The sequence below is a fragment of the Psychrobacter immobilis genome, from assembly GCF_904846285.1.
Taxonomy (GTDB): domain Bacteria; phylum Pseudomonadota; class Gammaproteobacteria; order Pseudomonadales; family Moraxellaceae; genus Psychrobacter; species Psychrobacter immobilis_D.
In genome coordinates this window covers 1-57,671 of the sequence record NZ_CAJHAD010000010.1, presented here as the reverse complement: position 1 = coordinate 57,671, position 57,671 = coordinate 1, and the positions used below count along the sequence as shown (strand labels likewise).

Here is a 57,671-nt window from a genome sequence, read left to right as displayed (position 1 = left end):
AACACTTAACTCAGAAATAATTACTCCAGCACAAACGATAAATTTGGCTAAATTACTAACTGGTTTGAATAATCGTATTACGCAAACGCTAGGGGCAGAGGCGCAATTAGGTCATGCATTTTTATGGTCAGTAGCCAGTCTTGAGCTATTGCAAACGGTGCTCGCTGAACAAATAATTCCGCAATTGGCGCAAGCCGCGGGCGGACAAGTCGCTGTTTTGCAATATATCTTTCAAGATGAGCAGCAGCCGATGAGCGCACAGTTTATCCAAGATAGCCAAGCGCTGATTAATAATGATGCAAATAACTCAGCTAATGCTAGTAGTCCGAATCAGCTGTTCGCAGGACAGCATTCATTTCTCGATCAGTCTATGAGTGCTGGCAGTTATAAAATTAATGCAGATTTAATGAATAACAGCGCTGAATTTGCCAAGCCGTTAGTTTATCAGCGTTTATATTAACAAGGTATTAGCTTGTGATAAGTAGAGTATTACAGCCTGATGGCAAAGCGATAGGCAGCAGTATTAATAGTGCTAATATCACTAATAACGTCAATGCGACTGCACTTGATGCTAATATTATTACGGTGTTTGAACACCAGCGTTTGACGGCGCGTGATTTTGCGCACGTAACGGATTTTCATTGGTTAATGGCGCAAGAGTATGCCGTTTTTAGCATTAAACGCCAGCAAGGACAGTGGCAGCTAAAGGTTAGCCATTATGTCGGTGTTATTTTGCTGCCTAGCAGGATGACGCTTGAGATATTGCCCAAATTGATGGCAAAAACGTCTATCAAGCATAATCAGCTGCAGCCTCATGATTCAGCCAAATCTAGCGTTATCAATCAGACGCGCCAATGGGTGCAGGGTATGCTGGCAGATTTAACCAATAGCCACCATTCTCAAAGTAAGCTACCCAATACGAAAAACTTAGGTCAATTTAGTACGCAATTAGCAGCGCTACCAATTAAAGTACTGCCATTATCAGATTGGTTGATTGCGCAGTTTTTACAGCGCTTGGCGCATTATCAACCGACCAAGCACTATCAGATGCAAATCCATAACCAAGCAGCGCTACAAGGTCGTTTATTGATTAAGGAACAGCTGCGCCATAACTGCATGCAGCCACATAAGTTCGTTTGTGAGAGCAGTGTGCTGAGCCAAGAGATGCTAAGTAATCGCTTGATTAAAAGCGCGCTTGTCTTACTTGCCCCGCTATTTCCGGCATCGACATTACTGCCATCATTACAACAGTGGCAACAAGTGCCGGCACTGAGTCGTTATGAGCGGCAGCGGTTAGAGCCGTTATATCTGCAAGCAAAACGCCAGTTAGCGCTGCAGCCTTTATCTCGTCAGCAATTACAAGCGGCTCAGCAGTTAGTAGATTTGGCTTATTGGCTATTGCAGCAATCTGCTGCTGATACTGGAAATGGAATTAATCCGCATGCATTAGCCAATCAAAACGTCTTTCAACCACGTTTATGTTTATTGATTGATATGAATCAAGCGTTTGAGCAATGGGCAAGCCAACGCATAGCGAAAATGTTTCAGCAGACCAATCCAGCTTATAAGCCCATGTTTCAAACGCAAAGTGTCTGGCTAAACGATGCAGAAGGGCAGGCGTGTCTGTCTATTCGTCCTGATTTATTGATATATAAAGTAGCTGCTGACAATGATACTCAGCTAATTCCAAGTCAATTTCAAAATCCGGAAGATGTAGCGGTTAGTGAGAGTGATAGCGCAAGTAATTATAACTCAGGTCATTATAGCCACGTGATTGATATGAAATGGAAGCACCTAGCGCACGCTGGTGCGATTAGCGCCAATGATGCCTATCAGTTGACCAGTTATGCGCAGGCTTATCATGCAGAGCAAGTGTGGCTGGTCTATCCGGTGCAGGATAATAGCAGGCAACCCGTCGAGCTTAGACAACAAGCTTATGATAAAGGTGATAGTACAGACTGTCGTAAAACCTCTAACATACAGTCAAATCCCGCTCGATTATGGCTCATTCCCTTTAATGTTATTAGCGGAAATATAAACGGCGGCTTGCTTCCAGATTTGAATGTAGTATAATGAGCGCTGTTGAAAACGACAGTATGTATTATGGTTAGTAAAAATCAACGTTGTACTAGCACTATTTGCAGGAAGATTTAAGGTTTTTAAAAGAATTTAACGATTCTTTGAAAATAATCAAAAATAGGTGTTGACACAACCGGCTTTACCCCTTAATATGTGCACCTCGATAGCAAGGAACATTAACAAGTTAGCGGTGTTACCGATAACGAGTTAAGTGACAAACTATCGTGATAATAGAGAATTTCGGAGTGTGGCGCAGTTTGGTAGCGCATCTGGTTTGGGACCAGAGGGTCGTAGGTTCGAATCCTATCACTCCGACCATCTATTTAAAGAGCCTTACAGGCTTTTTTTTATGTATAATGGTTTAGTTTCTACTATGCTAAACTTGCCAAGATATATAAAAGTCCTCTAAGAGCGCCTGTAGCTCAGTTGGATAGAGCATCTCCCTTCTAAGGAGGTGGCCGCAGGTTCGAATCCTGCCAGGCGCACCATTTAGCCTGTCAATCTTGCCTTTCTTGGCAATAGTTATGGCGGTTGTAGCTCAGTTGGTAGAGCCCCGGGTTGTGATCTCGGTTGTCGTGGGTTCGAGTCCCATCAGTCGCCCCATATTTTATTCTGCATTACCTTCCTTATTAAATTCAAAAATAATAAAATAACTCTGTTTGCCTTTATTGGCATTTTTTTTGTGCCTGTCTGTTTGATATAAATCAAAACTATTAAATTATCATGCTGCTTTACTTGTTATAAGTTATAAACTTATGAGACATTTAAAGACTTAAGCATCTGCTAGCCTTTTTTCGCTTTTTTTCCTATGATAGATGTGCTCGCCAATTTTCTATTATTTGTTAACCCTTGCTAAATTCAGCTGTCACATTAAATTATTTACTCAATATTTTTATTTATTTCTTTGCTTCGACTTTATCAAAAATTAAAAGCTTATAAAATAAAAATTAAAATTGTTACCGAATTACTTTAAAAGACTTTGCAGTGATAAGCGCTGTATTTCTATTATTTAAGATTTACTATATTGAGTACCAATTACTGAGGAAGTAATCGATGGACGCACTGAGCGTGTTGCTAGAAAATGTGCATTTATTCGAAACGAAATATTATCGTTTAAATGGCGTGGGTAATTGGTCTTACTCAATCACCAGACAAGATACGATTTTATTTTATTTGGTCATGTCTGGTGGTTTTTGTATCGATGTCGGCAACGGCCCACGAGAAACGCGAGCTGGTGACATGATTATGATTCCAAGTTCGCATCAGCATGTGAGTTATGCGCTAAATCATCGTGGTGATGAGGCTCAGGCGTTGGATGAGTTACTGATAAACTGTAAAGAGCATACGCTGGATGTGAAGGGTGACGGTGATTCTGAAGCGTCATTGATATTAATCGAGTGTAAGTACGACAAGGCCATGATTCGGCCTTTATTGTCAATGCTGCCAGCAATATTGCCTGAAATTAATGATGATTCTGATGGTCGGTTTGAAGTCATTGATGTTGAGATTAGGCTACTGACGCTAGAGGCTGAGCGCGAGCGTATGGGTAAAGCTGCGGTCATCAATCATTGGGCCAGTATTATGATGATTGAATGTCTGCGGGTGTATATTGAAAGTCTGCCTGAAGCCACCGATAATTGGCTAAAAGCCATGAAGGATCCGTTTTTAACCAAAGCGTTGATAGCGATGCATGAGTCGCCAGACCAAAGCTGGACGATTCATAAGCTTGCTGAGGTGGCAGGAATGTCACGCTCAAGCTTTGCGCAGCGTTTTAAAGAGGTGGTTGGTATACCGCCATTGACCTATTTACTGGATTATCGCTTACGCTTAGCCGCGCGTTATCTGCGTTTGCAGCAAAATAGTATTGGCCGTATCAGTGAATTGGTCGGATACGCTTCAGACTCAACCTTTAGCCAAGCCTTTAAGCGTGTCTATGGTGTATCGCCAAAAGCCTATCGCCAACAGTATCAGCAACAAACGCTCGCTTAGTTAGCTCTCAACTGCCGTACATCTTTAAAAAGCGCTCAGGCTATTTATTGCGGAGTGCTTTTTTTGCTAAATGGTCATTATTGATTGGAAGTTATCGCTTTTTAACACACCCTTTGTCACTGATTTTAATGCTTAGTATTTCGATGATGGACAGCTGACAACGTACTAAGGTTCAGGTACTATAGAATCATGAGTTGCCCAAGATAAATATGTTGATGCGATAATCCTTAGCGTGTTATATCCCAATCTCATGGTATGAGAGCAATGCGATAGTGATAGCTGATATGTCTTGGGCGATATTGATTTTTTGCAGCTGATGGTATTTTATGACTGAACCGACCGCTAAACCAACCAGAACCTTAAATGACACTAAAGGCGCTACTACGTCTGTTATCCATAAAAACAGCGTTAATGAAAAAGACGTTAAAGTTAAGGCTCAGAATAACCAACGGGCGGTAAAAAATAAGCAAAAAGGTCAGATAACGGCTGCGCTTGATAAAGCAGCATTGTTGGCATTATTTACCTTGCCAAATGTTGAGTCAAATTCTGAATTAAGTGCCGAGCAATCACATCTAAATATTACTAATCAAATATCTGCTAATCAAATACCTACCAATCAAACCCTGAATACTGCTACTAGCGATACCAATGTCGCCGTCCAACGTGTGGCACTTTATCGCGCTCAGCATGAACGTACGCGCCAGCTCTATATGGCGTCTGCTGCGACTCGTCCTACTTATCTTGTGCAAACACTGAAAACACAGTTTGCAGAATATCAGCAATATTTACTGGCGCAGCAACTTGATAAACGTGGTCTCATGGATACCGATGGGCTAGAGCGTTTATGGCAGCAGTTGCATGTGGTCGATGATATTATCGAAGATATTGTGCGTCATATGCCCGCTCAGCAGCCGGCCGGTTGGCAGCTAACGACGCAAGATGGACATAATCCACTGCGCTTTGCTACCGTTGGTAAGCTCAAGCATGACAAGCCTATTCTAGATCAAGGCAGTTTGAACAGTTATGTTCTCGGCCATTTTGGGGTCAGTAGTTTTACTTATGACCGCGCTTATTATCTTGGTCATGTGGTTGGTTACTTATTCAGCTGCTACTTTTGCGCCCATCTGTCTATCAGTTATGGTGTTACAGCACTTGGTCCGCAGGTCGTGAGCGATTATGAATACGCCAGTCTTGAGACGCCGCATATGGTGAGATTGCTGCAAGGTTTGGATAGTTATTGTAAAAAACGTATTTATCAATTGGCGGTTATTTGTGCAAGGTTGAGCGTATTTGCCAGTGACAAGCGTATCGAGAGAATGCTGATTGCTGAGGTCAATGATTTCGATAAAAAGCTACAACAACAGCATTTAGATGTTTTACTATTACAAGGCTTAATGCCAGATAGTAGTGATTCTACGCCGCTTTTCTAAGATGTTAATTCTAAGATATTAATTCTAAATACACTTTCTCTGTAAAACCTGATTTATACTCATTTTTAATTGACCACCTTAGGATATTCGCTGCTATGCCCGCTTATCATTATAAAGCGTTAGACGACCATGGCAGTGTCCAAAAAGGCTTACTTGAAGGCGATTCTGCGCGGCAAGTACGCCAGCAGCTGCGTGATAAACAATGGACGCCTGTTGAAGTCACAGCTGTCAATGACCGAAAAAGCCAAAATAAAAACCGCTATAAAAAACCCTCTGCTTATGAATTGGCGTTGCTGACCCGTCAATTATCAGTATTACTTGCCGCCGGTATTCCTTTAGAGGAAACGCTTGCCGCCGTCGCCAAACAATCGCCAAAAACTCACATTAAATCACTTATGCTTGCCGTACGCTCGCATGTGCTAGAAGGTTTGAGCTTGGCGCGCGCTCTGCAACAAGCCGCCAGTTTTCCGCCGTTGTATATTGCTACCATTGCGGCAGGTGAGAAGTCTGGTCACTTAGATTTAATTCTCAATCAATTGGCAGATTACACCGAAAACCGTTTTGCTTTACAGAAGAAAATACAAGGCGCAATGGTCTATCCGATTGTGCTGATGGTAATGGCAGTCGGGGTGATTATGGGCTTGATGAGCTTTGTAGTGCCCAAAATTGTCAAAGTATTTGAGCAATCTGAGCAAGCGCTACCGCTCATTACCCAAATTGTCCTGAGCTTATCAAACATCATTACGCAGTGGTGGTGGCTGATGCTATTGGTATTGGCAGGGGCAGCGTTTTTGTTTTATCGCTTTGCGCAAACCCAAGCGGGTAAATTAGCGATAGACAGTATTGTGCTCAGGCTACCGATATTGGCGCGCCTATCAAAAGGGCTTAATGCCGCACGTTTTGCCAGTACGCTTGCGATATTGGTGCGCTCGGGTGTGCCGCTGATTGAGGCATTACATATAGGCGCGGCGGTAACAACCAATTTACATATTCAAAAAACCATTATTACCGCAGCCGATAGGGTGACGGAAGGTTCAAGCTTATCGAGTCAATTAGATAAATCCAATTACTTTCCGCCGATGATGGTACAAATGATTAAAAGTGGTGAAAACTCAGGCGAGCTTGAAAACATGCTCAGCCGCGCCGCTAATATGCAAGAAGCGGAAGCCACAAACTTTATTAGCACCTTGCTGTCGTTACTTGAGCCATTAATGCTAGTGCTCATGGGTGTGGTGGTGATGATTATTGTGATGGCGGTGATGCTGCCGATTGTGAATATGAATGATTTGGCAGGTTAGTAAATATCTAAACCTTCTTGAATTTTCTCCATCTAAATCAAACCTCATTACCTCTATCTTGCTAAAACTTCCATTAACTTTCTTAAGCTTTGCTTACTGTTGTAGATTGTTGACAGCGGCGTGTTTTTACTAGAGCTAAACCAATTGGCACGCTATAGTAAGCATTAGTCAAAAGCCACGTCTAGATAATCTGTATTTGTAAATATACTTCGTGCTTAGCAATATTAGCTGTCATCAAATTATCCGCTGCCTCTTTCAATAAATAAAAATCGCCATCAATAACAAGCTACCGTAGCGCTGGATAAAAATAAAAGCATGGTTTATAGTGATAAACGGTTTAGTGTTCATTAATCTATCGCCAACTGATGAAAGCGCTCTGAACACCACATTCACTATTTATATCACCTGATACCAAAAGCGATGACAAAGCGATGACTATAATTGACACCATTCAAGTAAATACCCTACCAAAAAACGCTAAGACTGATTATAAATCTCAAGCAGAAAGTATTAGCGACAATAAGCCAGCTTCTACGAGAGCCAGTCAGCCATTGCCATTGCGTAATAGTCAATCTGGATTTACTCTTATTGAAATTATGGTAGTGATTGTGATTCTGGCCATTCTTGCAGGTTTGGTGGTGCCGAAAGTGGTTGGACAAAGTGATAAAGCTCGCGTCAAAACCACTGAAACGGCGCTTGCGACCGTATCTAATGCTCTTGATATGTACAAGGTTGATAATTCGCGTTATCCAACTACGGCGCAAGGTTTAGAAGCGCTAACCACACCGCCAGCAGAAGCCAAAAACTATCCTGATGGCGGTTATATCAAAGGTGGTTATCCGACCGATGGTTGGGAAAACGAATTGCAATATGTGGCGCCAGGTAGCGAAGGTCGACCTTATGATTTGTTTTCGTTGGGTGCAGATGGACAGCAGGGCGGTGAAGGGCAAGACGCTGACCTTTATGCCCAGCTATAAGTTTGGCCTTAAAGTGGTTAGAGATAAGCAGTCTGTTATTTTCTAATAATGACACTTTATCGGTTAAAGCGCCGTTTATATTTTCTAAATATCAACCAATAAGGCTTTATTGGTTGATATTTTTTATTAAGACATAAACTAAGTATATAAACGTGCTACTGGGATAAATTTTCCTTGCTTGCTGTGCCTACGCAGACAGAGGCTGCGCAAAATTCCTCGCAGTAGCACTGCGTTTCTTTTGTAGTGTGCTCATTATTATAGTCAGTTATTAAACTCCATCATCAAAGGTAGGTATTTATGTCCATAAAAACAGCCACGTCAATTATCAATAAACGCCTTGCTAAAAAACCTCATGTATTGGCAATTGCGCTTATGAGCACCTCATTGATGACAGGGTTGTCAATGAGCGCGCAAGCAGCAGGACTAGGTGAGCTATTTGGCAACAATAATGCTGCGCAATCAAAGTTTTTGCCTGTTGATAAAGCCTTTCAAGTGGATAGTATTTCCAAAGCGACCTCTAAAGGCACGCAGCTATCGATTACGTTTGATATCACGCCCGGCCATTACGTTTATAAAGATAAGCTTACGGTAAGCTTTCCTAAGGGCGTCAGTGCCACGCCATTTAGCTTCAGTCAGTCGCCAGTTGCTATTAATGATCCGACCTTTGGGAAAGTTCCGGTCTTTACCCAAAAAAATATAATCGCCACCACCACGCTGACCAGCAATAATGGCAAAGGCGCCAAAAATGTACCGGTTGTCATTGGCTGGCAAGGCTGTGCCAAAGCGGGTCTGTGTTATCCACCAGAGAAAATAAAAACCACAGTAAATATTGCTACGCTACGTAAATAAATAATCACGTAGACAGACAGCGAATGGGTCAATTTGAATTTTGGTAATAATAGGTAGCGTTTCATGTCCATTAAGACCGCAGAAAAATCTCCGTCATTAACGGAAAATAGATCTTCAAAAAAATCTTATCTATTGGCATTTGCTTTAAGCGTTAGTTCACTGTTGACGGGATTAACCGCTACTGGACTAGTGGTTGCGCCAGTGGCATCGCAAGCGGCAGGATTGGGAGATTTATTTGGTAATAAAAGTGCTACCCAGCCGAAATTTTTACCAGTAGATCAAGCTTTTCAGGTGGATAGTATTTCCAAGGCGACTTCTAATGGCACCCGTTTAGCGATTAACTTTGACATAACCCCTGAGCACTATGTTTATAAAGACCAAATTAAGCTGACGCTGCCTGCTGGCGTGACAGCTGCACCTTTTACCTTTAGCCAAAAGCCAGTCTCAATCGACGATCCAACCTTTGGGCAAGTATTAGTTTTTGACCAAGCTAACATGGTTGCCAGCACCGTTTTGAGCAGTAGTAATGGTAAAGCTATAGATAATGCTGCTGTGACGATTGGTTGGCAAGGCTGCGCCAAAGCTGGTCTGTGCTATCCACCGGAGAAAATAAAAACCACGGTCAATATCGCGGCCATGCCGCAACAATCTACAGGTAATAGCGCCAGTATTTCCGCTGCGCAAAATAATCCTGCGAATGACAAACCTTTATCTGCAAATGCCGATGATTCTAATAATATTGCCGCAGCGCAAGCCTTGGCAGATGATGAGGTGATTGATTATGCCTTGTTAGATGATGCGGCTTTAGATGCAGAACTTGGTGCTAGCAATACCATCTCTGGCGCAGACGAAGAAGTTATAGGTGGTAATGTCACAAGTGGAGCAGCAAACAATGACGCTGTCATAAATAATGCTGCAACAGACAGTAATACAGTGATTGGCAATAATGCGATCAATAGCGATCCTTTTGGCTTGGCTTCGCATCCGTGGCTGGCATTGGTATTATTATTTTTGGCAGGGTTAGGCTTAGCATTGACGCCATGCGTATTACCGATGCTACCGATTGTTGCCAATATTGTCGCGCGTGAAGACAATCCAACGGTAAAACGCGGTGTTATTTTGACCAGCAGTTATGCGATTGGTGTTGCCATCGCTTATGGTATTTTGGGGGCGGTCATTGCGGTGTTTGGTGAATCGTTAGGCATTATCGGTTGGCTACAAAATCCGATTATCTTGCTTGGGTTTGCCATCGTTTTTGTCTTATTAGCCCTTTATATGTTGGGCATATTTAGCATTCGTCTGCCAAGGTTCATCAGTAGCAAAATGCAGGGTTTAAGCCAAGCAGGCGATAGCAAACTTGGTAGTACGGGCGGCAGTTTAATCGCTGGATTCTTATCGGCGCTCGTAGTTTCGCCTTGTGTTTCGGCACCCTTATTTGGCGCACTGCTTGCTGTATCAACGATTGGCAGTCCGCTCCTTGGCTTTGCCGCCTTATTTATGCTGGGTTTTGGTTTATCAGCGCCGCTTATCTTAATCGGTGCTACCCAAGGTAAAATCATGCCTAAAGCTGGCGAGTGGATGAACTGGGTTAAGCAAGGTTTTGCTTTGCTGCTTTTTGCCGTGGCGTTGTTATTAATTGAGCGCGTCTTTATTTCGCCTGTGATGCTGATGGTATGGGCATTATGGTTTATGGTTGTGGCGATGTGGGCGTGGCGCTGGTTGGGCAAAGGTCGTATGCTCACCCAAGCGCTAGGATTGATTGCTGGTATTTGGGCAACGTGTTTAATCGTCGGCGCCGCATTGGGCAATGATGATAGCTTACATCCGCTAGCGTCATTAAGCGCTGCTCCAATGATGCAGACCGCTACTGGCCAACCAGCGATAAGCAATAGCACAGATAAAGCTGTCACTACGCTGACTGAGTTAGATGCCATCATCGCCGCCAGCCCTAAAGTGCTGGTCGACATCACTGCCGAATGGTGTATTGAGTGCCGGATTATGGATAAAAACTTATTTCATAATCGTCCAGCGCAGATGCAAGATTGGCAGTTAGTAAGACTTGATATCACAGAAACGACAGCCGATTCAAAAGCAATCTTAGCGCGCTATAAATTATTTGGGCCGCCAGCATTGCTGTATTATCAAGACGGTCAATTGGTCAATCAACAAGTGGGTGAAATTGGTCGCGCAGAGTTTGAGCAAACCTTAACAGCATTGAATTAATCATTAAATTTAGATAAATTTCACGTCATTCCTACATACTAAAAAGCCAACGTCCTTTGATAATAGGGCGTTGGCTTTTTCAATTTTATTAAATAGATTCTTTAATATAGGCGCTAAATCCTTGGTTTAGCGTTATTTATTTCTATTTATATTGTTATTTACATTGGCATTAGACAGCGATAACACTAGTATAGTGCCTATATTTTCATTACAATAAAGCAACATTGCTAAAGGAGCATTACTGCATGTAATCGCTACCTTTTACGACTAAATTTATGGCTCTTGTCTCAGTTCTTATTCTATTTTAGCAATCACGCTAATGGTTATATTACTTATCTCATATACTCTGCTGACGATGATGTCAGTTAGATAAAGGACACTTATGTTTTCTCATATTACCTCAAAGCGTCGCTCTTTAGCGCTTATTAAAGTATGCAAACCTAGCCATATTCAGCTACCTAAGCGCTATTTAACGATAGCCGTTGGTACGGCGCTTACTTGTTTTACGCTACAAGGACATGCTGCCAATGGTAATGAAGTTTATGAGGAACTGCCAGTAGAAGACATCGCATTTGAATATAAAGTTGATGAGTCCTCAAAAAAGGTGAATAAGCGCGTCGTCAACACAAATGCAGCGGCTCAAAGCGACAAAGTTATTAGTAAGGAATTTGTCGCCGAACAAGCAAGACTGTTTTATGAATGTACTCAAGTGCAAACCAGTGGTGCGCGGTTAGCCTGTTTCGATAAAGTGGCTGAGCAAGGTCAGACGCCGAGCTACACTGCCACTAAGCAACCGGTTGATTTGGCGAAAACCCTGCAAAGTACCTTTTCAGGTAATCCGCAAGTGGTGCTTGTAGACGAAAATAACACTATCGCTACTAATGCTAATGAAAAGATGAACGGCACCGCGAATAGTGAGCCAACAGATACAGAAACTTTGGATACGGTTGGATTGACGCAGAGGGAAGCGGAAGTATTAGAAAACATCGGCGTCACACAAACCGATATCGAAAAGTTTAGCCCGCTAAGCTTGGCTTATGATTTGGATAAAAATAGTGAGCGTGGCACGTGGACGGTTAGACCGTACCGACCGACTTATGTATTGCCACTCTTTTATACCTTTGATCCCAATTTAGGTCCAAGCACGCCGTCTCAAGAAGTGTATCCTCGCACCTCTAACGATACGCGTAATACCGAGCTAAAATTCCAGTTGTCTTTAAAGACCAAAGTAATGGAAGATTTGTTCGATACCAGTGCGGACTTATGGTTTGGTTATACTCAAGAGTCGCATTGGCAAGTCTATAACGAAGATAACTCGCGTCCATTTCGAGCGACCGACTATCAGCCAGAGATATTTTTGACCCAGCCAGTGGCGGCTGATTTACCTTTTGGTGGTCGTCTGCGCATGTTAGGGGCGGGTGCTATTCACCACTCTAACGGACAAGACGATCCTTTATCGCGCTCGTGGAACCGTGCTTATCTGATGGCAGGGGCTGAGTGGGGTAAGCTTTCTGTCATACCACGCCTATGGGCTCGTATTAATAACGAGAGCTCTGATAGTGAAGATAATCCAGATATCGAAGACTACATGGGTTATGGTGATATTAAATTCTTATATGACCTACCAGCGCAACAGAGTCTGAGTGGCACTTTGCGTTATAATCCAAGCACCAATAAGGGTGCGGCGCAAATTGACTACACGTATCCATTAGCTAAAAATATTAATGGCTATATACAGCTATTTCAGGGTTATGGCGAATCTATTGTTGATTATAACCATGAAAATACCTCTATCGGTTTTGGTATCATTCTTAATGATTGGAAAGGTTTCTAATATAAGTGCGCCAATAGGCATCGTCCGATGCGCCATTTAGCGCCTTATCAAAGCGGACTATGGCTGGCAGAGTATGGAGACATGCGCTGCCAGTTATGCCGTATTTATCGCAGTACGCCGCAATCACAATTTTTTAAAAATCATCCTTCAGCAAGTCCGCCAAATAATCATTCATTTTTTACGAAACTGCGCCAGCAAGTTAATAACCGTTTTAATAGCGGCTTGCTTTGCTCCGATTGTCATAACAGTATCGCGTGGCTACCCAAACTTTTCGAAGTTGATATTGCTGCGGGCACTAGTCTGTCTATTCAAGCAGCGACTTATTACGATTATCCAATACGGCAAGCGATCCGTGCTTTTAAGCATCACGAAGATATGACGAAGCTGCCGTTATTGCTGCATGTATTACGTCAATTGCCACGTCCTCATGGCTGCCATCACGATAACAGCGTCATTATTGCTATGCCGACGACCAATCAACGGCTTATTAAGCGTGGCTTTGACCCCGTCAGTATTTTAGCCGCGCAACTGTCTAAGCATTGGCACATTCCGCTTTGGCAAGGCGTAGAACGTATTGATAATACTGTTAGCCAGCAAGGACTGACGCGTGCCGAACGTTTAAGTAATTTAGAAAATGCCTTTGCTTTAATCGAAAAGCCTCCGGTTAAACGCTTAATATTATTTGATGATGTTGCAACCACAGGCGCTAGCTTACAAGCGTTAGGTCGTGCTCTAATTATGCAACATAAAAGCCTAGCAATACCTAACTCTCAAAACTCTCATCAGTATTATCTCTCAGCTTATGCGTTAGCGCATGGTAGTCAGTCATAAAATCCGTTTTTATTAGAAAAACTCTTTCTATCAATTTATAATAACTATTATGTTGCTAATGTGTTGCCTTAACGTTATATTATTGACACATTTTAGGTCATATCATTTGATATAAGTGCAAAAAATCTAAAGCAATGCCTTAAAGCTTATGAATTTAAAAAATTATTCCTCACAAGCATTCCTACCACCTGACAGTAGTATCTATTGGAACAAAAATTGCATATACATTAGTGAATGCAATTAAAAAGTAAGTGACTAAGAACAGGTTTTAGAAGGACTAGGTACAGTAATTATTATTCTGAACCCAGTATTAATTAGGAAAGTGGCAGCTAGAAATAGGAATTTGATGTGAACGCGTCTGCAAACAAAGTAGCACAAAGATTACAAGTGAGCAGCTCAGGATTTACCCTAATCGAGCTGATGGTAACGATTGCTGTGCTTGCTATTATTGTTAGTATTGCTGCGCCTAATATTAGTACTCAATTGGCTAATCAGCGCGTCAAGTCAACAACAGCTACTCTAGCAAATGCATTAAAAGAAGCGAAAGTAGAAAGTATACTCCGTCGTCAAAATGTAACTGTTATATATACGAATACTAGCACACCTAAAACAATCAGATTGCAAGCTGGCGGTAACGATATATCTAGATATAGTATCAGCGATAAAAGTGTTGTTACTCAAAGTATTACCCCATCTTCGGTAACCAGTATTATTTTTCAACCCAATAAGAAAATAGCTAACAATGCCACAGTAATATATACCATCTGTGATAGTGGCTCTAATAGTGAGACAGGTAAACAAGTAAATCTTACCAATATTGCTAATGTGAATACTATAAATGCTGGGAGCTGCTAATGAAGATTAAAGACACGCAGGCAGGCTTAGGTTTAATAGAAGTAATGGTTGCATTACTGTTGTTAGCTGTGGCTGTGTTAGGGTTTAGTGCCATGCAAATGTCAGCGATTAAAGCAACAGATGAAAGTCTGATGCGTACTCGATCATTAGCTATTATGCGAGGCGGCGCAGAAACTATGCGTACTAACCCTAGCGGTATTGCTGCTTTTAAGGCAGCAATAAACGGTACTTTAGATACTGTGAGTATTGATACTAAAAGCATAACCAAAGACAGTTGTTTGACAAGCGCGAGTACCGCACCTACAGCAGGAACAAGTTGCAATATCGACCAACTAGCGACACGTGACGGATTATTATTAAAATCATATGCAAGCGCTAATGATATTAATATTGGTATGGTACCAGGCGGCTGTCCTGGTACATCTGGTAACCAAGAACTTCAATGTTTTGTAGCAAGTTGGGGAGACACCACAGTTGAATTAAGTGATACTGAACCTAAAGCTTGTGCCAAAGCAAATGGCAGTTATAAGAATGGCGCCGAGTGCTTTATTATGGAGGCTTACTGATGTCATATAATTATAAAAGTACGTATATGAATGACCATCAAGCAGGCTTTACGTTAATAGAGCTCATGATTTCTCTAGTACTTGGTTTAATCGTGTCTGCAGCCGTTATTCAAGTATACCTGATCAATGTGAAGACAAGCAGTATTCAGGCCAGCGGTAGTGAACTACAGGATGCTAGTGTGTTTGGATTACAGCAACTGGAGAAAAGTATTCGCTTAGCAAATCTTGGTAATCCAACTACCAGAATTGATGGCACTACACTCAACGGAGGTATTGTCTTAACGGGTCTTAATATTGGTGTTCCGAATACACCGACTCCTTATCCTAATACAGGATATCTGACAAGACGAGCAGGAGATGGCGCTGTTGGTCCAAATGGGTGGACAGGTATATCAAATACTAATACTGATAGCGATCAGCTGACGATTCAATATATCAATATAACAGGCGCTTCGATGACTGACTGTGAAGCCGCAAACGTTGCTGTTAATGATATTGTGATTGAGCGTTATTTTGTACGTCAGGCAACAGGTACTACTAGCACTGGGGCTATCAAAAACTTGGTATTGGCCTGTGACGCTGGGCGCGTTAACAAAACTGGTGGTATAGCTACTTTCACACCTTCATCTGATTCCAAAAATTTTGGTCAAGCAGGGCAAGAGTTTATTGTCAATGTCGATCAATTTAAAGTGTTATTAGGTGCCCAGTATACAGCTGGGATTAATGCAGGACAACTTATTTACCTCCCAAGCAGCGCCTTTTCGTTGATAAATACTGGTCAGCCAGCGGTCACAGCTGTAAAGATCGGCTTAATTGTTCATGGTAGCACGCCTATTATAGGAAGTGCTGAGCAGTCGGAATTCGCTTTGTTAGGTCAGTTGCCTGCAGGTAATAAATTGAAAACAGATACTAGTAGCACAAAGAAAGTTCGTAGTACCTATGAGACCACAACATTATTACGTAATGCTCGTGTCGTAAATGTAAGTACTAACCAATAACATATTGGTAAGGAGACTAAAAGTGATTCGATATCGTGATTTATCAAGTTCGACACAGAAACATATCAATATGGGTTTGGCATTTCGCAGCACCGAGCAAGGCGCGACATTAGTAGTAGTCTTATTGTTTTTAGTACTGATTATGTTGGCAGGTGCTATAGCAGTCAGACAAAGTACGACAGATCTTAAAGTTGCGACCAGCGATCAGATTAATACAGTATTACTGCAATCAGCAGACAGTGCTAATCAAAAGTTAGAAACCATGGTAAATGGTAGTTCAGCATCTGAACAATATCAAGATGTAACGAGCGCAACGGGAGCACTTGGTCATTTTTTATTATTCGAAGATAATAAAGTCAATGAATTTATCTATTGCTTCAACCCGCGCACTCAAAGATATTTAACCAATAGTGCCACGGTTAGAGCGCCTGCTGGTGGATATGTAGATAGCATCAATAACGGTATCTGTGATTACACAAAAGCGACCGACTTCACGAGCGCTAGACAAGCTGTGATGACGCAAATGAGTATTGCGCTTACGCCTCCTAGTGCCAATGCAGAACCTTTTAAACACGTCGTCATCGGTAAGGAAATTGAAAATAGAACCAGTACAAAGTATCAGTTCGATATTCGAGCAACGTCTTCACTGCCAGCTTATAGTGAGCCTAAAGTAGGAAGTGACAAGTGTTTTGAACAGACTAGCATCATCGGCAACGTCGCGTCTGGTAAAAAATCATTAAATGAGTGCCTTTTAGCAGCTAGCACACCGAGCAAAATGTTATATGAGCAAGCGGATGTCGAAAACATTTCGTCTTCTACTAAGTGTTATCCCTTTGGTAGAGGCTCACTAAATTCTCAGTGTGTACTTGCTACAGGGCCTTAACTTGTTTACTCATTGCTCTGAAATAATATAAGGATAGATGTCATGAAACGATTTAACAACGTACCGACCACTCCTAACACAATTACGTTGCCATTAAAGTATTTGGTCGTTGTTGTGGCATCCATGATGACAATGCCTGTCTCGCAGGCAGATGTGGCAGGCAAGAAAATCGGCGATTTGGAGATTTATAAAGCCGCTGAAGGTGGTAAGACCACAATTACGATGATGTTAGATACGTCGGGTAGTATGACTCTAAATCAGGTAAATAGTGCAAGTACTTGCGATCTTCCTTCTGGCACGAGATATACTAAAGGATATGAGAATTCAAATACTACACCTATATATAGAAGAGACTACTGTTCTACATCGAGCGGCAAGGTTTATGACCGACTTACTCGTTTAAAAGATGCTATTTTTACTTTGATGGACAGTACGGAACTAGACGCTTCAAAAGTAGCTATTGGTATTGGACAGTACTCGTCACAGAGTGGTAGCGATAATGAGGTGAGGACTTCATCCGATGGGACTGCTAGAGATGCTGATGGTAGTAGTGGCAAAATTCTGGTACCTGCAGCCTTATTAGACGCTACCCAGATTGCGAAGATTAAAAAAGCTGTAGCCGATGCTAGAGGTGGTAATGGTACACCGACTGCCAACGCGTATGCGGAAGTAGGTGCCTATATGTTAGGTACTAACACTTCTGGTACTGGTAGTGGTTTTAGCAAGTCTTCATCTTCTTCTAAGAGTGGCAGCAATTATATCAGTCCTCTATTATCACCCTCTAGCTGTGATGGTCGCGGTATATACTTCTTAACTGATGGTGAGCCTAACGGTTCTTCAAGTCCTTTAAGCTTAATGAGAAAAGCTCTAGATAAGAGTAACTTTGGCTTGCCTTCTATCACGCTACCAAATGGTACGCAAAGTAATCATGGTATGCCACAAGTTGGAGCCTTTGCAAAAGCACTACGTGATCCGACGATTAATCCGTTAGGTACTAATCAAGATATATACACCGCAGTCGTTGGTTTTGGTTCGGTTTTTGATGTCAACAGGACATTAGATGCAACCAGGCCTTTAGAAAATCGAATCATTCGTAAATTATCCTACACCAATCCAAAAACTGGCGTTACGACAGATCGAGATTTTTATAATTGTGAAAACATCACAAATATTGATGCGAAAAATGCTTGTAACTGGGGGGAGAAATCTCATCCTTCTTTATCAGGAGTCGGTGGCTTTGGTGAAGGTGGCTTCTATTCAGCACAGTCTACTGAAGATATCGTCGAAAGTATTGTCAACTTCGTTGCTGATTTAAATCAGACTCTCCCATCGGTACCATCAGGTACGATCATCATACCGGATGACCCATATCGTGCTGATAGTCAACTTGCCGTTGCCTATTATCCTACGTTACAACCGAAGGTAGCTGAAAACGTGGTTATTTGGGAAGGTAATTTAAAAAAATATACCTTAAATGAAGGTACGTTATATGGCAAAGGTAACTCCAAGCTATTTAAAAATGTCGCAGGTGATTTGGATCCAGCGACACAAGATATGTGGTCAGATAAAAACTATCCTGGTGCCAATGATAAGGTAGAAAGTGGTGGATTTTTTGCGCAACTAAACACACCTGCTACTGGTGTGGCTTCAGTTAGAACACTGTACGTCGAAGATTGGATAGATTCATCAACCAAGAAACCTGTGTTAAGAAAATTTGGAGTAAGTAGTGCAGGCAAGGTGGTGGTAGATGGCGTGGCATTGACTAATAGTACATTTAAAGATACTGCTACCTACAATGAAACAAATTTGAGAAAGTTATTAAATTTTTTAGGATTTGATGTACTTCCAAGTACAGCTACCACTGTAAGAAACATGACACTTAGCACCGCTAATGTTTCCAAAGCTATCAAGGTGCTTGGAGCAACCATTCACTCTACACCAGCAGCTGTTTCCTATTCTGCGACTCTTGATGGTACTACTGGTAGAGTCACTGATGCACGCGATGACTATGTACTATTTGGCTCATCGGAAGGTGGTTTGCATTTAGTAGATGCAGGTAATCAAGGTGCTGGAGATGGCGGTAAAGAGAAATTCGTTGTTATCCCAAGAGAAATGCTAAGAGATGCTGATAACTCTGATGCACTCATCAAAGACGCAAGAAAATCTGAGATAGGATCACCAAACTTTGGCATAGATGCCCCTTGGTTAGTCACTGCGAATTATAGGTATGATTTGCCAAACAATAGAGTAAATGTCAATACCGCAGGTGGAAAAGGCGTATTTGCTTATGGTGGACTACGCATGGGTGGCGAAGCGTTTTATGGGTTAAACCTTAATGACAATAATAATCCAAGTATGATGTTTACGATTACACCAGCCACCACAGGCTTTAGCCGTATGGGCCAAATTTGGGAAAAACCTACCAAAGCTAAAATAAAAACCAGTACTACTGATACAGGTACCGATGTATTGGTGTTTGGTGGTGGTTATGATATGTGTTATGAGAATGAAACTTTTCAAGTTGGTGTTTCAAATGCTGACCTATTAGGTAACTGCTCAAACCTACCTTTTACCAAAGGTAACGCGGTATATATCATAAACGCCAAAACAGGTGCGTTAATATGGTCAGCTTCTAAAGATGCTAACTCGACAGGGGCATCCAATACTGTCGCTGCTATGACTAACAGCGTTGTCGCTGGGGTGACTACCTTAGACCGAGACAATGATGGCTTTATGGATCATATCTATTTTGCAGATTTGGGTGGTCAGATATTCCGTGCTGACTTTACCAATGCGGGTTTTAAAAAGCCAGTCGCCTCAGGCACACCGTCACCTGAGACTTCTTTTAGTAACACCAGAGTCACGCGTATACTTCAAAGTGCCTATACAGGCAGTGATAAAAAGTATAACTATCGCTTTTATGAACGCCCGACTGTCAGTTTCTATCGTCATGATACTGCCAATACCTTATTTGCATTGGTTACTGCTATCTCAGGGGATCGCAGTTCGCCTTTATCAAGAATACGGGATAATACCAAGGCAGATCGGCTATACGGCATTATAGACAGTGACGTTACCAAGCTAGATAATGTTTTTTATGCCAGTAACTTTACGACTTCAGGAACAGCAGGAGGTCAAGCAATCAATGATTTAGCAGACAGTAATCTAGCTGAATTGCCTACTGCCATCGGCACGCTTACCGCTGCAGGTTATACGTTAGCGCAAAAAACTACCGTCATAAATACCTTAAAAGCTGGAACCAAAAAAGGTTGGTACTATCCTCTGACCCGCTTTGATGGCTACGGTAACGTAAGGTATGGTAAAGGCATTGGTAAATCTGAAGTGATTGACAGCTTTATATATACGACTGTTTATAATCCAGATATGAGCTATGGTCCTGTAGATTCTTGCTCTGCTAAAGTGACCGGCGGCTCCGAAAGACAGCTCTATTGCTTGCCTTATGGTATCTGTACTGATGATGCTTCGAAGAATGGTACGGGTGGATACGTACAGGCAGGAAAAGGCATGCAAGAGCTGACACTTGGACCACGTAGCTCTAGCCTATCAAATAGGCGTATGCTTATTGGTACACGAACATTAACCGAACGTGCTAACGACCGTGTGGACTTCGGTAATGATGCTGATAAATTTACTTATGACACTCCTTTATTAGGAGGAGGTACGAAGAAAAAGGGTCTGCAGCAAAACTTAGGGGTTCTTGATAAAGTCATTGGTAATGGCACAGCACCTGATATGATATTTAATGAACGTTATACGCTACAGCCTAAAACTTGGTATGAAGTAGACTGATAGGATAGTCGCATGAATATGAAGGCGTTAAAACAACAAGTAGGCTTTACGCTCATAGAGCTGATGATAGTCATTGTCATAGTGGCTATCTTAGCGGCGATTGCGATTCCGTCTTATCGACAGTTTGTGGTACGTAATGCTGAGTCACAGGCACAAGCAAGAATGCAGGAGCTGGATATAGAGCTCAATCGTTGGCGCGCTAGTGCTTTGACTTATAAAGGTTTTACACCCAAAAAAATCGCAAGTAATGGCGATGTCAGTTATGTATACGATGCGACTGATAAGAAAACTATCTACGTCCCTAAGGGTAGCGATAGCACCAATTACCATTATATGATTACCTTAGTAGACGCTAGTACAGGTAATACTTTGGCTCCTGCAGGTACTGGTTATTCCACTGCAGGTAGCTCATGGCGTATGTTCGCTGAGCCTAGTAGTAACTATAGCACAGCCGATAAAATACTACTCAGTAGTGCTGGTCTACGGTGTAAAACCAAGAATAACGATAGCAGTATTACAGTGGCTTCTGCTAATTGTGGTACTTATTCGGAGGACTGGTGATGCAAAGTATAAGCGACAACGATAAAGGCTTTACTTTAATCGAAATGATGATAGTGGTTGCCATCATTGGTGTACTTGCTGCGATTGCTTATCCAAGCTATCAAAGTTATGTCATCAAGTCTAAACGCACTGATATGATGAGTGAGATGCATAATATTGCCTCGCAAATTGAAAGTCGTAAACTGGCTCAGGGAAGTTATAGTGCTATCAGTGCGGGCGTCAAAACAGACTTCGCTATCGCATATCCAAGACAGAGCACTCAGCTATATGATGTGACCATCACTGATCCACTCGTTGCGAAATGGACGATTACTGCTACACCAAAAACGGGCAGTCAAATGGCTACCGATGGCGCGCTAACCTTAAATTATCAGAATATTAAATGTAAAGGCAGTATTTGTGGCACTGGCTATGAATGGAATGATTAAGATTTCTCCCTAAATACTGACAATTATTGTCAGTATTATTTACTCTTTACTACCTATAATGAGTACATTGACAATTTTTAGTAGGTTAAGCGTAACATTAGGCATTGTGTGAGATTAAGTAAAACGCTTATTGCTTTATAAACAGTGCGATTTATCAAGTAATAAACAAGAACGGTAGTAATGGATATAATTTTGGCACGCTATATGCAAAGATTATAATAAGATAAACATATTATATCCCTAAAGATAAAACCCGCTAGTATCAATAACAGCCAGTTATCTTTATATACCCCAAAAGGAGTTCTTATGAACACTGCTCAAAAAGGTTTTACCTTAATCGAACTAATGATCGTCATCGCCATTATCGGTATCTTGGCTGCGATCGCTCTACCTGCGTATCAAGACTATACTGCGCGTGCCCAAGCATCAGAAGGCTTTAAAGCCACCTCTGGTGTTCAAAGTGATATAGGTGTGTTTGTGGCAGATCAAAACCGTTATCCGCAAGCAGATGATATTCAAGGGGAAGATTTACTAGTAGGTAAGTATTTTCCTGCAGGCGGTGTAGCTATTTCAGGTGGTGATGCTGCTCCGGCTGCTGGTACTGCTCCTGTCCCAAAAATCCCAACAGTAATTACTACTACATTTAATTCGGGCGCTAACAGTAGTAAAACATTAACTTTAACACCTACTGCTACTGCTACTGGTCAAATCAGCAAATGGACATGTGCTGGTACAATCGCTGCCAGCCGCCTACCAGCAAGCTGTAAGTAATATTTTTTTAGTATAACTAAGTTACAGTTTAAAAACATAAAAAAGGCCTTAACAATAGCTAAGGCTTTTTTTTATGCCAATTTTTGACCTATGTTTATGATTTTGTTATACGTAGTGCATTAATTTTGTCCGTTTTTGTTCATATGATATAATGGTACGCTGTGTGCAATATAGTATTTATAGATAGTCCTATATACTATTCCATGAGAGATTTATTATGCACACCATCGCCCATTCTAATACAATCAGTAGCTCTCATTCAGGTTTTACTTTAATAGAGCTAATGATTGTAATCGCTATTATCGGTATACTCGCCGCTATCGCTATACCTAACTATATGAGCTATGTTGGACGTACGCAAGTAGTCGAAGGGTTTGTGGTGACAGATGGCTTACGTAGTGAGATTGCTACATCAGTATTTGAAAATAAAGCCTTTCCTGATGCTAGTGCGGTATCAGCCACAGGGGTATTGGGCAAGCAAGCCAATAGTATCGACGGTAAGTATATCGGCACCCATAGCATCGCTATCACTGCTGACACTGGAGTGATTACCGTTACCTTTGATGCGGGTAGTATCGCAGGTAAAACGTTAGTGCTGACGCCAGAGATAAACACTAATAATAATCAGAACCTTATCCAGTGGGTGTGTAGTGGGTCAGTAGGAGTAGACAAACTACCTATAAGCTGTCAAAGTTAAATTTATCCTTGTTATGTTATCGTTATCAGCAATATATCAAAAAGCCCTAAAACTATGTCAGACACAGCCTTAACCTTTCGTCTAAAAGCCTTTGGCTACCATTTAGGGATCTCAGTTCTTATTGCTTTGGTGAGCTTATATATTATATTTATGGTCTGGCATCCTGCGCCACTTGCTACCGCAGTCGGCGTGACTCATATATTTATCATGATGTTAGGTATCGATGCTGTCTTAGGTCCTTTGCTTACTTTGATTGTCGCTAAAAAAGATAAAAAATCTTTAAAGTTCGATTTGAGTGTGATTGTTGTCTTACAGCTCGCTGCATTCAGCTACGGCATTTATAATATCGCTATTAGTAGACCCGTATATATCGCTTTTGATACCAGTCGCTTTGAAGTGGTACAGGCTAATAACATACCCAAGGTTAGCTTAAAAGAAGCAATGCCGCCTTATAATATATTAGGATGGGGGCAGCCAAAATTTGTCGCGGTTAAATTGGCAGAGAATAATGAGCAAAAAAATAATAGATTGTTTGTAGAGCTACAAACTGGAGTAGCACCGAGTATGCAACCCAATCTATATGAGCCACTAGATAATCAATGGTCAGTTATCACTACTAAGGCTTACAGCTTAGATAATTTATATCAAAACAATACTAAAATGGCAGTGGATAAGATAACGAGTAAATATTCTACTGATATCATGTGGTTACCGTTAAAGGCTTATGAACAAGATATGGTCGTATTAATTGATGATAATAAAGTTGTAAATATTGTGGATTTGAGACCTTAGTAGAATAAGAGCATATATTCTCTTATTACGTTAACAAATAAAAAGGCCGATACATTTGCATCAGCCTTTTTTATTCTAAATACTTTTTAGAGTTATAAAGTTACTTTTCTAAATATTGAATCTTACCTTCCACACCATCCCACTTTTCAGCTTCTGGCAGTTGTCCTTTCATCTCAGTGATGTTTGGCCATTTTTGTGCCAGCTCTTCATTTAGCTGGGTAAACACCTCTTGCCCTTTTGGCACTTCATCTTCTGAGAAGATCGCATTGGCGGGACATTCAGGCTCGCATAACGCGCAGTCGATACACTCATCAGGGTCGATGACGAGGAAATTCGGTCCTTCATAAAAGCAGTCCACAGGACAGACTTCCACACAGTCGGTGTATTTGCAAAGAATGCAGTTCTCTGTAACGACAAAGGTCATAGTACTGTCTACCTGTTATTGGTCTAGCTTGAAGGGCTAACTAGAATAGTTGGAAAATAAGGGACATTTTAGCGCTTTTAGTATTAATTGACAATTCCCTTTAATGACTAATGATTTCCTTAAGATGATAGAGTAAATCATGCGCTTGCTTCGGCGTTAGGTTATCAGGGTTAATCGCGATTAGCTCATATTCTAGGCTAAATAATTGATTTTGTTGCGTAATATTGCTTATATATGGAGCTTGAGCATTCTCACTGATACTTAGTATTTCTACCTTACTACCATGATTTTGCTGCTGTTTATCGTTTAACGACTTAGCTAATTCATTTTTTTCATCAATGACTTTTTCGTTTTCCGCTTTTAGTTTGTCTATCAAATAACGCTGAGCATCATTCAATACCTGAGTTGGGATACCAGCCATTTTTGCTACATGTAATCCAAAGCTAGAGCTTGCCGCGCCTTCTTTGATTTGGTGTAATAGTAATAACTGACCATCGACTTCGCTGGCAGCAACATGGACGTTGCGAATACTACTATGACTATTTTTGTGATTATTGATAATGTTTTGCGCCAATTTTGTCAGTTCAAAATAATGGGTAGCAAATAATGTCAGGCAGCCAATCTCGACCAGTCGATTAATACAAGCATGAGCGATTGCTAGACCATCAGTAGTTGCCGTACCGCGTCCAACTTCGTCCATTAATACCAGTGATTTATTAGTCGCTTGGTTGAGAATGTTAGCAGTCTCAATCATCTCAACCATAAAGGTGGATTTGCCACCCGCCAAATCATCCGATGAGCCAATACGGGTAAAGATGCGGTCAATATCACCAATATGCGCGCTTGATGCGGGCACAAAGCTACCGCAATGAGCAAGTAGAACAATCAGCGCAGTCTGTCGCATATAGGTTGACTTACCGCCCATATTAGGGCCGGTAATCATTAATAGGCGTGCAGGATTTGTATGACTGCCTAATGAACAATCATTAGCAACGAATTGGCTAGTATATTTGGTTGTTTTGCTTTGAGTGGCAGTATTATTTGGATTTAACGCCGCTTCGACAACCACATGACGACCTTGTTGAATATCGATACTGGCTTGGCTATTATTCAAGCTATCCTTTAAGCTACCGCTTTCTAAGCTACCGCTTTCTAAGCTACCGCTTTCTAAGCTACCGCTTTCTAAGCTACTATTGTCTTTTGAGTCATTACTCATCACTGGACGTTGCCAGTTATAAATAGTTGCAAGCTGCGCCCAATTACTGAGCACATCTATTTGGGCTATAGCAGCGCTAAGCTGTTGTAGTTCGGCTAAATGGCTGCCTAAGATGGTTAGCAACTCTTGATATAACTGTTTTTCACGTGTTAAGGCTAATGACTGCGCGCTTAGGTATTCAGTCTCGACTTCTTTTAGCTCATCAGTAATAAAACGCTCGCTGCTTTTAAGTGTTTGCCGCCGGATAAAATGCGCCGGTGCATTCTTCGCCTGCATTTTAGGGAGTTCAAAATAAAAGCCGCTGACTTTATTAAAGCCTACTTTTAAACTGGGCAATTGGCTCTCTTGACGCGCACGCTCTACCATCTCATCCAAGGTTACTTGGATATTGTTATGCAAATGTGTGAGGCGATCGAGTTCTTCGTCGTAACCACTAACAAGCATGCCACCATCGCGAATATGAGCAGGCGGCTCGACAATAATAGCGCTCTCAATCAGCTCAGCGACGGACTGTACGGCAGGTAGTTGGTCGGGCAATTGCTGCATCAGCATGGGCAACAGTCCTGCCTGCTCATGGCTGATACCTGCATTGGTCAGTAGGGTAATAAGCTGGTTGCTACTAGCAAGACCATCAGAAAGCTTACGAAGGTCACGCGGCTTGGCGCTCATCAGTCCGATACGGCTACTGATACGTTCGATATCACCAATAGTATTTAACGTTTCGCGTAAATTGCTGACTAATAAGCTATTTTCTAAATTTTGCTTAAGCTGTTTGTTTTCGCCAGATTTATTATCTGTCTGCAACAGACTTGTTATCGCATCTAAGCGCAAATTAATACGCTCATGCTGACGCAGCGGGCGTTTCATCTGCTGCACGAGTAAGCGTCTTCCCATTGGCGTTTGACAGTGATTAAGTACCGATATCAGTGACGTTCCATTGCTACTAACGGGGGTAAACAGCTCAAGGTTTTGCTGACTATTGGCATCAATGATTAAATAATCATCGCTATACTCGACGATAAGTTGATTGACTTGTGGCACATGACGTTGCTGGGTTTGCCGTGCATAATGTATCAATGCCGCACAGCTAGACTGAGCAAGTGGCGCATCGCTAATACCAAGTCCATCAATGCGTTGGACCCTAAACTGCTGGCAAAGGGTTGCGCTAGCATGCTCACGGTGGAAGTCATTGGCCGCCACTTCGATAATCGGACAGTCGAGATTTTGCCTCAGCCATAGCAGCCACGATTCGCCGCTACTACCATTATTGTCATTGAGCGCCTCGCTAATGATACATTCGCTTGGGGCAAAGCGTGCCAGCACCGTTAGCATTTGGGTTTGTAAAGCTTCAATATCATCATGGTTAGCGCTGAGTGTTTGCGTCGTTAATGTCCCAGCTGCTAAATCCATTTGGCTAATGGCGGCCTGCAAAGGTTGTTTACTGTTAGATTTAGGAATTTTGATATCAATGGCGACCACAGTCGGTGTATGGTTGGGCGCAATCAGCGCATCATCAGTAATGGTGCCTGCAGTCAAGGTTTTAACCACTTCACGGCGCATGATGCTGCCAGCTGCCGATTTACTTTTATCTTTTTTTTGTTTATCGCCCATAATAGGAGCATTGTACGTATTACTAGCGTCGGTGGTTGATTCGTCTATTTGCTCACAAACGACCACTGTCTGCCCAGCAGCAATCAGCCGTGCCATATAGCTGTCAGCTGCATGAAAAGGCACACCTGCCATCGCAATGGTGTTACCGGCTTTATCGGTACCACGGCGGGTGAGCGTAATATCCAATATTTGCGCGGCACGTTTGGCATCATCAAAAAATAGCTCATAAAAATCACCCATCCGGTACAGCAGTAGCGCTTGTGGATAGTTGGCTTTCATGGTTAGATATTGCACCATCATCGGCGTATGATCTGCCAAGTGATAAACGGCATCGCCTATAACTAACGATTCAGTTGAATAAGAATTTTGAGCGGACGGTTTAACGGTCATGCAGGGTCTCTTATGATGCTTAAAGGGGATTGCTTAGAAAAAATGATTTTTATTAGAATAATTAACAGATAAGCACTGTCATATATTCGCGTTAATTGATGGCGCGAAACAGCTATTAAATTAAGGCTATAGACGCTATTTTAACACGTTCAGCTATCTTTTTACGTCGGCAAATATCTACTCACTGCCCTTGTATCCATCGCCGTCATAACCATATATAATGACGTCACACTTAATTGGGCAATACTTCATTAGGCAATATTTTATTAGAAATTTATTAGGCAATCGTTTATTGGACTGCCTTAAATTAAATCGTAATCAGCCAAATAATGAATAAGCAGCTAGCAAAGCGCTGTCATACGCACTAATTATCGAATATTTCCATAGGTCAAAAAATTATGTTATCAAAGATTATAGGCAGTGTCGTTGGCACCAAAAATGAGCGTGAACTCAAGCGCATGCGCAAAGTGGTCAGCAAAATTAACGCACATGAGGCTACGATACAAGCCCTGTCTGATGAGCAATTACAACAAAAAACTGCAGAATTTAAAGAAAGACACCAAAACGGTGAAAGCTTAGATGCCTTATTACCAGAAGCGTTTGCCGTCTGCCGCGAAGCGTCGCTACGCGTCAATGGCATGCGTTACTATGATGTGCAGCTGATCGGTGGTATCACCTTGCACGAAGGCAAAATTGCTGAGATGAAAACCGGTGAAGGTAAAACCTTGATGGGTACCTTGGCTATGTACCTCAATGCCATCAGTGGCAAAGGCGTGCATTTGGTAACGGTCAATGATTATTTGGCCACCCGTGATGCTGAGTTAAACCGTCCATTATTTGGCTTTTTGGGCATGAACGTTGGGGTGATTTACTCACAGCAGCCGCCACAAGAAAAAATTGACGCCTATCAAGCCGATATCACTTACGGTACCAATAACGAATACGGTTTTGATTATCTACGCGATAATATGGTTTTTAGCCTAGCTGAGAAAAAACAGCGTCCGCTAAACTTCTGTATCATTGATGAAATTGACTCTATTTTAATTGATGAAGCGCGTACGCCGCTGATTATCTCGGGTCAAGCCGAAGATTCATCGCGTATGTACGCGCTGATTAATACCATTATTCCGGTTCTTATTCGTTCAAAAGACGAAGAAGCCAATAAGAATAACGAAGAAGAAGATTTTTGGATTGATGAAAAAAACCGTCAAATCGAGATTAGCGAAAAAGGCTACGAGAAAATTGAGCGCTTCTTAATTGAAGTTGGTGAGCTTGGCGAAAACGAAAGTTTATATAGTCCAAGTCGTTTGCCGCTATTAGCTCACGTGCAAGCGGCGATTCGCGCTCACCATGTCTTTGTGAAAAATATCCATTATATTGTTGATGATGGCGAAGTGGTTATCGTTGATGAAAATACTGGTCGTACTATGCCGGGTCGCCGCTGGTCAGAAGGTTTACATCAAGCCGTTGAAGCCAAAGAAAACGTCGAAATTCAAGCGGAAAACCAAACGCTTGCAACGACGACATTCCAGAACTTCTTCCGTCTGTACGACAAACTATCTGGTATGACAGGTACCGCTGATACTGAAGCCGCAGAATTTAAATCAACTTATGACTTAGATGTTATCGTGATTCCAACGCACGAGCCGATTGCGCGTATCGATATGGATGACCAAATTTTCTTAACCAAGTTAGGAAAATATAAAGGTATCATCCGCGAGATTCAAGAGATTCAAGCCAAAGGCGCGCCAGTCTTGGTTGGTACGGCGACGATTGAAGCCAGTGAAGAGTTATCCTATCTGCTTGACCAAGAAGGCGTTAAGCATAACGTCCTAAACGCCAAGCAACATGAGCGTGAAGCAGAAATTATCGCGCAGGCAGGTAGTCCAAAGGCGGTCACGATTGCTACCAACATGGCAGGTCGTGGTACCGATATTATCCTTGGCGGTAACTGGCAATCATTTATCGAAGATATTGATGCGGTCAGTCCGGAAGAGATGGCGCGTCTAAAAGCAGAATGGCAAATTAAGCACGATCAAGTCGTGGCTGCGGGCGGTCTTCATATTATCGGTTCTGAGCGTCATGAATCGCGCCGTATTGATAATCAGTTACGTGGCCGTGCCGGTCGTCAAGGTGACCCTGGAATGTCGCGTTTTTTCTTATCGCTTGAAGATGATTTGATGCGTATCTTTGCCGGTGACCGCGTTGTGAATATGATGCGTGCCATGGGTCTAAAAGAAGATGAAGCCATTGAGCATAAGATGGTTTCTAAATCGATTGAAAATGCCCAAGGTAAAGTCGAAAGCCGCGATTTTGATGCACGTAAAAACCTGTTGAAATATGATGACGTTGCCAATGAGCAGCGTAAAGTTATCTATGGTCAGCGTGATGACTTGCTAGCCGAATTGGATTTGTTAGAAGCCATCGAAGTGATGCATCAAGAAGTCTATAACGCCATGATTAATCAGTTTATTCCGCCAGGCTCTATCGATGACCAGTGGAATATCGATGGTCTAGAGGATGAGCTTGAGAATGAATTTAAGATTGCAATGCCAATTAATGATTGGCTCGATGAAGATCGCCGTCTAGATGAAGAAGGCTTGCGTGCCAAAATCATCCAAACGGCTATCGAGCGTTATCACAGTCGCCGTGAACAAATGGGTGAAAAAGATGCAGCCCAGCTTGAGCGTCATTTTATGCTACAGAGCTTAGATAAGCATTGGAAAGAACATTTGACGCAAATGGATCAGCTGCGTAAAGGTATTCATCTGCGCGGTTATGCGCAAAAAAATCCTGAGCAAGAATACAAGCGTGAATCGTTTGAGCTGTTTCAGATGATGCTTGGTGCGATTAAATCTGAGACCGTACAAGATTTATCACGCGTCCATATCCCAACTAAAGAAGAGCTAGAAGCGTTAGAGGCTCAGCAGCGTGAAAATGCCGCGCATATGCAAATGCAGTTTGAGCATAGCGATATCGATAACATGGATGGCAGTGTTGAAAGAGCTGCTGCCCAAAGTCGTAATGTCGTTGGCGGTGCAGCAGCAGGTGCTATGGTAGGTAGCGGCAGTAATGCAAATGACCCAGACCCATACGCTGGTATGAACATCAGCCGTAATGCGCCTTGCCCTTGTGGTTCAGCACTCAAGTACAAACAATGTCATGGTAAAATCTAAGTATTGATAATCAACAATTGTTAAGTTATGATAAAAAGTCCCTATCTAATATATAGGGACTTTTTTTTATAGATATTGATGCGGAATTAGTACGCATATCGAATAATTAATATCAGTATAAAAATTACGATGATAAAAATATCGGTGTCTTTTTAGCGACTGATTACAAATTCAACATAGGCGTGAATTTACGGGCGCGCTATAGTGCTTAACATATTTATTTTGGGAGAGTGTGATGAAGGTAGAATTGTTGAAAAAAATGCGTACCTCGGTCGTCCTAACGGGTTTGTTAGCTGGTGCTATAACTATTAGTGCCTGCCAACAAAAGCAAGAAACAGAGCCGAGTTTAGAAGACAGTATCAGTGAAGAGCAGTCGGTACCAATGTCTGCTGAGCCTGCTGAGCCAAGCGATGTGGTGGTAGATGCGCCTGCCGGCGAGGTAGAAGATGATACGATTGCTTCTGTGAATACCGATGTTAACCAAATAAATTATTCATGTTCACCTGCGCTCGCTGTTGAAGCGCGCTATAAAGATACTGATAACCAGGTCATTATTACGACCGCTCAAGGAACAGCTACCTTAACGAAAACCAACGATGCGACTAACCCTGAAGTATTTGAAGTAAAAACGGCTATTGATGGTGGTGAAGGTTTTGTTCAATGGCGCGTGGCTCACAAAGAGCGTGAAACGGGTGTGATGCGTACGGCTGGTGCAGATGCAGCCAATGTCAGCACATATGAGTGTAAAAAAGCAGAAGAAGCAGAAACTGTAGAAACTGTAGAAGAAGCAGTTTAAAAGTAGATTTATAAGCTAGGTTTTCTCTGATTAAACTTAGATAAAAGCAGAGTTAAAAAAAAGCAACGTTCGCGTTGCTTTTTTTGGTTTAACTTTTAAGATTTCGGAAAAAGGGCTTCATTTGCGTAAGTTCTATCTTTTATAAGCTGCATTACTTTGCTGTTCGTGTGCCAAAAAGCCTTCTTCGTTAACGTCTAGCTCTTCGTGTTTAAGTTGTACTTGGATGCTATCGGTATGAGTATGAATGGTTTTATTAATCTCAACTTCTTGAATCACATGAGTGTCTTTAGTAATCGTCGCCACTTGACGTGATAAGATAATCTCAATTGGCGCGTCGCCAATTTCAATCTGTTTGCCATTGATGGTAACCACAGCTCTGCTATCTAACGATGGTTCAACATGACGTAATATATCTTTATCATCATAATTACCGGATAACAAATCCTGGCTTTCGGCATCCTGATAATCAGTGCGTACGGTAATATATTCTTCTATCAATTCGATAGGTACATTAATGGTTTTGGTGCGTGTATGCTTGGTCACCGTTACCTTGCCAACGTCTAAGCGTTCTTTATTAATGACAGGGCGTTCTTCTAATAGCTCTAAATAACCACCGTTGCCCGTATTTATTTGACTATCTGATAAATTACTTGCGAAGTTATTCGATAAGTCATCTTGTTGATTACCCATTAGCGCTTGTTGCTGATTAGCCTGAGAAGTATGTAGGTTAGAAGCTGTTAAATCAGGTGCAGGTAATTTATTCTCTCCACTGTGATTGGCTATTTTGTTTATAGAGGTGGCAGTCGTTATTTCCTGCGCTGTTTCCGGTTCCATTTGCTGTTGTTTAGTTTGCTGACTCTTAATATTATGGTCATCGGCATTCATGGTCATGTTCCTTATGGTATATATAAATACATAGGTATAAAAAAAGACCAGAGACGAGCTCTGGTCTTATTCACTGAGTATATAACCCAGCTGCTAATCACTGTCACATAGTATCTATTCATCTTATAAAAAGCTTATTAAAAATCACTTATCAAAGACAATGGAACTATATGAAATAATCGCTTATTACATACCACGAGCGCGGCGTACATCTTCTGCAGTGATATTATCGCGGTCAAAAAGATTACCATCGCGGTCAACCACATTACCATCGCCATCAATATCTAGCTCTTCACGTTGAATGGTTTCAGCAATCGTTTCAGTATGACGCTCTGTTGTTTTACCAACGTTTACTTCTTCCGCTACATAGGTTTCCTTGTTAACCCGTGCACGTTCTGCTTCTAGCTCAACTTCAATCGTTTGATTGCCATCTATATCACCGATACGGCGATCTGTTGGACGATCTACATTGGTACGTTGAATATTAGCATGCTCTTCTTCTAGCTCGACATCCACATTACGCTCTTCAGTAACTACATGTTTGCCAACTTTAACCAAACCAGCGACGATGCGATCTTTATTGACCGTTAAGCGCTCTTCTAGTAGCTCTAACGTATTTGGCGCGTTATAAGCATGGTCTGCAATTTCCATACGCTCTGTTTCTGGAATACTATCAGCAACAAACGTCTGACGGTCTTTTTGATACTGATCTTTATAACTATATTGATAGTCATGATCATATACTTCCATCGCTTCTACTTGCGCTTGGGTTAGGCTATCAAAGAATACATCATCACCAACAATACGTGCCAAACCTGCTGGTACCAATACTTCTTTTGAGCTGAACCAACCGCCTGCATCAACGATTAAATAACGGATACGACCAGTAGTATCTTCTACTAAGGCGCCTTCAATTTTACCGATTTTTTCTTCATTAACGCCGTAAGCGGTTTTGCCCGTTGGATCATAATAGTCATCCCCAATCAGGTCATGGTGAGTAGCTTGGATGTCTTTTAAACGAATTAGTTGGCTCATTGTTATCTTCCTTTTATATGAGTAAATTTTATAGTGAGTAAATTAATAATTATTTTTTTAAAATGGTAATGCGGTAAAAATTTGCATTACTAAAAAACTGATAAGTTGTCCTCTTAAAAGGCTATGTATGAGGTCTTGCTTAAATAACCAGCCTCTCCATCAACTTGTTATTATCGTAACAGCACGATTTTCAATGAGATATATGAGCAAGGTAGCAAAGTGTGCGCTTGAGGTAAATGCGTGTAATAGGCTGTAAAAGTTACCACCGCTATATAAATTTAAGTTAAGGCTTTCTTACCGTAATGAACAACTTCGCAGTATTTGTAAATTTTGAACGTAAAAAACCGCATAGCGACTAGCAATGCGGTTTTTAAAGTTTTAAGAAGGACAGTCAAACTTTTAAATTATATACTCGATTCTAAAAGCTAAATTACCCTAATAGTCTACAATTAAGCCAGTTCAATCGCCACGGCAACCGCTTCACCGCCACCGATACATAAGGTTGCAACGCCTTTTTTGCCGCCAGTACGTTTTAGCGAGTTGATAAGCGTCACTAAAATACGTGCACCAGAGCAGCCAACTGGATGACCTAAGGCACAAGCGCCGCCTTCAACGTTAACTTTAGCATGGTCGATATTTAGCTCATCCATTGCAGCCATCGTCACCATCGCAAAGGCTTCGTTGATTTCCCAAAGGTCAACATCAGCAATCGACCAGCCTGCCTTGTCCAGTACTTTTTCAATTGCGCCAATCGGAGCAATGGTAAACTCACTTGGGTGACGTGAATTAGAAGCAGCAGCTACGATACGCGCTTGATAATCTAAGCCTTCCGCTTTGGCTTGTGACTCTTTCATCATTACAACCGCTGCAGCGCCGTCTGAGATTGAGCTGGCGTTTGCCGCGGTAATCGTACCGTCTTTGGCGAAAGCTGGACGTAGAGTAGGAATACGCTCAGCATTGGCAAGGGCAGGCTGCTCATCGGTATCAACGGTTTGCTCGCCCTTACGATTTTTAAAGGTAACCGCTGTAATTTCGTCTTCGAAATGACCGTCTTTAATCGCTGTCAACGCACGGTTAAGCGACTCAATAGCAAAGTTATCCATTTGCTCACGGGTATAGCCTTTTTCATCGGCCATTTCTTGCGCAAATTGACCCATTAGTTTGCCAGTTTCGGCATCTTCTAGACCGTCTAAGAACATATGGTCTTTGACTTCTTTATGTCCCATGCGGTAGCCGCCGCGCGAACCTGGCATGATGTAAGGGGCATTGGTCATTGACTCCATACCGCCAGCAACTGCGACGTTAAAGCTGCCCGCTTTAATGCCATCGTGCGCTTGCATGACTGCTTTTAGACCTGAACCGCAAAGCTTATTAATGGTGACCGCACCAGTAGCATCGTTTAGACCTGCTTTACGCATGGCTTGACGGGCAGGGCCTTGACCAAGACCGGCGGTCAAAATACATCCCATGATGACTTCATCAATGTTATCAACGCTTACACCGGAACGCTCAACAGCGGCTTTAATAGCAGCAGCACCCAATTCTGTGGCGCTTATGTCTTTAAGTGCGCCTTGGAAACCGCCCATTGGTGTACGTGCGCCGTTTAAAATTACAATTGCATCATTTGACATTGTTATTCTTCCTTTTTAGGTATTTGAAACGAAATTGCTATTTTTAATAATTAAGATAAAACATTTAAGCTAAGGCGATTTATTTATGGATTAATAGTGGTCTGGATTAATGAGTCATCTAGCTTGATTACTGGATAAATTACGCCAGCTCATCTAAGCGGATACGAACAACTTTATCCGTAATGGTATCGAGCTTTTCGATTTTTTCAATGGCAATATTCATCTGACTCTCAACCACAGGCAGCGTCAAGATAATTACCGGCACTTGACCAAGTTTATGGGCAGGCTTCTGTAAAATTGCATCGATATTGATACCCGCATCACTCAAAATGCGCGTGATATCTGCCAATACACCAGGATTGTCATGCGCATGCACACGTAGATAATAACCGGTAATCATTTGCTCGGCGCGCAAGATAGGCGTGTCTGATAATTGCTCGGGAATAAAGGCGAGATGCGGCACATGGTGACCGTGGTTGTTTTGATTACTGCTTTGATCGTTGCTATCTTTATTACTAAGGACACGAACCAAATCCATCACATCGGCCATCACTGCAGACGCGGTTGCACCGGCACCGGCACCATCGCCGCAATAGAGCGTTTGTCCAAGCGGATGAGAGTTGACCAACACCGCGTTTTTTACGCCATTAACATTGGCAAGTAAGGCATTTTGCGGGATAAGTGTTGGATGGACGCGCAGCTCGATACCAGCAGTACTAGCGTCACCTGAGTTATCAACCTCACGGCGTACAGCAAAGCCTAGATGCTTGATGCGATAGCCGAGCTCCTCAGCATAGTTGACGTCTTGCAAAGTAATAGCCGTAATACCTTCACAGTAAACTTTGTCAAACTGTAGCGGAATACCAAAGGCGATAGAAGCCAGTAGTGCCAATTTATGAGCCGCATCAATACCTTCGACATCAAAAGTTGGATCGGCTTCGGCATAACCAAGCTCTTGCGCTTCACTTAGTACATCGGCAAATGGACGACCTTTATCACGCATTTCAGTCATGATAAAGTTGCCAGTGCCGTTAATGATACCGGCTAACCACTCAATCTTATTGGCAGCAAGGCCTTCACGCATAACTTTAATAATCGGGATACCGCCTGCCACCGCCGCTTCATAAGCGACATGGACATTATGGGCTTCAGCGAAGGCAAAAATCTCATTGCCGTGTTCAGCGAGCAAGGCTTTATTGGCTGTGACCACATGTTTGCCGTTTTTGATGGCATGCATAATTACGTCTTTAGCCAACGTCGTGCCACCAATCACTTCGATGACAATATCGACATTGTCACTGGCAGCAGCCGCCATCAAGTCACTGTTTTGAATAATGTTCGGATCGATATCATCGCGCTGGCGACGGGTACCGACTTCGGTAATCACAATATCGCGTCCGCTACGGCGTTTTAACTCATCTAGATTATCATTGATTAGATTGATCACACCTGTTCCGACGGTGCCGAGACCAAGTATCGCTAGTTTGATGGATTTGCTCACAGTATCCTCAAGAGATTATAGAGTTGGATAAAAATGCTTCTATGCAGGCTCTTACATAAAAACGCTGATATAAAAGCGTTGATATAAAGAGAGCTGATATGAAGAAGAACGGTCTAAAAATATACGGCTAATGTTGCCTAGCGCTTTATCGTATCATACCGACAAGCGCCTGTGACGTCTACCCAAACTCACTGTCGCTAAAGTCAATAATATCAGGGCAGATAACTAGCTGGCATCAATCGCGGCTTGCGCCAATTGATCGGCTGGTAAATAACCACCGATTTGCTGTCCAGACTCGGTAAAGATAGCAGGTGTACCGCGCACACCCAGTGCCATGCCAAGCTCAATTTGCTCTTTTACCGGGCTATTACAGCTAGGGGCTTGGACATTAGCGCCTCTTTTCGCCTGATCCATCGCCGCATTGCGATCCTCGCTACACCAGATGGCTTCCATTTTTGGAATACTGCCTTCGCTGCGCGGCCATGCTAAATAACGTACTTCAATACCACGCGCATTGATGTCATCAATCTCCTCATGGAGCTTAGTACAATAAGGACAATCGGCATCGGTAAAGGAATAAACGACAGACTTGGTCACGCCTTTAGCAGGATAAATAATCATGTCTTTTTTGTCGACTGCTTTTAGAGCATCTTGTGCGGTTTTTGCAACCAACGCACCACTGATATCAACTGGCGCTTCTGCCCCAACAGCGATGATTTGCCCTTGGATAATGTGTTTACCAGATTTATCGGTAAAGAAAGACGGTAAGCCCGACGCCGTCACCCAGTAAATATCGTCCATATCTGTTGGCACGGCTGAAAGGATGTTTTCTTCAATACCCGATGCCTTTAAGTTTGCTTGTAAGGCTTTGACTACCGCTGAATCATTATCGGCGGTCACTTGCGCGGTACTGACTTTGGCTTCCGCGCTATTTACAATCCCTGTATTACTGGTTGCATCAGCTGCATTATTCGAGCAGCCCGCCGCAACAACGACCAGCAAGCCACCCATCATCACACGTGATAAATGAGTGCGAGAAAATGTATCACGAGTGGCGTTGGTTTTCGAAAAAGAAGGTAAAAACATAGGGTGTTTCCTTTAGGCAGGCATGCCTAAGCAAGATATAGATATAAAAAAGAGGACAGTAAAGAGTGCGTAAATGCTTGCACCATATCTACTAGATTTTGTTATCAGAACGATATATTTCAATGATGATATACAATTTATTGATAATAAAAGATAAGTGGCAATAGCTGTCATATTAACATATTTTTAGAAATAACCACTAAAGGCTATTTATTGGCGTTTTATTGGTATTGCCAAATTTATTAACGCTAAAGTTATCATTTACAGATAGCTATTAAAAAGCAGATATAAAATACATTTGTGCTATTTCATCTCACTTTATGTCTAGGTAGGCTACTGCTTATAAGTACTTTTTATAAGCTATATCGCAACTTATTTATTAAAATAACTTTTCTAATTTTCTTTCTAATTTTTTAAGGAGCCCATATGGCAGGTGCCAGCTTATTAACCCTACTTGATGATATCAGTGTGATACTCGATGACGTCTCGGTCATGACTAAAATCGCCGCCAAAAAAACCGCGGGGGTATTGGGTGATGACTTGGCATTAAACGCTGAGCAAGTTTCTGGCGTCAAAGCCAATCGTGAACTGCCTGTAGTTTGGGCGGTCGCCAAAGGCTCTTTCGTTAATAAGCTTATTTTAGTACCGACGGCGATCCTTATCAGTGCGATTTATCCCCCTTTAATCACGTTTTTACTCATGTGTGGCGGCTTATTTTTGGTTTACGAAGGCGCTGAAAAAGTGATTCATCGGTTTTGGCCACATCCTTTGCCAGATGATGCAGAGCAAATTGCCCGTCGGCAAGCCAATGCCGACGAGACCGTCGATTTGGTTGCCTTTGAAAAAGAGAAAATCAAAGGGGCGATACGTACCGATTTTATTTTATCGGCAGAGATTATTGTGATTGCGCTAGGAGCAACGGCAACGGCCAGCTTATTACAGCGCAGTTTGGTGCTATCTATTTTAGCAATCGGTATCACCGTTGGTATTTATGGTTTGGTCGCTGGCATCGTTAAAATCGATGACCTGGGTTTGCATATGATGGAGAAAGACGACAAGTTTACCCAAAAAGTTGGTAAGATTTTATTTGCGGCAGCGCCTAAGTTGATGAAGTTTTTATCGATCGCTGGTACTTTAGCGATGTTCTTAGTCGGTGGTGGTATCTTAGTGCACGGAATTAATTTCTTACACCACGAAGTTGAAGACATTGCCCATCTTACTGGAATTTTTGAGAGTTTTACGACAGCATTATTAAATGCTGTTATCGGCTTTATTATTGGTGCCGCTATCGTTGCTCTGTTTACGGTCATTAATAAAATACGCCATAAAGACGAGCCTTCTGCGCATTAATATGATTTCTCAAACCTTATTTCTCAAGAATCTTGAGTATTAAAGATTCATATTTATAATAATTACTGTTAGATAAGATATAAAAAAGCCCCAAAGTTGCTGACAACTTTGGGGCTTTTACATTTTATAAAAGACGATTGATAACAGGCTATTAGCTTTCGCTATCCGTATCGTCAGATTCTGATTTTTCAGCTTGCGTTGGCTTTTTATGCTCAGTCTTAGGCTTACGTGTACGCGCCTTAGGTACTTTTGGCGTGGTTAAATTAAACATGCCTTTTTGTGGCAACAGCTGCTCAGCCACATTTTCAATCATGTTTTTATAACTGGCGATAGTTGTTTTTGACTTCGCCGCCTGAATCTCTTCTTTTGTCGCTGGCTCAGCTACTGGCTCAGTTGACGCGGATGGTTCATCGGTTTCGCCTTGCTCGACATCAGAAACGGTGGTTTCGGTATCAGCATCTTTGACCTCAGCATCTGCTGTTTTAAGGTCTTCCGCCTCCACAGCATCAGTATCAGATTGCGCCGCTTTTTCTTCTTCTAGCGCTTGCTCAACCTTTAACAGTTGCTCACTATCGGCGCTGACGTCATCTGTCTGACTCTGATTGGCGAGAGCAGTCGCTTCTACTTTATGAGCATCTACATGAGCATTGCCGTCGCTGTCAGCTGCTAAAGCATCATTTGCCGGCGCTTCAGAAGTTGTCACTGCAGCTACTTCCTGATAGTCAGGATGCTGACCGCGTGGGTCGTTGCTTGCTCTTTTGTTGATAGCGCGTGGTTCAACGGCTGTTTTACCTTGCGCTGCGGCAAACTGACTGACCGCTTGCGTCATCGTCTCAAAGCGGGCGATATAATCTGCTGCTAAAGGCTGATAACCATAGTTGCTAAAGTCAAAATCTTGATTGGCAGTTTCGCCATTCTCAACTTTAGACTCGTTGCTGCTATCGACCTTGACCTCGTCCTCATTAGTGATAGCGGCTTGAGCTCGCTCTAAATGCAAGGCAATAGCCGCGTTGAAGCAATTAATAACGCCTTCTGCTGCTAAGCGCGCTTGCGCTTCGGGTAGCGTTGCACGGATAAATTCACCAACTGTACCGCGGATAGTCGGCATATTTACAGTGGTTGGCTTGGCTTGCTCATTTACCTGAGGTATTTCAGCTACTGATGTTTTAGTTGTCGGTGTTTGAGCATGCTGACGACGTACCACACGTGGGTCATTGCTGGCTTGACCAAACTTATTGGCCGTCACATAGCGCTTAGCAAATAAAGCTTCATGGTTAAGCTCAAACGCTGGTTGCTTGCTATTGCTGGCATCGTCAGCCTTAGAATTAACATCAGAGTCAGTCTCAGAAGCAGTTTCCTGAGGTTTCTCTGTAGCTGCTTCATTTTCAGCGGTGGCGTCTACTGGCTTTTGACTTTCCGCTAGCTTTTTGATATCAGCTGGACGGTCAGTTTGAACATCACTGCTGTTAGACGTTACTTGCTCATCTGCCATTGCTTCTTTAGCATCAACTTTTTTAGCGGCGATTTTACTATCGTCTACAGATTGAGCATCAGACATCTGCACCTTAGCTTCAGTAGTGCTTGGTTGTGCTTGATCTGCTTTTGGCTCTGATATTTTTGCTTCTTCTAAATGAGCTGCTTCTAGATGAGATGCATCACTGTTAACAGTTTCAGCTCTATTGACTTGCTGACTGCTTTTTTCACGATTATCAACCGATACATTACTGCTTTTAGCAGCCTGACTGTCGGTCTTTTGCTCAACAATTTCCTGCTTATCTGAATTTTCCGGCGTGCTGTCTTCTTGACGCGCTTTCTCTGTATTAGCGTCATTGCTAGATTTTTCAGCGCTCTGCTTTCCAGGCGTTTGGCGAGTGGCTGTTATAGACTTACTGTCATCTAAAGATAAATGCACAACTTCTGGCGACTTAACCTCCATTGCTGCTTCATTGACCTGTAAAATAACTTCGTTAGGGTCTTGGTTGCGGCGCGAGCTAGATTGGTTTCTAGCATTGCCAGTGCTAGCATCTTTAGTGCTTTGCTGCCCATTTTGCTGTGCATTATTAGCGTTTAACGTTTCGCCGCGCTCAAGTTTGCCGCGTGATTGACGTTGGCTATTTGATTTACGTTTAGCACGAGTTTGCTCGTCTGCAGCATTGGCGTTTTTGTCATCAGCGTCGGTGCGCTCATGACGTTCATTGCCTTTGCTATTTTCGTTGCTCTCATTACCATTACGACCGCTGTCTTGACGATTATTGCGATTACGGTCATTAGGGCGTCTGTTATCCTGCTGACGTTTATCTTGGTTATTAGATTGTTGGCTATTCGATTCTTTATTATCAGCGCTATTTGTGCTGCTCTCTATAGCATCCGCATCCGCATCCGCATCCGCATCGCTAGTGACGTTGTCATTGGTTTCATCTGACGGCTCTTTTCTTTGGCGCGTCTTAGAAGGTCTTGATTTACGTGGCTTACGTCTTCTTCTTTCTTCAGCATCATTGTCGTCGTTAGAAGTATTGTTAGCGGTCTGTTGGTGATTGGCGTTAACGTTTGACGGCTGATTATTGGCTTGCTGATTGCTCTCTTGTTGCGCTGCTGAGGCTTGATTATTAGCACTAAGCGCACTGTTATCCACTTGACCAAACGAGCCTAAGCTTTGCGCGCCAGTATTGACCAGAGCTTCAATGGCTTCAGCAGCATCACGACTACTGACGCTATGAGAGGTTTGTGCCTGCGGTGCTTGGGCAAATAAATTGGATAACCAAGCGACGGCTTGCGGTTGGGCAGCAGCAACTGGCGTGTTTTGGGTCGCTACTGGCGCAGCTGTAGCCACAACAGCCGGTGCACTTTGCGTTGGCGCTTGTGTTTGTGGCTGTGTTTGCGGCGCCCGTGCTGATGAAACATTGCTAGCATTGGCATTGCTACGATGGTCATTGCTATGACTGGTCGTATTCTGCTGCTGGCTTGGCGCAATTTGCTGCTCATTGGCGCTCGTAGTCGCTTGACTGCTGTTATCGGCTATTTGACGTGGCTGGCGGGTCGGCTGCTGCTCGGGACGCTCTTTCTCAGCAGTTTGCCAGTCAACCTCGTAGCCAAGATCACTATGTTCTTGGGCTGTATCCGTAATACGCTCGTAGCTTGAAGGCGCAAAGCCATCACGGTTAAAGTGTAGCTTAAAGTTTGGTGACTCTAAATGTGCGTGCGGCAAGATGGTGATACGCGTACCACTGTCTTGCTCAAGATAAACTAAGGCATCGCGCTTTTCATTTAATAAGAAAGCTGCGATATCAGTCGGTACTTCGGCTTGCACTTCACCTTGACGCTCTTTTAGCGCAATTTGTTCAATCTGACGCATAATCGATAGTGACAGCGAGCGCAAGTCACGAATCATACCGTTGCCATGACAGCGCGGGCAGATATAACCCGTCGACTCTTCTAATGACGGACGCAGACGCTGACGGCTCATCTCCATCAAACCAAATTTAGAAATATCACCGAATTGGACGCGGGCGCGGTCATATTTCGTCGCATCGACTAGACGTTTTTCAACTTCTTTTTGATGCTTATTGTCATTCATATCGATGAAATCAATGACAATCAAGCCGCCCATATCACGTAGACGCAATTGACGAGCAATCTCATCGGCGGCTTCTAGATTGGTATGATAAGCCGTTTCAGCAACGTCTGAGCCTTTAGTCGACTTAGCTGAGTTGATATCGATAGACACCAAGGCTTCAGTTTGGTCAATAACGATTGAGCCACCTGATGGCAGACGTACTTCACGCTGATAAGCCGTTTCGATTTGTTTTTCGATATTAAAGCGTGAAAACATCGGCTCATAATCGGTATATTTACGTAGCTTTTCAGCTTGTTTTGGCATCACCGCATCGATAAAACCTGCCGCTTCGATATAAGCGTTTTCGTTATCAATCCAAATCTCAGCAATATCATCACGTAGATAATCACGCACGGCACGGGTCACGACGCCAGCTTCTTGATGCACCAAGCGCGGTGACGGGTATTTTTGGTTTTGTTCTTGGATAGCTTGCCAGATATTAAGCAAGTGATTTAAATCGTGTTGTAAGTCTTCTTGGGTTTTGCCAATACCAGCAGTACGAATGATGACGCTCATGCCTTTTGGCAAATCTAAGCTGCCAAGCATACGCTTCATATCTTCGCGCAATTTGCCCGAGATTTGACGTGAGATACCACCGCCACGAGGGTTGTTTGGCATTAGTACCAAATAACGACCTGCTAGTGAGACGTAAGTTGATAAAGCAGCGCCTTTATTACCGCGCTCTTCTTTCTCAACTTGGACGATGAGCTCGTCGCCTTCTTTGATCAGTTTTTTGATATTTTCGTCACGTGGATTGCCGCTTAAATATTCAGCAGAAATTTCACGAATCGGTAAGAAACCTTGACGCTGTGAGCCATATTCGACAAATACCGCTTCAAGCGATGGCTCAACACGGGTTACATGACCTTTATAGATGTTAGATTTTTTTTGTTCGCGGGTACGGTTTTCTAAATCGAAATCGTAAAGATGATTGCCTTTACAAAGGGCAACACGAATTTCTTCGTTTTGGGTGGCGTTGATCAAAATGCGTTTCATATTGGTATCCTATGAGTACGCACAACAACGACGAGACAGGCTTTAGGGCAGGGTGGCAAGTGTGGCTAATAATACAATTAGCTGAGTAGACGTTAATGAGCGGTAGAACGTAAAGCAGGAATGGGATAAGCGCGCGGGCTTTTCGCAATCGCTTTTCGACCTAAAATGTATTAGCTATAAGGTATGCTAATGTCGGTAACATTCATATAGATAAGATAGGGTGTAAGGCTACTATCTATAGAGTTATTATGAATAGGCTTGTTCTAATGATTAATGCAGGAGCAAGTTAGTGGTCTTTTATCAGCAGTTGTCTTATCCAGTTTGGTAGTCAGCGCACGTTGTAAGGGTGGCGGTGGATAGTGACTGAGAGTCAAGAGGTCACAGGTACTAAAAAAGCATCGTGCTGTCACAGTAATCAATCAAGGTCTAGCAATAATATCGCTGTTAACTAAGGACTATTAAATAAGTGTCATAGTATAAAATAGTGCCGTGCAGCGGTTATCCTTTTAGGTAAAGCAATTGGTCATTCTTTATTTATCGTTCTTTTGGGTATAACGTCAATAATATCTGGGGTATCTCAAAGCTAGGTGGCGCTGCTGTCGTCATCAGCGGGGCGTACTTGGCAAACAGAATAAATGACCGGCTTATCGGCACGGTGTCTCTTGTCTATTCTACTTATCGTCCTCTGTTTGACCACCAATACTCAGGCAGCTATCGACAATCAATTAATGATGCTCGATTCTGGCTCTAAACGACCCATACTTGCTCATCTGCGCGCCTAAAGGACTGTATGATAAATAGCTATGTATGAACATAAATAGTTATCAAAGCAAGTCGTGGTTATGCGGTAGTGAGTAAATGTTATGTTGTTATCGTTTGATAAAATTGTTGTTACGCAATCTATCAAAGCGATGTTGTCTAATGTCACAATATTCTGTAATGATAAACAATCTTATGCTGATAATTTATCTGGTACTAATAAATACAGTTTTGCACTAATAAATGTCAGCGTTGTTCTTACAATTTATGGGGCATTATAGGGTATATCAAGGGATATAACACCCTTAAAATCGGATGAAACACACAAGCTTGGCAGGTTTTATAGCTGGCAGCGCTTTACTAACCAGTAATGGTTAGTAATAAAAACGGCGCTGCGCTGTCTGTAACAACAATGAATTATTGTCGCAGCCTCTGCTTAATTGGCGCTCAACATGCTAAACTATAGCAAATCTTTATGTAAATACCTAACTAAAAATGACGAATGCCAAAATGACAAACGACGAACCTATCCACGAAGCTCCAGCTATCTTTAACAGCAAAACGCGCCCGCAAAGCGCCGATGACGAAATTAGTAACTTTGAAAAGGTGAATTACCTTGAAGTCACTCGCCATCAGCATGACCAGCGCTTGGACAACTTTTTGCTCAATCGTCTAAAAGGCTTGCCTAAACCGCATATCTATAAAATGATTCGCTCGGACGAAGTGCGCGTCAATAATAAACGCTGTAAAGCGCATGACAGATTGCAGCGTGAAGACGTCGTGCGTATCGCACCTGTCCAGCTAGCCACCCGTGATAAACCTATTATCAGTACCGAATTTGCCAAGAGTTTATTGGCACGTGTGGTCTACGAAGATGAAGGCTTAATTGTATTGAATAAACCTTCTGGTATCGCCGTTCATGGCGGTAGTGGTTTAGATTTTGGCGTTATCGAAGCCATGCGTGAAGTGACGGGTAAAAAGTATCTCGAGCTGATTCATCGTATCGATAAAGATACCTCAGGTCTGCTGATGATTTCTAAGAAGCGCTCATCGTTAAAAGCCTTGCAGCAGCATCTTGTTGATAAGACCATCCAAAAACATTATCTATGTATTGCCAAAGGTCAGCCGGCGCTGAACGAGCAGCGTATCGATGCGCCATTATTGCGCTACACGTTGGCCAGTGGTGAGCGCCGCGTAAAAGTAGATGCACAAGATGCGCAAGCCAAAGAAAGCCAGACAGATATTATCGTTCATGGTCGTTTTATGCTTGCCAATCAGCCAGTCAGTTTGCTTGAAGCCAAGCCATTGACCGGTCGTACTCATCAAATTCGCGTACATTTGGCTCATATTGGTCATGCTATCTTAGGGGATGATAAATACAACGTGCATGACAAATCTGGCGTCCATCGTCTGTGTTTACATGCATGGCGTTTGGATATTCCTGGCTATGAGACCATTACTGCGCCATTACCAGATGAGATGGCAGCTTGGTTGCCAACTGAGATGCAGTTGCCTGAATAAGCTTAAAAGACTGATATTCAATTCTCAGTTTTTAAATGCATATTAAACACAAACGTCACAGTCACTTATTAGGGTATGTCTTAGCCAAATAAGTCATTGTGACGTTTTCACATCCGCCATTTATGATGATTCGTTAAGGGTTAGTCCATGACAGCAGTATCTATCGTTAATACATTAGCACCAACCAATACTTCTGAGTTATCAGCCGACCATCATTTAGCAGATAAAACGCTGATTATTTTTGATTGGGATGGTACCTTAATGGATTCGATTGGCTTAATTGTTGAGGCGATGCATGTGGCAGGCGAGGCACATGGCTTTACCACCACGGATCAGGCAGTCAAAGACATCATCGGGCTGAGCTTAATGCATGGCATTGAGATTTTATACCCGCAAGCAACAGATGCGCAGAAGCTAGCGATTCAGCAAAGTTATGCGGACTACTATATTCCAAACAGTCATCGTACGCCGTTTTTTGCGCCTATTGAAAATATGCTGCAAACTTTAAAACAGCAAGATAAGCAGCTTGCGGTCGCCACAGGCAAGAAAAGAAAGGGACTAGATCGGGTATTAGAAGGTTCTGACAGTCATCACTATTTTGCCATCACGCGCTGTGCTGATGAGTCAGGCTCAAAACCTGACCCGCAAATGCTGAGCGATATTCTAGACTTTACCAAGCAACCCATCTCTCATGCGGTATTTATCGGCGATAGTATTTATGATATTCAAATGGCAAACCGTTTGGGCATGACCAGTATTGCCGTTAATTATGGTACGGCATCGAGTAGCGAGCTTGCCGCCCAGCAGCCGACTTATCAAGTGGACACACCGCAAGCCCTGGCCGAGTTATTATGTGCCTAATTAAGAATTGATTTAAATGATGAAAGATGCTCATAAAAATCACAAACAAAAAGGGTTTATCGTTATTAGCGATAAACCCTTTTTGGTTAAAAACTATGGCAGGCTAACAACCATAAGGTTTACTCGCCGTCTTTTTCAGCACTGTCGTTTTTAACACTATCTTTCTCAACATCACCTTTTTGAGCAGCGTCTTTTTCAATTGCATCCTCTAGCTCAGCGCCTTCTAGCAAAGCAAAAGAGGACTCAATAATTTTATTGGCATCCAGTTGATACTCATACCAGTTGCCCATGACACCTGCCAATTCATCGAGACCTTCTTTTCTTAACGCCGAAAATAGCTGAATGGTGCAGTTTAAGCCCAATTGTTTCAGTCTTTTACGGGTATTCAGTAACGCATTTTTAGAAGCACCATATTTAAGCTTATCGGCTTTGGTCAGCAGGATATGCACCGGCAGCTCACCATCTTTTGCCCAATACAGCATTTGCTCATCAAAGAATTTAAGCGGATGACGGATATCTGACATCAGCACCAAACCTGCAAGGCTTGAACGTGATACGAGATATTCTTCTAGCTCAACTTGCCATTCTTTTTTCATCTCAAGCGGTACGGCCGCATAACCATAACCAGGCAAATCGACCAAACGTCTATCACTATCGCCGATACTAAAAAAGTTAATCATCTGCGTGCGACCAGGCGTCTTAGACGAGCGTGCCAATTGGCGCTGATTGGTTAATGCATTTATAGCTGATGATTTACCGGCGTTTGAACGTCCAGCAAAAGCAACTTCTAGCCCCACATCAGGTGGACAAAGACGAAAAGTTGGTGCAGACATCAAAAATTCTGTTTGCTGAATGCGCTGACGGGCTTTGGTATTAAAATCCGCATGCTCAGCGGCGACATCTTTGAACGGGGTACTCATAAGTGACTCATTAATCTTGAAAAATTGGATACGGTAGTGAAAAATTTTTAATCGAGCAAGGCTTAAAGCAGCGTATGGAATAGGTGCACTGCAAAAATAAGACTTCAATCATATAAGGGTTTTAGAATAATGCCTATTCTATACTATTACGGCGCTTAGTTATTGAAATAACGGCTATTAACCTCATATTAATCACAGCTTGATAAAAATATGTGCTTAAATGAATATTGTGTTTAGGGTCATTTCTACCTCATCACACAGCGTTAACAAAGCTAAACTATATTTATATATATTAGTACGACATATATTGTTACAATCTTAGTTAGAAAGATTGAATGAAAGACGTTTAATAAAATCATTGATTAAGCGAATGAAGAAACGAGGTGAGGTGTCCCATGTTCTCAGTCAGCAAATTTTTTGCCAAAAGTAACCGCTTATTAGCCAGTAGCGGCGCAGCGTTACTAATCAGTGCGGCAATGATAAGTACTGCCGGCGCAGCGGATATTGCTGCATCCTATGATAGCTCATGTGCTGCTTGTCACGATAGTGGCGCGCTAAATGCGATTAAAAAAGGCGACAGTGCCAAATGGCAACAGCTTATCAAACAAAAAGGTATGCCAGCGCTAGTTAAATCAGTAAAAAGCGGCATGATTCAAATGCCAGCGGGTGGCCTGTGCGAAGACTGTAATGATGACGATTACCGTAAGCTTATCGAATATATGAGTAAGTAGTAGGTGAGTATTTAAAGCTTAAATAATAGTAGAGATAAATAATATAAGGCGCAAGGTTGCTGAACCTTTTGCGCTTTTTGTTTTTTTATTAATCGTATAGCTATGGTATGAGCAGAAAAAAACTGCAATGCTACGATTAAGTAGGCAAATAGTAAAAAGTCTTGCTATAATAATCCAAAATAAACCCTGATATTAGTAAGTACTTTCGGACTGCTTGTGATAAAGACTATATAATATACGGCTTAGCTGAAAAATGATGGCTAGGTGACTATTATGTCTTTTGACACTGCAATCATGCTAGATAATGCTTACATCGAGTTAGTAGGATTTGTATCAATGAAAAAGTTAATCGCTGCCGCCAGCTTATGTGTTGCAAGTTTCAGCGTACAAGCTGCTATCACTGTTCCTAAATATGATCTTAACGCTGGCAAACAAGTCGCAGAAACGGTCTGTGCTGCTTGTCATGGTGTTAATGGTGTGAGTCCTATACCGGCCCAGCCAAATCTTGGTGGTCAAAACGTGAAGTACTTATACAAACAATTGGTTGAGTTTAAGTCAGGTTACCGCAAAAACGGTATCATGCAATCACAAGTTGCCAATTTATCTCAGCAAGATTTAGCCAACGTCGCAGGTTATTATGCAAGCCAAGCACCTTGGGGTGTGGCGTTTGGTAACCCTGCTACCACGCAAGAAGCGACTAAGCTGTTTTTAGGTGGTGATAAGTCACGTGGTGTCATTGGTTGCGCAGGCTGTCATGGTCCAGATGCAGCAGGTAACGTTTGGGCAGCATTTCCACGTTTAGGTGGTCAGCACGCTGAATATATCGCTACTCAGCTAAAGCTTTTCCGTGCAGCTGGTCGTGCAGACGATATCGATAGCGACGAGCAAAAACGTGCCAATGACGCAGCGAAAGAAGGCGAGATGGGTATGATGCAAACTGTCGCTTCAAAACTGTCTGATCGCGATATTCGTATCTTGTCAGACTATGTAAGTGCTATTCACTAATTCGTTGTATGTTTAAATGAAATACCAACTTATGTATTTTCATGCAGCCATTACGATTTAGCTATTAAACCCCGATTTCGGGGTTTTTTTATAACTGCTAGTCCTTATATAATTTGCATGACCTTTTATAAAACTTGTATAAGATAAGCCGCCTGTAGAAAAAATTATCATAGAAATTATAGGTGTTTATCAATGCTTTATATCACTAAGTGCTTTATATCATTAAATGTTATTCACTTTGAATCGCTTGGGTTTAAATTATGATGATCCGTTATGCTTCTTACTTTATAGCCGCGCTGCTCCCGCTACTATTGTTCCGATGGTTTGCACCAGCATCCATAGGCGAAATTGATTTTTGGTTGCTTTGGCTATTAGCGATGGTGCTCGTTTCGCTACCAGTGGTTTATGCTGAGATTGCCTTAGCCTATCGTAGTGCCGAAGCGCCTGTGGCCGGTATGCAAAAGCTCACTCGCGAGGCAGACGCTAGCTCTTTATGGCGCGGCTTTGGGTGGCTTGCAGCATTGGTGTCCATTATTATCGCAGCGCTGGTTATATCGGGGGCAAGTACGGGTATTTTAGCGGCTCTAACAGAGCTCAATAGCGCGCCTGACGTGCCAAGCTTTGCTATTGCCGCAGGCTTAATAGTCATTACTGTCTTATTAAGCTTATTGGGTGTCGCGCCTTTACCGATTGGTTTGGGCTTAATGCTGGTCGGTTTATTATTGGGCGTAGCAAACGGCTTACCAAATATCGCTTTTGCAATGACTGATGTTAGCTTAAGCGAATGGGCACGTGCCGTTGCTTTGGCGTTAGTCAGCGTGGGCGCAGGTACAGGCTTATATTGGTTTGGTCAAAGTTTAGTGAGTAAGCAAGCGGTTAGCGCGGTAGGTGCTGATAACTATAATGCCCAAAAACCTGCTCGTCATCATGCCGCGCAAGAATATCGCGCAACCAAGCTCGTACTACCGATTTGGATATTACAGCTGGTGGTTGGCGTGGTCGCATTATTTATCAGTGGCATGGCGTTACCACCGATTGGCCAGTTATTGTATTGGGTCGGGGTGTTATTTGTGGCCAGCTATTTATTACATTATAGCTCTCAGCAATTGGCGCATAAATTTGGCTTGCTGGTCAGTGTAGTGTTAACTTTCGTGATAGCGCTGCTGTTAGTGGTTGCCATACCTACTCATTGGCTGGTTGGTATTTTAGTAATTATCAGTAGTATCGCCGTTTTATTACTGTCAGTTTTCGCGGGTTGGCAGATGAAAATTAGCCATTTGCGCAAGTCTCTAAACTTTGGCAATGAAGCTTTTTATAATTTATGGCGAGTGGCAATACGGTTGGTTGTGCCGCTGGCGTTACTGTTAGCGCTAATAGGTTGGGTGATACAGTGGTTAAGCTAACGACTACTGCTAATAACAGTGAAGCTGACATTGATATGTCTCAGCCTGAGCAGAGCGATTTGATGACGGTATATCTGGCGTATGCCGAAGATGCAGAGCGTCAGCATTACCTAGCCGTCCAAGTCATCCAAGGTGCTACTTTGTATGAGACGTTGGCGCAAGCAGGTTGGCTAACACAGTTTGAAGAACTGGCAAGATGGTGTGAGCAAGTTGCTGAGATGACGACGCCAACGGCTAAGCGTTGGCGTGTTGGCGTATATGCGCAAAAGCAGCCGCTAAATTACACATTACAGCCTTTTGATCGGGTAGAGGTATATCGCAGCTTAAGCGCTGACCCTATGTCTCAGCGCAAAAATAAGTCTCGCGGTTAACCATCAGCCGTTATGATTCACTAGCAAGTTGTTATGGTTTGCTAGCAGACCTAAGATGCTGGTAAGCTGTCGATACCTTCGATACGGGTTACTATACCATTATCATCAAAATAGACAATTAAATGCTGGCTGGCATTTTTGACATCGGCGATACCTTTGCGGCGACCCTCTGTCCCTGCTTTATAGTCGTAAATATAATCCCAGCGTTTAGGCTCTAATGTATCTTTAATCGCCGGACTGCCAAGTATATAAAGAACCTGATTTTGATTCATACCCACTTGTAGCTTTTGTGCCTGGGTTTGGGTAATGGCGGTTCCTTGTGGCAAATCAATCTTATAGACACTCAGTAGTGAGCAGCCAGACATAGCCACAGCGGCACTAAGCATAGTGGTAATAGCAATCTTGCGTACTGCATTGGCAGCGCTTAACGAACGAAAATTTAATGTCTTTATCATGGTAAGATGACTCATAAGAAATGGGTTAGGCGCAGCTAAGAAACGGTGATGCTAGTCTCGCTGACAATCTTGGACAAATGATACGTCATTTACTTGCAATTGCCTACCACTTACGACATTATTTACCAAATACTATCTTACAGTATTTATTATTTATATTTTAAATTCATAGGCTTGGCGTCAGATTTTTATAAAAAAATGGTCTAAAGATTTGTTTAATAGTGGCTAATTTTTTATGACCCTTATTTTTCTCTCATCCAGTATTACGACTTATTGACGATTATTTAACTCGTATTTTTTGAACTTATTTACTAAGACTTTCATAGTCAGAAGGGACATTATGGCTTCTTTTACCAATCAAGATTTACGTAGAGCGGGTTTGAAAGTAACGTTACCACGTATAAAAATTTTAGAGCTGCTTGAAAGTGCTGAGCTGCATCATATGAGTGCAGAAGAGGTGTACAAGGCGCTGATTGAGCAAGGTGAGGATGTGGGTCTCGCAACTGTTTATCGCGTACTGACCCAGTTTGAGCAAGCGGGTATTGTCGAGCGCCATAACTTTGAAAACAATCTATCGGTGTTTGAGATTACCCAAGAAGAGCATCATGACCATCTGGTTTGCGATGTCTGCGGTAAGATTATCGAGTTTCATAACAAGATTATCGAAGAGGAACAGATGAAAGTAGCAGCAGAGCATGGCTTCAAGCTGTCTGGTCATTCTTTAGTACTCTACGGTATTTGTGATAATCAAGCTTGTAAAGACAGCGCAAAATAAGCGTTTTAGAAACGAATTGCCTTATAATGATAATTTAAGAACTAAAAAAAGCCCTCAAATTTAACGAGGGCTTTTTTATGCGAAAATACTAATTAAGCAATATCAAACTAAGTAATATCTAACGATAGACTATCGGCGCCTTCATCTAAATTGGCGGTGCCGTTCTTACTACTCAATTTAATCTTTAAGCGTAAATCGTTAGGGGAGTCGGCATGGAGAATGGCTTCTTTATAAGTAATTTCGCCGTGTTCATACAAATCAAACAGCGCTTGGTCAAAGGTTTGCATACCGCTCTCGCGTGAGCGCGTCATCACATCTTTAATTTCATGAACCTCGCCCTTACGGATATAGTCACTAATCAGCTGAGAGTTTAATAAAATCTCAATAGCGGCGCGGCGTCCTTTGCCATCAGGCGTTGGAATCAGCTGCTGAGCGATAATGGCTTGCAAGTTTAAGGACAAATCCATAAACAACTGATTATGACGACTGGTTTCAAAAAAGTGAATAATACGGTCAATGGCTTGGTTGGCGTTATTGGCGTGCAAGGTGGCAAATACTAAGTGGCCCGTTTCGGCATATTGAATGGCGTAGCTCATGACTTCGCGGTTACGAATCTCCCCAATCAAAATGACATCAGGCGCTTGGCGTAAGGTGTTTTTTAGACCCGCTTCAAAAGAATGGGTATCGATGCCGACTTCGCGCTGGGTAATGATACAACCGCGATGTTTATGGACAAACTCGATGGGATCTTCGATAGTAATAATATGACCGTGGGAGTTTTGGTTACGGTGTCCAATCATTGCCGCAAGGGTGGTCGATTTACCTGTACCTGTAGCGCCAACCAATAAGATAATACCACGCTTTTTCATGGCCAGCTCTTTTAACGCTGGTGGTAGGCGTAGTTCTTCAACCGTTGGGATATTATTTTCAATTTTCCGTAAAATCATCCCTGCCATATCGCGCTGTATAAAAGCACTGACTCGAAAACGCGCCTGCTGAGCTTGGTCGGTAATCGCAAACTGACACTCGTTGGTTTCGTCAAACTCTTTTTGCTGGCTTGACGTCATCACACCTTTAACCAGTCTCATAGTTTGCTCAGCCGTTAAGGGTGTTTTACCCACGGGCAAGATTTTCCCATTGATTTTCATGGACGGCGCGACATCGGCGGTAATAAAAAGGTCAGAGCCATTTTTATTAATCATCAATTGTAAAAGTTTATCAATGTCCATAACGTACCTGCATTTGCGATAAATAGAGTAAAATTTGCTTCAATAAACTTTTGAGATTTGCTAATAACTGCTTTTATATAAAAGCTTCAGGCTGTTTAGCATAAGGACGTGCGACATCTTTACTAATGGTACCTTTTGACACAAGATTTTTGAGCGTTTGGTCAAGGGTAATCATGCCATCTCCAGCGCCCGTCTGAATAGAGGAGTACATTTGAGCAATTTTGTTTTCACGTATTAGGTTACGAATAGCTGGCGTGCCTAGCATAATTTCATGCGCGGCAATTCGTCCGCCGGTTTGACGACGCAGTAGGGTTTGCGAGATCACCGCTTGTAGCGATTCTGATAACATCGCTCGAATCATATCTTTTTCAGCAGCAGGGAAGACATCAATCACACGGTCAATGGTTTTGGCCGCTGAGCTGGTGTGCAAGGTGCCAAAGACTAAGTGTCCCGTCTCAGCAGCAGTTAAGGCTAAGCGAATGGTCTCAAGGTCACGAAGCTCACCAACGAGGATAACGTCTGGATCTTCACGTAGGGCAGAGCGCAATGCTGGCTCGAAACCTAAGGTATCGCGGTGTACTTCACGTTGGTTAATCAAACTCTTTTTAGACTCGTGGACAAACTCAATCGGGTCTTCGATGGTCAAAATATGTTCTTTGCGGGTTTCATTGATATAATCAATCATTGCCGCAAGCGTGGTCGATTTCCCTGAGCCCGTCGGACCTGTGACTAACACTACACCGCGTTTAAAGTCAGACACACGTTTGAAAACCTCACCCATACCTAAGTCTTCCATGGTGAGAACTTTGGAAGGAATGGTACGAAAAACAGCGCCAGCACCGCGATTTTGGTTAAAGGCATTGACACGAAAACGCGCTAAATTCGGAATTTCAAAAGAGAAATCAGTCTCAAAAAACTCTTCAAAATCGGCACGTTGCTTATCATTCATGATGTCATAGATCAGCTGATGCACGACCTGATGGCTCATCTCTGGCATATTGATACGGGTCATCTCGCCATCGACACGAATCATCGATGGCATACCGGCTGAAATATGTAAATCTGAGGCTTTGTGCTTGACCGTAAAGCGCAGCAGGTCTTCGATGCTTAAATTGTTCTTTTCAGCCATAATCGGGTATTCCTATCAATAAATAAGGGTGAGCCAAAAAGCGTCTAAAAGAAATATTGAATAGCTATTTTTAACGCTGTTTAAGCCAATTATCTTAAAAATATGTTGATATTTACTGTGTTTGTTACTATTACTATGTTTTTCAGTAGTATATGTTAGACCATGTAACAATATCATAACAAGAATGTGGTTATTTAACCATCTACTATATAAATAAAATGTAAAAATAGTTCAGTTCTTCATTGTTCATTAATATGAGTTTATCTTTTCTCTATTAACAGAGTGTTTATTAAAATTTAAAATTACTTATAAAAATACTTCTCTAAAACAATCGCATCCTTTATCTCCATGAGCCTTTTATGAACGATATCTTTAAGCAATCCCATAAAAATAATATTCCTACTGTTATGGCTGCCATTGACACGCAAAATGATGAAAGTAACATCGATAATATAAGTTTAATTGAAAGTTGGCAGCAGGTTGGCAAACATGTGGCGCAGGCGTGTGCACAAGCTAAAAGGCAAACTGATGAGGTCACCTTACTGGCGGTATCTAAAACCAAGCCTGCTGAGATGATTGCGACATTAGTACGTCAAGGGCAGCGCGATTTTGGCGAAAATTATCTGCAAGAAGCGCTTGAGAAGATACAAGTTTTACGAGGACATCCAGAATGTGAACATATTGTTTGGCATTATATTGGGAGTATTCAACGTAATAAAACGCGTGATATTGCGGAGCATTTTGATTGGGTGCAAACGCTGGAGCGTGAGATTATTGCTAAGCGTTTAAATGAACAACGCCCTGCCGAACTGCAACGCCTTAATGTATTGATACAAGTCAATATCGATAATGAAGACAGTAAATCAGGATGTTTGCCAGCCGAACTACCCGAATTGATAACTGCTATTAAGCATTACGAGCGCTTGCAATTGCGTGGTTTGATGATTATACCGTCAAAAGCCAATACTGATGCCTTTGCTCGAACCAAGCAATTATTTGAAGATATCAAGATTGAGCATCCAGAGTTGCAGAAGTGGGATACGCTGAGCATGGGGATGAGCGACGATATGAGCGCCGCCATTGCCAATGGCTCGACGATGGTACGCGTCGGCACGGCGATATTTGGGTCACGCGTCTGATTTTAAGCTTGGCATTAATTTAGTATTAAGTCATTTAGTTAACACTAACTCAGTTCATCAGTAACTAAATATCAAACTTAAAAAACACTTTTTATTTAACGGGTTCTTCAAGTTTAGTGACAAGTAGCTGCGTAATTTTAAGATTGTCAGTAGCGATAATCTCAAAACGATAATTGGCGTATTCGATGGTATCGGTTTTTTTAGGAATTTTGCGCAGCATATACATCATAAAGCCGCTGATGGTTTCATAGTTTTGACTGCGCGGTAAATTGACAGTATCTAGCGCCCGAATAACGTCTTCAATGGGCGTCATACCATCGATAAGCCAAGAGTTATCCGTACGCTGCACGATAGGTTGCTCTTCAACGGTCACCAGCTCACCCATGACAATACTCATCACATCGCGTAGGGTAATGACCCCAACCACCAAGCCATATTCATTGACGATAACGGCAAAATCAGCGCCGGTCGATTTAAACATCTCTAACACTTCAAACAAAGACAAAGTATCGGGTACAAATAACGCTGGTTTTAATAGCGCTTTGTCAGTTAGGCTAACCTCTTGCTGGTTAAGTACCAAGGCTAAAAAGCTGCGCGACTCCACATAACCGATGATTTGTTCTAAATCGTCTTCCTCACAGACCAAAAACTTATTATGTGGCTGCGCAATCATCACCTCGACCACTTCTTCTGTACTGGTCTTGCTATCAAAATAGACGATATGCTCACGCGGATTCATCACTGAGGTGACGGTACGCTCTTGCATCTCAAAGATGTTTTCGATCAAATGGTGCTCTTGTTTTTTGAGCACACCGGCTTCAGCGCCAGCATCCATTACGGCATAAATATCTTCTGGAGTCATGTCATCTTGGCGAATGGTTGATATATTAAAAAGCTCAAAGATAAGGTTTGCTGCGCCATCAAAGACCCAAATAACCGGCTTAAAAATAAAAGTCAACGCCATCATAGGGCGTACCAGTCGCACAGCAAAGACTTCTGCATTAGACATCGCCAAGCGCCTAGGCATCAAATCAGCAAGTAGGGAAAACAAACTGGTAATAAGGACAAATGAGATAACGGATGCCGCCGCTTCATGATTGATCAACAGCTGCAAATAAGGGCTAATGGCTGACTCACCAACCGCACCAGCTGAAATGGCGACGGCGTTAAGTACGACTTGCACCACAGTAATAAATCCACCAGGATTTTCTTGCATATGTAGGACATCAAGGGCGCGGACTTCGCCTTCTTTTGCCATGATTTGGAGCTTAATCTTGCGACCAGCAGCGATGGCAATCTCGGCGGCAGAGACAAAAGCACTCAAGGTAAGTAATAGAAGAAGGAAGATAGTAGCGGTTAGCAAACTCATGAAGGACTCGGATAAAAATAGGTAGGGTAGTTAAATAAAAAATAATAGTTGGAATAATGAGAAGTAAGAAACTATGTATAAATATTTAGAAACGTTAGGGCGTGTCCCTAATTCAGTTTGCAGTGGATCATAGTACAAGCCAGATATAGCATAGATTTATAATTTCGTGCCAGTTTTTCGTAGCGAGTCGCAATACTACGAAAGTGTTTTAGCTTTGCAAATGTGTTTTCAACCAAGTGTCGTAGCTTATATAAATAGTGATCAAACGCTAGGTCTGGTTGCTTAGCGTTTTTTCTTTTAGGGATGACAGGGCTTATATTGTCTTGCTTTAGCCTAGTTCTAATGGTTTCAGAATCATAAGCTTTATCAGCAATAAAGTAGGTCGCATCCGTTAGCATCTCTATAATGTCATCTACCGCTTGG

General features: G+C 42.4%; 45 protein-coding genes and 3 tRNA genes (1 of these 48 running past the window's edge). 34 read left to right on the top strand and 14 right to left on the bottom strand.

What is annotated here, in order from left to right; translation table 11 throughout:
* The 23 genes from JMX13_RS07765 to tfpZ form a co-directional block, all read left to right on the top strand.
* Positions 1-460, top strand: the end of a protein-coding gene (locus JMX13_RS07765; RefSeq protein WP_201611840.1) for an McrB family protein. The gene continues 1,001 nt to the left of window position 1, outside the view; the window shows 460 of its 1,461 coding nt (coding positions 1,002-1,461); its start codon lies off the left edge, out of view; it ends in the stop codon at positions 458-460.
* A gap of 14 nt (positions 461-474) precedes the next feature.
* Complete coding sequence (locus JMX13_RS07760; RefSeq protein ID WP_227686249.1) at positions 475-2,073, top strand: McrC family protein; 1,599 nt, start codon at positions 475-477, stop codon at positions 2,071-2,073.
* Between the two features lie 247 nt (positions 2,074-2,320).
* A tRNA-Pro gene (locus JMX13_RS07755) sits at positions 2,321-2,397 on the top strand.
* A gap of 93 nt (positions 2,398-2,490) precedes the next feature.
* Positions 2,491-2,567: transfer RNA gene (locus JMX13_RS07750), tRNA-Arg, on the top strand.
* 39 nt (positions 2,568-2,606) lie between these two features.
* Positions 2,607-2,682 (top strand) — tRNA-His (locus JMX13_RS07745).
* A 450-nt stretch (positions 2,683-3,132) separates the two neighbouring features.
* Positions 3,133-4,068, top strand: a complete 936-nt coding sequence (locus tag JMX13_RS07740) for an AraC family transcriptional regulator (protein ID WP_201611830.1) — start codon at positions 3,133-3,135, stop codon at positions 4,066-4,068.
* A 326-nt stretch (positions 4,069-4,394) separates the two neighbouring features.
* Positions 4,395-5,498 (top strand): hypothetical protein, encoded by a 1,104-nt coding sequence (locus JMX13_RS07735; protein ID WP_201611828.1) that lies wholly within the window; start codon positions 4,395-4,397, stop codon positions 5,496-5,498.
* A gap of 95 nt (positions 5,499-5,593) precedes the next feature.
* Positions 5,594-6,796 (top strand): type II secretion system inner membrane protein GspF, encoded by a 1,203-nt coding sequence (gene gspF / locus JMX13_RS07730; protein ID WP_201611826.1) that lies wholly within the window; start codon positions 5,594-5,596, stop codon positions 6,794-6,796.
* 431 nt (positions 6,797-7,227) lie between these two features.
* Positions 7,228-7,773 (top strand): type II secretion system major pseudopilin GspG, encoded by a 546-nt coding sequence (gspG, locus tag JMX13_RS07725; protein WP_201611824.1) that lies wholly within the window; start codon positions 7,228-7,230, stop codon positions 7,771-7,773.
* 297 nt (positions 7,774-8,070) lie between these two features.
* A complete protein-coding gene (locus JMX13_RS07720; RefSeq protein ID WP_201611822.1) occupies positions 8,071-8,622 on the top strand; it encodes a protein-disulfide reductase DsbD domain-containing protein in 552 nt (183 codons plus the stop codon).
* Positions 8,623-8,685: 63 nt separating this feature from the next.
* On the top strand, positions 8,686-10,845 hold the full coding sequence (locus JMX13_RS07715; protein ID WP_201611820.1) for a protein-disulfide reductase DsbD domain-containing protein: 2,160 nt from the start codon (positions 8,686-8,688) through the stop codon (positions 10,843-10,845).
* 382 nt (positions 10,846-11,227) lie between these two features.
* On the top strand, positions 11,228-12,679 hold the full coding sequence (locus tag JMX13_RS07710) for a phospholipase A (protein WP_201611818.1): 1,452 nt from the start codon (positions 11,228-11,230) through the stop codon (positions 12,677-12,679).
* A gap of 27 nt (positions 12,680-12,706) precedes the next feature.
* Positions 12,707-13,510: a ComF family protein gene (locus JMX13_RS07705; protein WP_201611816.1), complete on the top strand. Its 804-nt coding sequence runs from the start codon at positions 12,707-12,709 to the stop codon at positions 13,508-13,510.
* Between the two features lie 348 nt (positions 13,511-13,858).
* Positions 13,859-14,365 carry a GspH/FimT family pseudopilin gene (locus tag JMX13_RS07700; protein WP_227686248.1) on the top strand — a complete coding sequence of 169 codons (507 nt, stop codon included), beginning with the start codon at positions 13,859-13,861 and terminating at the stop codon, positions 14,363-14,365.
* Positions 14,365-14,931, top strand: coding sequence for a type IV pilus modification protein PilV (gene pilV / locus JMX13_RS07695; RefSeq protein ID WP_201611814.1), 567 nt, complete (start codon positions 14,365-14,367; stop codon positions 14,929-14,931). The genes JMX13_RS07700 and pilV overlap by 1 nt, the downstream gene beginning before the upstream one ends.
* Positions 14,931-15,929 (top strand): prepilin-type N-terminal cleavage/methylation domain-containing protein, encoded by a 999-nt coding sequence (locus JMX13_RS07690; protein WP_201611804.1) that lies wholly within the window; start codon positions 14,931-14,933, stop codon positions 15,927-15,929. Before pilV ends, JMX13_RS07690 begins: the two co-directional genes overlap by 1 nt.
* A 22-nt stretch (positions 15,930-15,951) precedes the next feature.
* Positions 15,952-16,812 (top strand): PilX N-terminal domain-containing pilus assembly protein, encoded by an 861-nt coding sequence (locus tag JMX13_RS07685; protein WP_201611794.1) that lies wholly within the window; start codon positions 15,952-15,954, stop codon positions 16,810-16,812.
* A 42-nt stretch (positions 16,813-16,854) separates the two neighbouring features.
* The gene (locus tag JMX13_RS07680) at positions 16,855-20,622 is read left to right on the top strand and encodes a pilus assembly protein PilY (RefSeq protein WP_201611792.1); all 3,768 of its coding nucleotides are present in this window, start codon (positions 16,855-16,857) and stop codon (positions 20,620-20,622) included.
* A gap of 12 nt (positions 20,623-20,634) precedes the next feature.
* Complete coding sequence (locus JMX13_RS07675; protein ID WP_201611790.1) at positions 20,635-21,183, top strand: type IV pilin protein; 549 nt, start codon at positions 20,635-20,637, stop codon at positions 21,181-21,183.
* A complete protein-coding gene (locus JMX13_RS07670; protein ID WP_201611788.1) occupies positions 21,183-21,611 on the top strand; it encodes a type IV pilin protein in 429 nt (142 codons plus the stop codon). The genes JMX13_RS07675 and JMX13_RS07670 overlap by 1 nt, the downstream gene beginning before the upstream one ends.
* A gap of 306 nt (positions 21,612-21,917) precedes the next feature.
* Positions 21,918-22,382, top strand: a complete 465-nt coding sequence (locus tag JMX13_RS07665) for a pilin (RefSeq protein ID WP_201611786.1) — start codon at positions 21,918-21,920, stop codon at positions 22,380-22,382.
* A gap of 217 nt (positions 22,383-22,599) precedes the next feature.
* Complete coding sequence (locus JMX13_RS07660; protein ID WP_201611779.1) at positions 22,600-23,079, top strand: pilin; 480 nt, start codon at positions 22,600-22,602, stop codon at positions 23,077-23,079.
* A gap of 54 nt (positions 23,080-23,133) precedes the next feature.
* Positions 23,134-23,871: a TfpX/TfpZ family type IV pilin accessory protein gene (tfpZ, locus tag JMX13_RS07655; RefSeq protein ID WP_201611777.1), complete on the top strand. Its 738-nt coding sequence runs from the start codon at positions 23,134-23,136 to the stop codon at positions 23,869-23,871.
* Positions 23,872-23,971: 100 nt separating this feature from the next.
* Here the strand turns inward: tfpZ and fdxA are convergent, their stop codons facing one another.
* Positions 23,972-24,295: a ferredoxin FdxA gene (gene fdxA, locus JMX13_RS07650; RefSeq protein WP_149492489.1), complete on the bottom strand. Its 324-nt coding sequence runs from the start codon at positions 24,293-24,295 to the stop codon at positions 23,972-23,974.
* A 100-nt stretch (positions 24,296-24,395) separates the two neighbouring features.
* Entirely contained in the window at positions 24,396-27,512 is a 3,117-nt protein-coding gene (gene mutS / locus JMX13_RS07645) for a DNA mismatch repair protein MutS (protein WP_201611775.1), read from the bottom strand.
* A gap of 398 nt (positions 27,513-27,910) precedes the next feature.
* Here mutS and secA point away from each other — a divergent pair, with 398 nt between their 5' ends.
* Together secA and JMX13_RS07635 are read left to right on the top strand one after the other, a co-directional pair.
* Complete coding sequence (gene secA / locus JMX13_RS07640; protein WP_201611773.1) at positions 27,911-30,688, top strand: preprotein translocase subunit SecA; 2,778 nt, start codon at positions 27,911-27,913, stop codon at positions 30,686-30,688.
* Positions 30,689-30,923: 235 nt separating this feature from the next.
* Positions 30,924-31,484 (top strand): hypothetical protein, encoded by a 561-nt coding sequence (locus JMX13_RS07635; RefSeq protein ID WP_201611772.1) that lies wholly within the window; start codon positions 30,924-30,926, stop codon positions 31,482-31,484.
* 132 nt (positions 31,485-31,616) lie between these two features.
* Here JMX13_RS07635 and JMX13_RS07630 read toward each other — a convergent pair whose 3' ends face one another.
* The 5 genes from JMX13_RS07630 to JMX13_RS07610 form a co-directional block, all read right to left on the bottom strand.
* Complete coding sequence (locus tag JMX13_RS07630) at positions 31,617-32,369, bottom strand: YsnF/AvaK domain-containing protein (protein ID WP_227686247.1); 753 nt, start codon at positions 32,367-32,369, stop codon at positions 31,617-31,619.
* Positions 32,370-32,555: 186 nt separating this feature from the next.
* Complete coding sequence (locus JMX13_RS07625; protein ID WP_201611771.1) at positions 32,556-33,404, bottom strand: DUF2382 domain-containing protein; 849 nt, start codon at positions 33,402-33,404, stop codon at positions 32,556-32,558.
* Between the two features lie 449 nt (positions 33,405-33,853).
* Positions 33,854-35,035 carry a thiolase family protein gene (locus JMX13_RS07620; protein ID WP_201611770.1) on the bottom strand — a complete coding sequence of 394 codons (1,182 nt, stop codon included), beginning with the start codon at positions 35,033-35,035 and terminating at the stop codon, positions 33,854-33,856.
* 139 nt (positions 35,036-35,174) lie between these two features.
* Positions 35,175-36,536 (bottom strand): homoserine dehydrogenase, encoded by a 1,362-nt coding sequence (locus JMX13_RS07615; RefSeq protein ID WP_201611769.1) that lies wholly within the window; start codon positions 36,534-36,536, stop codon positions 35,175-35,177.
* A 225-nt stretch (positions 36,537-36,761) separates the two neighbouring features.
* Positions 36,762-37,622 (bottom strand): DsbC family protein, encoded by an 861-nt coding sequence (locus tag JMX13_RS07610; protein ID WP_201611768.1) that lies wholly within the window; start codon positions 37,620-37,622, stop codon positions 36,762-36,764.
* Positions 37,623-38,048: 426 nt separating this feature from the next.
* Here JMX13_RS07610 and JMX13_RS07605 point away from each other — a divergent pair, with 426 nt between their 5' ends.
* Positions 38,049-38,972 (top strand): DUF808 domain-containing protein, encoded by a 924-nt coding sequence (locus JMX13_RS07605; RefSeq protein ID WP_201611765.1) that lies wholly within the window; start codon positions 38,049-38,051, stop codon positions 38,970-38,972.
* Positions 38,973-39,123: 151 nt separating this feature from the next.
* On the opposite strand, the gene JMX13_RS07600 is transcribed toward JMX13_RS07605, so the two are convergent.
* The gene (locus JMX13_RS07600; protein ID WP_201611760.1) at positions 39,124-43,581 is read right to left on the bottom strand and encodes an Rne/Rng family ribonuclease; all 4,458 of its coding nucleotides are present in this window, start codon (positions 43,579-43,581) and stop codon (positions 39,124-39,126) included.
* Positions 43,582-44,850: 1,269 nt separating this feature from the next.
* Between JMX13_RS07600 and JMX13_RS07595 the strand changes: the two genes are divergently transcribed.
* Both JMX13_RS07595 and JMX13_RS07590 read left to right on the top strand, forming a co-directional pair.
* On the top strand, positions 44,851-45,861 hold the full coding sequence (locus JMX13_RS07595; RefSeq protein WP_201611756.1) for an RluA family pseudouridine synthase: 1,011 nt from the start codon (positions 44,851-44,853) through the stop codon (positions 45,859-45,861).
* 147 nt (positions 45,862-46,008) lie between these two features.
* A complete protein-coding gene (locus JMX13_RS07590) occupies positions 46,009-46,722 on the top strand; it encodes an HAD family hydrolase (RefSeq protein WP_201611754.1) in 714 nt (237 codons plus the stop codon).
* 119 nt (positions 46,723-46,841) lie between these two features.
* On the opposite strand, the gene yihA is transcribed toward JMX13_RS07590, so the two are convergent.
* Positions 46,842-47,642 (bottom strand): ribosome biogenesis GTP-binding protein YihA/YsxC, encoded by an 801-nt coding sequence (gene yihA / locus JMX13_RS07585; protein ID WP_201611751.1) that lies wholly within the window; start codon positions 47,640-47,642, stop codon positions 46,842-46,844.
* A 395-nt stretch (positions 47,643-48,037) separates the two neighbouring features.
* Here yihA and JMX13_RS07580 point away from each other — a divergent pair, with 395 nt between their 5' ends.
* From JMX13_RS07580 to JMX13_RS07565, 4 genes are all read left to right on the top strand, one after another.
* Positions 48,038-48,373, top strand: coding sequence for a c-type cytochrome (locus tag JMX13_RS07580; RefSeq protein ID WP_201611749.1), 336 nt, complete (start codon positions 48,038-48,040; stop codon positions 48,371-48,373).
* A gap of 336 nt (positions 48,374-48,709) precedes the next feature.
* Positions 48,710-49,378, top strand: a complete 669-nt coding sequence (locus tag JMX13_RS07575; protein WP_201547111.1) for a c-type cytochrome — start codon at positions 48,710-48,712, stop codon at positions 49,376-49,378.
* 260 nt (positions 49,379-49,638) lie between these two features.
* Positions 49,639-50,781, top strand: coding sequence for a hypothetical protein (locus JMX13_RS07570; RefSeq protein WP_201611748.1), 1,143 nt, complete (start codon positions 49,639-49,641; stop codon positions 50,779-50,781).
* Positions 50,769-51,152, top strand: a complete 384-nt coding sequence (locus JMX13_RS07565; protein ID WP_227686246.1) for an RnfH family protein — start codon at positions 50,769-50,771, stop codon at positions 51,150-51,152. Before JMX13_RS07570 ends, JMX13_RS07565 begins: the two co-directional genes overlap by 13 nt.
* A gap of 50 nt (positions 51,153-51,202) precedes the next feature.
* On the opposite strand, the gene JMX13_RS07560 is transcribed toward JMX13_RS07565, so the two are convergent.
* Entirely contained in the window at positions 51,203-51,622 is a 420-nt protein-coding gene (locus JMX13_RS07560; protein WP_201611747.1) for an outer membrane protein assembly factor BamE, read from the bottom strand.
* 325 nt (positions 51,623-51,947) lie between these two features.
* Between JMX13_RS07560 and fur the strand changes: the two genes are divergently transcribed.
* Positions 51,948-52,382 (top strand): ferric iron uptake transcriptional regulator, encoded by a 435-nt coding sequence (gene fur, locus JMX13_RS07555; RefSeq protein WP_149490558.1) that lies wholly within the window; start codon positions 51,948-51,950, stop codon positions 52,380-52,382.
* Positions 52,383-52,489: 107 nt separating this feature from the next.
* Here fur and JMX13_RS07550 read toward each other — a convergent pair whose 3' ends face one another.
* Together JMX13_RS07550 and JMX13_RS07545 are read right to left on the bottom strand one after the other, a co-directional pair.
* Positions 52,490-53,611: a PilT/PilU family type 4a pilus ATPase gene (locus tag JMX13_RS07550; RefSeq protein ID WP_201611746.1), complete on the bottom strand. Its 1,122-nt coding sequence runs from the start codon at positions 53,609-53,611 to the stop codon at positions 52,490-52,492.
* Positions 53,612-53,684: 73 nt separating this feature from the next.
* Positions 53,685-54,740 carry a type IV pilus twitching motility protein PilT gene (locus JMX13_RS07545; protein WP_201611744.1) on the bottom strand — a complete coding sequence of 352 codons (1,056 nt, stop codon included), beginning with the start codon at positions 54,738-54,740 and terminating at the stop codon, positions 53,685-53,687.
* Positions 54,741-55,147: 407 nt separating this feature from the next.
* Here JMX13_RS07545 and JMX13_RS07540 point away from each other — a divergent pair, with 407 nt between their 5' ends.
* Positions 55,148-55,879 carry a YggS family pyridoxal phosphate-dependent enzyme gene (locus JMX13_RS07540; RefSeq protein WP_413786309.1) on the top strand — a complete coding sequence of 244 codons (732 nt, stop codon included), beginning with the start codon at positions 55,148-55,150 and terminating at the stop codon, positions 55,877-55,879.
* A gap of 91 nt (positions 55,880-55,970) precedes the next feature.
* Here JMX13_RS07540 and JMX13_RS07535 read toward each other — a convergent pair whose 3' ends face one another.
* On the bottom strand, positions 55,971-57,248 hold the full coding sequence (locus JMX13_RS07535; protein ID WP_201611740.1) for a hemolysin family protein: 1,278 nt from the start codon (positions 57,246-57,248) through the stop codon (positions 55,971-55,973).
* A 107-nt stretch (positions 57,249-57,355) separates the two neighbouring features.
* Positions 57,356-57,671, bottom strand: a 316-nt coding sequence (locus JMX13_RS07530) for a transposase (protein ID WP_201611738.1), incomplete at its 5' end; no start/stop codon positions are given.

Coding starts and splice junctions, on each gene's coding strand:
- JMX13_RS07620 (WP_201611770.1), bottom strand. CDS start 35,035: ATGTCAAATGATGCAATTGTAATTTTAAACGGCGCACGTACACCAATG.
- fdxA (WP_149492489.1), bottom strand. CDS start 24,295: ATGACCTTTGTCGTTACAGAGAACTGCATTCTTTGCAAATACACCGAC.
- JMX13_RS07665 (WP_201611786.1), top strand. CDS start 21,918: ATGAACACTGCTCAAAAAGGTTTTACCTTAATCGAACTAATGATCGTC.
- JMX13_RS07670 (WP_201611788.1), top strand. CDS start 21,183: ATGCAAAGTATAAGCGACAACGATAAAGGCTTTACTTTAATCGAAATG.
- JMX13_RS07560 (WP_201611747.1), bottom strand. CDS start 51,622: ATGAGTCATCTTACCATGATAAAGACATTAAATTTTCGTTCGTTAAGC.
- JMX13_RS07690 (WP_201611804.1), top strand. CDS start 14,931: ATGTCATATAATTATAAAAGTACGTATATGAATGACCATCAAGCAGGC.
- JMX13_RS07550 (WP_201611746.1), bottom strand. CDS start 53,611: ATGGACATTGATAAACTTTTACAATTGATGATTAATAAAAATGGCTCT.
- JMX13_RS07660 (WP_201611779.1), top strand. CDS start 22,600: ATGCACACCATCGCCCATTCTAATACAATCAGTAGCTCTCATTCAGGT.
- JMX13_RS07575 (WP_201547111.1), top strand. CDS start 48,710: ATGAAAAAGTTAATCGCTGCCGCCAGCTTATGTGTTGCAAGTTTCAGC.
- JMX13_RS07625 (WP_201611771.1), bottom strand. CDS start 33,404: ATGAGCCAACTAATTCGTTTAAAAGACATCCAAGCTACTCACCATGAC.
- JMX13_RS07595 (WP_201611756.1), top strand. CDS start 44,851: ATGACAAACGACGAACCTATCCACGAAGCTCCAGCTATCTTTAACAGC.
- fur (WP_149490558.1), top strand. CDS start 51,948: ATGGCTTCTTTTACCAATCAAGATTTACGTAGAGCGGGTTTGAAAGTA.
- JMX13_RS07570 (WP_201611748.1), top strand. CDS start 49,639: ATGATGATCCGTTATGCTTCTTACTTTATAGCCGCGCTGCTCCCGCTA.
- JMX13_RS07715 (WP_201611820.1), top strand. CDS start 8,686: ATGTCCATTAAGACCGCAGAAAAATCTCCGTCATTAACGGAAAATAGA.
- JMX13_RS07535 (WP_201611740.1), bottom strand. CDS start 57,248: ATGAGTTTGCTAACCGCTACTATCTTCCTTCTTCTATTACTTACCTTG.
- JMX13_RS07630 (WP_227686247.1), bottom strand. CDS start 32,369: ATGAATGCCGATGACCATAATATTAAGAGTCAGCAAACTAAACAACAG.
- JMX13_RS07600 (WP_201611760.1), bottom strand. CDS start 43,581: ATGAAACGCATTTTGATCAACGCCACCCAAAACGAAGAAATTCGTGTT.
- JMX13_RS07740 (WP_201611830.1), top strand. CDS start 3,133: ATGGACGCACTGAGCGTGTTGCTAGAAAATGTGCATTTATTCGAAACG.
- JMX13_RS07675 (WP_201611790.1), top strand. CDS start 20,635: ATGAATATGAAGGCGTTAAAACAACAAGTAGGCTTTACGCTCATAGAG.
- JMX13_RS07540 (WP_413786309.1), top strand. CDS start 55,148: ATGGCTGCCATTGACACGCAAAATGATGAAAGTAACATCGATAATATA.
- JMX13_RS07710 (WP_201611818.1), top strand. CDS start 11,228: ATGTTTTCTCATATTACCTCAAAGCGTCGCTCTTTAGCGCTTATTAAA.
- JMX13_RS07705 (WP_201611816.1), top strand. CDS start 12,707: ATGCGCCATTTAGCGCCTTATCAAAGCGGACTATGGCTGGCAGAGTAT.
- JMX13_RS07605 (WP_201611765.1), top strand. CDS start 38,049: ATGGCAGGTGCCAGCTTATTAACCCTACTTGATGATATCAGTGTGATA.
- pilV (WP_201611814.1), top strand. CDS start 14,365: ATGAAGATTAAAGACACGCAGGCAGGCTTAGGTTTAATAGAAGTAATG.
- mutS (WP_201611775.1), bottom strand. CDS start 27,512: ATGACCGTTAAACCGTCCGCTCAAAATTCTTATTCAACTGAATCGTTA.
- JMX13_RS07545 (WP_201611744.1), bottom strand. CDS start 54,740: ATGGCTGAAAAGAACAATTTAAGCATCGAAGACCTGCTGCGCTTTACG.
- JMX13_RS07610 (WP_201611768.1), bottom strand. CDS start 37,622: ATGTTTTTACCTTCTTTTTCGAAAACCAACGCCACTCGTGATACATTT.
- JMX13_RS07720 (WP_201611822.1), top strand. CDS start 8,071: ATGTCCATAAAAACAGCCACGTCAATTATCAATAAACGCCTTGCTAAA.
- gspF (WP_201611826.1), top strand. CDS start 5,594: ATGCCCGCTTATCATTATAAAGCGTTAGACGACCATGGCAGTGTCCAA.
- gspG (WP_201611824.1), top strand. CDS start 7,228: ATGACTATAATTGACACCATTCAAGTAAATACCCTACCAAAAAACGCT.
- JMX13_RS07635 (WP_201611772.1), top strand. CDS start 30,924: ATGAAGGTAGAATTGTTGAAAAAAATGCGTACCTCGGTCGTCCTAACG.
- JMX13_RS07680 (WP_201611792.1), top strand. CDS start 16,855: ATGAAACGATTTAACAACGTACCGACCACTCCTAACACAATTACGTTG.
- JMX13_RS07735 (WP_201611828.1), top strand. CDS start 4,395: ATGACTGAACCGACCGCTAAACCAACCAGAACCTTAAATGACACTAAA.
- JMX13_RS07580 (WP_201611749.1), top strand. CDS start 48,038: ATGTTCTCAGTCAGCAAATTTTTTGCCAAAAGTAACCGCTTATTAGCC.
- JMX13_RS07590 (WP_201611754.1), top strand. CDS start 46,009: ATGACAGCAGTATCTATCGTTAATACATTAGCACCAACCAATACTTCT.
- tfpZ (WP_201611777.1), top strand. CDS start 23,134: ATGTCAGACACAGCCTTAACCTTTCGTCTAAAAGCCTTTGGCTACCAT.
- yihA (WP_201611751.1), bottom strand. CDS start 47,642: ATGAGTACCCCGTTCAAAGATGTCGCCGCTGAGCATGCGGATTTTAAT.
- secA (WP_201611773.1), top strand. CDS start 27,911: ATGTTATCAAAGATTATAGGCAGTGTCGTTGGCACCAAAAATGAGCGT.